General features: G+C 69.3%; 51 protein-coding genes and 3 tRNA genes (1 of these 54 running past the window's edge). 43 read left to right on the top strand and 11 right to left on the bottom strand.

Annotated features, from left to right (window positions below; all coding sequences use genetic code 11):
* The first annotated feature begins 65 nt into the window (after window positions 1–65).
* The 12 genes from HF576_RS04155 (at window position 66) to HF576_RS04100 (ending at window position 17,159) form a co-directional block, all read left to right on the top strand.
* A complete protein-coding gene (locus tag HF576_RS04155) occupies window positions 66–1,439 on the top strand; it encodes an FAD-dependent oxidoreductase (protein WP_168911480.1) in 1,374 nt (457 codons plus the stop codon).
* Window positions 1,440–1,462: 23 nt separating this feature from the next.
* Window positions 1,463–2,476, top strand: a complete 1,014-nt coding sequence (locus tag HF576_RS04150) for an alpha/beta hydrolase (RefSeq protein WP_168911479.1) — start codon at window positions 1,463–1,465, stop codon at window positions 2,474–2,476.
* A gap of 363 nt (window positions 2,477–2,839) precedes the next feature.
* Window positions 2,840–4,195, top strand: a complete 1,356-nt coding sequence (locus HF576_RS04145) for a serine/threonine-protein kinase (RefSeq protein ID WP_168911478.1) — start codon at window positions 2,840–2,842, stop codon at window positions 4,193–4,195.
* 93 nt (window positions 4,196–4,288) lie between these two features.
* Entirely contained in the window at window positions 4,289–5,701 is a 1,413-nt protein-coding gene (gene gad / locus HF576_RS04140) for a glutamate decarboxylase (protein WP_168911477.1), read from the top strand.
* A 262-nt stretch (window positions 5,702–5,963) separates the two neighbouring features.
* On the top strand, window positions 5,964–6,197 hold the full coding sequence (locus tag HF576_RS04135; protein ID WP_168911476.1) for a hypothetical protein: 234 nt from the start codon (window positions 5,964–5,966) through the stop codon (window positions 6,195–6,197).
* A gap of 98 nt (window positions 6,198–6,295) precedes the next feature.
* The gene (locus tag HF576_RS04130; RefSeq protein WP_168911475.1) at window positions 6,296–7,609 is read left to right on the top strand and encodes a polysaccharide pyruvyl transferase family protein; all 1,314 of its coding nucleotides are present in this window, start codon (window positions 6,296–6,298) and stop codon (window positions 7,607–7,609) included.
* A 71-nt stretch (window positions 7,610–7,680) separates the two neighbouring features.
* Window positions 7,681–8,946: an extracellular solute-binding protein gene (locus HF576_RS04125; protein WP_168911474.1), complete on the top strand. Its 1,266-nt coding sequence runs from the start codon at window positions 7,681–7,683 to the stop codon at window positions 8,944–8,946.
* 88 nt (window positions 8,947–9,034) lie between these two features.
* A complete protein-coding gene (locus HF576_RS04120) occupies window positions 9,035–9,994 on the top strand; it encodes a carbohydrate ABC transporter permease (protein WP_168911473.1) in 960 nt (319 codons plus the stop codon).
* Window positions 9,987–10,910, top strand: coding sequence for a carbohydrate ABC transporter permease (locus HF576_RS04115; protein ID WP_205834693.1), 924 nt, complete (start codon window positions 9,987–9,989; stop codon window positions 10,908–10,910). Before HF576_RS04120 ends, HF576_RS04115 begins: the two co-directional genes overlap by 8 nt.
* The gene (locus HF576_RS04110) at window positions 10,799–11,962 is read left to right on the top strand and encodes a LacI family DNA-binding transcriptional regulator (protein ID WP_343234159.1); all 1,164 of its coding nucleotides are present in this window, start codon (window positions 10,799–10,801) and stop codon (window positions 11,960–11,962) included. Before HF576_RS04115 ends, HF576_RS04110 begins: the two co-directional genes overlap by 112 nt.
* 181 nt (window positions 11,963–12,143) lie before the next feature.
* The gene (locus HF576_RS04105; protein WP_240948631.1) at window positions 12,144–13,325 is read left to right on the top strand and encodes a glycoside hydrolase family 88 protein; all 1,182 of its coding nucleotides are present in this window, start codon (window positions 12,144–12,146) and stop codon (window positions 13,323–13,325) included.
* 105 nt (window positions 13,326–13,430) lie between these two features.
* Window positions 13,431–17,159: a heparinase II/III family protein gene (locus tag HF576_RS04100; RefSeq protein WP_168911471.1), complete on the top strand. Its 3,729-nt coding sequence runs from the start codon at window positions 13,431–13,433 to the stop codon at window positions 17,157–17,159.
* 120 nt (window positions 17,160–17,279) lie between these two features.
* Here HF576_RS04100 and HF576_RS04095 read toward each other — a convergent pair whose 3' ends face one another.
* Window positions 17,280–17,768 (bottom strand): YajQ family cyclic di-GMP-binding protein, encoded by a 489-nt coding sequence (locus tag HF576_RS04095; RefSeq protein WP_168911470.1) that lies wholly within the window; start codon window positions 17,766–17,768, stop codon window positions 17,280–17,282.
* 265 nt (window positions 17,769–18,033) lie between these two features.
* Between HF576_RS04095 and HF576_RS04090 the strand changes: the two genes are divergently transcribed.
* The 4 genes from HF576_RS04090 (at window position 18,034) to HF576_RS04075 (ending at window position 23,864) form a co-directional block, all read left to right on the top strand.
* Window positions 18,034–19,257: a sugar ABC transporter substrate-binding protein gene (locus HF576_RS04090; protein ID WP_168911469.1), complete on the top strand. Its 1,224-nt coding sequence runs from the start codon at window positions 18,034–18,036 to the stop codon at window positions 19,255–19,257.
* 81 nt (window positions 19,258–19,338) lie between these two features.
* A complete protein-coding gene (gene malF / locus HF576_RS04085) occupies window positions 19,339–20,961 on the top strand; it encodes a maltose ABC transporter permease MalF (RefSeq protein WP_168911468.1) in 1,623 nt (540 codons plus the stop codon).
* 1 nt (window position 20,962) lies between these two features.
* On the top strand, window positions 20,963–21,895 hold the full coding sequence (locus tag HF576_RS04080) for a sugar ABC transporter permease (protein WP_168911467.1): 933 nt from the start codon (window positions 20,963–20,965) through the stop codon (window positions 21,893–21,895).
* A 79-nt stretch (window positions 21,896–21,974) separates the two neighbouring features.
* On the top strand, window positions 21,975–23,864 hold the full coding sequence (locus HF576_RS04075) for a glycoside hydrolase family 13 protein (RefSeq protein WP_240948630.1): 1,890 nt from the start codon (window positions 21,975–21,977) through the stop codon (window positions 23,862–23,864).
* Between the two features lie 7 nt (window positions 23,865–23,871).
* Here the strand turns inward: HF576_RS04075 and HF576_RS04070 are convergent, their stop codons facing one another.
* Window positions 23,872–24,618 (bottom strand): class I SAM-dependent methyltransferase, encoded by a 747-nt coding sequence (locus HF576_RS04070; RefSeq protein WP_168911465.1) that lies wholly within the window; start codon window positions 24,616–24,618, stop codon window positions 23,872–23,874.
* A 75-nt stretch (window positions 24,619–24,693) separates the two neighbouring features.
* Between HF576_RS04070 and HF576_RS04065 the strand changes: the two genes are divergently transcribed.
* From HF576_RS04065 to HF576_RS04050, 4 genes are all read left to right on the top strand, one after another.
* Entirely contained in the window at window positions 24,694–25,593 is a 900-nt protein-coding gene (locus HF576_RS04065; protein WP_168911464.1) for a bile acid:sodium symporter family protein, read from the top strand.
* 22 nt (window positions 25,594–25,615) lie between these two features.
* The gene (locus HF576_RS04060; protein ID WP_168911463.1) at window positions 25,616–26,116 is read left to right on the top strand and encodes an FBP domain-containing protein; all 501 of its coding nucleotides are present in this window, start codon (window positions 25,616–25,618) and stop codon (window positions 26,114–26,116) included.
* Window positions 26,113–27,027, top strand: a complete 915-nt coding sequence (locus tag HF576_RS04055; RefSeq protein WP_168911462.1) for a PfkB family carbohydrate kinase — start codon at window positions 26,113–26,115, stop codon at window positions 27,025–27,027. The genes HF576_RS04060 and HF576_RS04055 overlap by 4 nt, the downstream gene beginning before the upstream one ends.
* A gap of 100 nt (window positions 27,028–27,127) precedes the next feature.
* Window positions 27,128–27,212 (top strand) — tRNA-Tyr (locus HF576_RS04050).
* Window positions 27,213–27,266: 54 nt separating this feature from the next.
* Here HF576_RS04050 and HF576_RS04045 read toward each other — a convergent pair.
* Both HF576_RS04045 and aztA read right to left on the bottom strand, forming a co-directional pair.
* A complete protein-coding gene (locus HF576_RS04045; protein WP_168911461.1) occupies window positions 27,267–27,962 on the bottom strand; it encodes a Type 1 glutamine amidotransferase-like domain-containing protein in 696 nt (231 codons plus the stop codon).
* Window positions 27,963–28,034: 72 nt separating this feature from the next.
* On the bottom strand, window positions 28,035–28,724 hold the full coding sequence (gene aztA, locus HF576_RS04040) for a zinc ABC transporter ATP-binding protein AztA (RefSeq protein ID WP_168911460.1): 690 nt from the start codon (window positions 28,722–28,724) through the stop codon (window positions 28,035–28,037).
* A gap of 56 nt (window positions 28,725–28,780) precedes the next feature.
* Here aztA and aztB point away from each other — a divergent pair, with 56 nt between their 5' ends.
* The 5 genes from aztB (at window position 28,781) to HF576_RS04015 (ending at window position 34,196) form a co-directional block, all read left to right on the top strand.
* Window positions 28,781–29,623 (top strand): zinc ABC transporter permease AztB, encoded by an 843-nt coding sequence (gene aztB, locus HF576_RS04035; RefSeq protein WP_168911459.1) that lies wholly within the window; start codon window positions 28,781–28,783, stop codon window positions 29,621–29,623.
* Between the two features lie 28 nt (window positions 29,624–29,651).
* A complete protein-coding gene (locus tag HF576_RS04030) occupies window positions 29,652–30,890 on the top strand; it encodes an ABC transporter (protein ID WP_168911458.1) in 1,239 nt (412 codons plus the stop codon).
* On the top strand, window positions 30,887–31,801 hold the full coding sequence (gene aztC / locus HF576_RS04025) for a zinc ABC transporter substrate-binding protein AztC (protein WP_168911457.1): 915 nt from the start codon (window positions 30,887–30,889) through the stop codon (window positions 31,799–31,801). The genes HF576_RS04030 and aztC overlap by 4 nt, the downstream gene beginning before the upstream one ends.
* Before the next feature lie 31 nt (window positions 31,802–31,832).
* The gene (gene aztD, locus HF576_RS04020; RefSeq protein WP_168911456.1) at window positions 31,833–33,050 is read left to right on the top strand and encodes a zinc metallochaperone AztD; all 1,218 of its coding nucleotides are present in this window, start codon (window positions 31,833–31,835) and stop codon (window positions 33,048–33,050) included.
* Between the two features lie 153 nt (window positions 33,051–33,203).
* A complete protein-coding gene (locus HF576_RS04015; RefSeq protein ID WP_168911455.1) occupies window positions 33,204–34,196 on the top strand; it encodes a hypothetical protein in 993 nt (330 codons plus the stop codon).
* Window positions 34,197–34,241: 45 nt separating this feature from the next.
* Here the strand turns inward: HF576_RS04015 and HF576_RS04010 are convergent, their stop codons facing one another.
* A complete protein-coding gene (locus HF576_RS04010) occupies window positions 34,242–35,831 on the bottom strand; it encodes a phytoene desaturase family protein (protein ID WP_168911454.1) in 1,590 nt (529 codons plus the stop codon).
* 306 nt (window positions 35,832–36,137) lie between these two features.
* On the opposite strand from HF576_RS04010, the gene HF576_RS04005 reads away from it, so the two are divergent.
* The 6 genes from HF576_RS04005 (at window position 36,138) to HF576_RS03980 (ending at window position 40,754) form a co-directional block, all read left to right on the top strand.
* On the top strand, window positions 36,138–36,938 hold the full coding sequence (locus HF576_RS04005; protein ID WP_168911453.1) for an inositol monophosphatase family protein: 801 nt from the start codon (window positions 36,138–36,140) through the stop codon (window positions 36,936–36,938).
* A 359-nt stretch (window positions 36,939–37,297) separates the two neighbouring features.
* Window positions 37,298–38,755, top strand: a complete 1,458-nt coding sequence (locus HF576_RS20705; RefSeq protein ID WP_343234158.1) for a peptidoglycan DD-metalloendopeptidase family protein — start codon at window positions 37,298–37,300, stop codon at window positions 38,753–38,755.
* A 62-nt stretch (window positions 38,756–38,817) separates the two neighbouring features.
* Window positions 38,818–38,889 (top strand) — tRNA-Thr (locus HF576_RS03995).
* Between the two features lie 37 nt (window positions 38,890–38,926).
* Window positions 38,927–39,000: transfer RNA gene (locus HF576_RS03990), tRNA-Met, on the top strand.
* Window positions 39,001–39,111: 111 nt separating this feature from the next.
* The gene (locus HF576_RS03985; RefSeq protein ID WP_168911452.1) at window positions 39,112–39,591 is read left to right on the top strand and encodes a hypothetical protein; all 480 of its coding nucleotides are present in this window, start codon (window positions 39,112–39,114) and stop codon (window positions 39,589–39,591) included.
* 110 nt (window positions 39,592–39,701) lie between these two features.
* Complete coding sequence (locus HF576_RS03980; RefSeq protein WP_168911451.1) at window positions 39,702–40,754, top strand: alpha/beta hydrolase; 1,053 nt, start codon at window positions 39,702–39,704, stop codon at window positions 40,752–40,754.
* A gap of 42 nt (window positions 40,755–40,796) precedes the next feature.
* Here HF576_RS03980 and HF576_RS20245 read toward each other — a convergent pair whose 3' ends face one another.
* The gene (locus tag HF576_RS20245) at window positions 40,797–41,102 is read right to left on the bottom strand and encodes an NIPSNAP family protein (protein ID WP_168911450.1); all 306 of its coding nucleotides are present in this window, start codon (window positions 41,100–41,102) and stop codon (window positions 40,797–40,799) included.
* 231 nt (window positions 41,103–41,333) lie between these two features.
* Between HF576_RS20245 and HF576_RS03970 the strand changes: the two genes are divergently transcribed.
* Window positions 41,334–43,592, top strand: a complete 2,259-nt coding sequence (locus HF576_RS03970; RefSeq protein ID WP_168911449.1) for a heavy metal translocating P-type ATPase — start codon at window positions 41,334–41,336, stop codon at window positions 43,590–43,592.
* Window positions 43,593–43,698: 106 nt separating this feature from the next.
* On the opposite strand, the gene HF576_RS03965 is transcribed toward HF576_RS03970, so the two are convergent.
* Window positions 43,699–44,295, bottom strand: a complete 597-nt coding sequence (locus tag HF576_RS03965; RefSeq protein WP_168911448.1) for a rhomboid family intramembrane serine protease — start codon at window positions 44,293–44,295, stop codon at window positions 43,699–43,701.
* A gap of 78 nt (window positions 44,296–44,373) precedes the next feature.
* On the opposite strand from HF576_RS03965, the gene HF576_RS20240 reads away from it, so the two are divergent.
* The 5 genes from HF576_RS20240 (at window position 44,374) to HF576_RS03940 (ending at window position 48,217) form a co-directional block, all read left to right on the top strand.
* On the top strand, window positions 44,374–45,321 hold the full coding sequence (locus tag HF576_RS20240; protein ID WP_168911447.1) for a DUF2510 domain-containing protein: 948 nt from the start codon (window positions 44,374–44,376) through the stop codon (window positions 45,319–45,321).
* A gap of 4 nt (window positions 45,322–45,325) precedes the next feature.
* Window positions 45,326–46,123: a TSUP family transporter gene (locus HF576_RS03955; protein ID WP_168910753.1), complete on the top strand. Its 798-nt coding sequence runs from the start codon at window positions 45,326–45,328 to the stop codon at window positions 46,121–46,123.
* Window positions 46,124–46,157: 34 nt separating this feature from the next.
* Window positions 46,158–46,607 (top strand): FAS1-like dehydratase domain-containing protein, encoded by a 450-nt coding sequence (locus HF576_RS03950; protein ID WP_168911446.1) that lies wholly within the window; start codon window positions 46,158–46,160, stop codon window positions 46,605–46,607.
* Window positions 46,608–46,612: 5 nt separating this feature from the next.
* Window positions 46,613–47,017, top strand: coding sequence for a MaoC/PaaZ C-terminal domain-containing protein (locus HF576_RS03945; protein ID WP_168912063.1), 405 nt, complete (start codon window positions 46,613–46,615; stop codon window positions 47,015–47,017).
* A gap of 72 nt (window positions 47,018–47,089) precedes the next feature.
* Window positions 47,090–48,217: a UDP-N-acetylmuramate dehydrogenase gene (locus HF576_RS03940; RefSeq protein WP_168911445.1), complete on the top strand. Its 1,128-nt coding sequence runs from the start codon at window positions 47,090–47,092 to the stop codon at window positions 48,215–48,217.
* 290 nt (window positions 48,218–48,507) lie between these two features.
* Here the strand turns inward: HF576_RS03940 and mftF are convergent, their stop codons facing one another.
* Together mftF and mftE are read right to left on the bottom strand one after the other, a co-directional pair.
* On the bottom strand, window positions 48,508–50,001 hold the full coding sequence (mftF, locus tag HF576_RS03935; RefSeq protein WP_205834684.1) for a mycofactocin biosynthesis glycosyltransferase MftF: 1,494 nt from the start codon (window positions 49,999–50,001) through the stop codon (window positions 48,508–48,510).
* Window positions 49,998–50,696, bottom strand: a complete 699-nt coding sequence (gene mftE, locus HF576_RS03930) for a mycofactocin biosynthesis peptidyl-dipeptidase MftE (protein ID WP_168911444.1) — start codon at window positions 50,694–50,696, stop codon at window positions 49,998–50,000. The genes mftF and mftE overlap by 4 nt, the downstream gene beginning before the upstream one ends.
* A gap of 80 nt (window positions 50,697–50,776) precedes the next feature.
* Here mftE and mftR point away from each other — a divergent pair, with 80 nt between their 5' ends.
* From mftR to HF576_RS03915, 3 genes are all read left to right on the top strand, one after another.
* Window positions 50,777–51,412, top strand: coding sequence for a mycofactocin system transcriptional regulator (mftR, locus tag HF576_RS03925; protein ID WP_168911443.1), 636 nt, complete (start codon window positions 50,777–50,779; stop codon window positions 51,410–51,412).
* Window positions 51,409–52,920: a GMC family oxidoreductase gene (locus HF576_RS03920; RefSeq protein ID WP_168911442.1), complete on the top strand. Its 1,512-nt coding sequence runs from the start codon at window positions 51,409–51,411 to the stop codon at window positions 52,918–52,920. Before mftR ends, HF576_RS03920 begins: the two co-directional genes overlap by 4 nt.
* Window positions 52,921–53,051: 131 nt before the next feature.
* Window positions 53,052–53,906: a CmcJ/NvfI family oxidoreductase gene (locus HF576_RS03915; RefSeq protein WP_168911441.1), complete on the top strand. Its 855-nt coding sequence runs from the start codon at window positions 53,052–53,054 to the stop codon at window positions 53,904–53,906.
* A 32-nt stretch (window positions 53,907–53,938) separates the two neighbouring features.
* Here HF576_RS03915 and HF576_RS03910 read toward each other — a convergent pair whose 3' ends face one another.
* Window positions 53,939–54,709: an IclR family transcriptional regulator gene (locus HF576_RS03910; protein ID WP_168911440.1), complete on the bottom strand. Its 771-nt coding sequence runs from the start codon at window positions 54,707–54,709 to the stop codon at window positions 53,939–53,941.
* Window positions 54,710–54,984: 275 nt separating this feature from the next.
* On the opposite strand from HF576_RS03910, the gene HF576_RS03905 reads away from it, so the two are divergent.
* The gene (locus HF576_RS03905; protein ID WP_168911439.1) at window positions 54,985–55,227 is read left to right on the top strand and encodes a hypothetical protein; all 243 of its coding nucleotides are present in this window, start codon (window positions 54,985–54,987) and stop codon (window positions 55,225–55,227) included.
* Between the two features lie 8 nt (window positions 55,228–55,235).
* On the opposite strand, the gene HF576_RS03900 is transcribed toward HF576_RS03905, so the two are convergent.
* Window positions 55,236–56,153, bottom strand: a complete 918-nt coding sequence (locus HF576_RS03900; protein WP_168911438.1) for an SDR family NAD(P)-dependent oxidoreductase — start codon at window positions 56,151–56,153, stop codon at window positions 55,236–55,238.
* Window positions 56,154–56,333: 180 nt separating this feature from the next.
* Here HF576_RS03900 and HF576_RS03895 point away from each other — a divergent pair, with 180 nt between their 5' ends.
* Both HF576_RS03895 and HF576_RS03890 read left to right on the top strand, forming a co-directional pair.
* The gene (locus tag HF576_RS03895; RefSeq protein ID WP_168911437.1) at window positions 56,334–57,497 is read left to right on the top strand and encodes an NDMA-dependent alcohol dehydrogenase; all 1,164 of its coding nucleotides are present in this window, start codon (window positions 56,334–56,336) and stop codon (window positions 57,495–57,497) included.
* Between the two features lie 22 nt (window positions 57,498–57,519).
* On the top strand, window positions 57,520–57,671 hold the beginning of the coding sequence (locus HF576_RS03890) for an aldehyde dehydrogenase family protein (protein WP_168911436.1). 1,333 nt of this gene lie beyond the right edge of the window; only the first 152 of its 1,485 coding nucleotides appear in the window; the start codon lies at window positions 57,520–57,522; its stop codon lies off the right edge, out of view.

The raw sequence follows: 57,671 nt of genomic DNA, 5'->3' as shown, positions 1-57,671 counted from the left end.
CTGCGTTTCGACTCGCTTCGCTGGCTCGAGGACCGGTGGCGCGCAGCTCCTGAAAGGACCCCCACATGACCAAGCTCCGGCTGGCGATCGTCGGCGCAGGACCGGCGGGCATCTACGCCGCCGACATCCTGCTGAAGGCCGAGCGGAAGTTCGACGTGTCGATCGACCTGTTCGAGCAGCTTCCCGCGCCTTACGGGCTGGTGCGGTACGGGGTGGCGCCGGATCACCCGCGCATCAAGGGCATCATCACGGCGCTGCGCGAAGTGCTCGACCGCGGTGACATCCGCCTGTTCGGCAACGTGCGCTTCGGCGAGGACATCACCCTCGAAGATCTCAAGCATCACTACCACGCCGTGATCTTCGCGACCGGTGCCGTCCGCGACACCGACCTCGACATCCCGGGCATCGACGCGATCGGCTCGTACGGCGCCGCCGACTTCGTCAGCTGGTTCGACGGGCACCCGGACGTTCCGCGCGAGTGGCCCATGGAGGCGGCATCCGTCGCGGTGATCGGCAACGGCAACGTCGCCCTCGACATCTCGCGCATGCTGGCCAAGCACGCCGAGGATCTGCTCCCGACCGAGATCCCCGACAACGTGTATGAGATCCTCAAGGACTCGCCCGTCACCGACGTCCACGTGTTCGGTCGCCGCGGGCCCGCCCAGGTGAAGTTCACGCCGCTCGAGCTGCGCGAGCTCGGCGAGCTGCGCGATGTCGACATGGTCGTCTACGACGAGGACTTCGACTACGACGAGGCGTCCAAGGCCGCGATCGCCAGCAACAAGCAGGTCATGGTCATCGATCGTGTCCTGCAGGCATGGCGCAAGCGGCCGTCGGTGAACAACGCCGGTGGCGAGGCATCCCGCCGCCTCCACCTGCACTTCTACGCCAAGCCGCTCGAGGTCCTGAAGGACGACGAGGGCCGCGTCGCCGCGTTCCGGTACGAGCGCACGCGCCCCGACGGGGAGGGCGGCGTCGTGGGCACGGGCGAGATCCGCGAGGTGCCGATCCAGGCGATCTACCGCGCCGTGGGGTACTTCGGGTCGCCACTGCCCGGCGTTCCGTTCGACAAGCGTCACGGCGTGATCCCGAACCATGAGGGGCAGGTGCTCCGCAAGGACTCCAACGAGCGGGTGCCGGGCGTGTACGCGACGGGCTGGATCAAGCGCGGTCCGGTCGGACTCATCGGCCACACCAAGTCCGACGCGATGGAGACGATCCGCCACCTCATCAACGACCAGGGGTCGTGGTGGCAGCCGAGCGATCCGTCCGAGAACGCGATCCCCGAACTGCTGGCCTCGCGCGGTGTCGCCTGGACCGACCTCGAGGGCTGGCACCGGCTCGACGAGCACGAGGTCGCCCTCGGCGCCCCGCACGAGCGTGCCCGCATCAAGGTCGTCCCGCGCGACGAGATGGTGTCGATCTCCCGCGGCGAGTGAGCGCGCGCCCCTAGGCTGTGCCCATGGCCGGGCCGTCGCAGGAGTGGGTCCCCGATGTGCTCGGGAAGCCGTTCACCCGGTCGACCCTGCCCCTCGGCATCGAGGGGGAGGGGGGCCCGCTCGTCGCGACCGTGGTGCGCAGCATCCCGAATCCGCTCACCGCGCTCTTCGCGCCGCTGCGCGACGTCGACGTGCTGTACGTGCACGGCTGGTCGGACTACTTCTTCCAGACTGAGCTCGCACGGTTCTGGACCAGCCGGGGCGCACGGTTCTTCGCCCTCGATCTGCGCCGCTACGGGCGCAGCCTGCGTCCCGGACAGCAACCCGGGTACATCGACGCACTCGACGACTACGACGCCGACATCGAGGCGGCCCTGGCGGCCATGGGTCATGGTGAGGCGATGACGGATGCCCCGGCACGGCGTCGCCTCGTCCTCCTGGGCCACTCCACGGGCGGGCTGACGCTCACGCTGTGGGCGGCCCGCCACGCCGGCCGGGCGGCCGCGCTCGTGCTCAACAGCCCGTGGCTCGAACTGCAGCTGGGGGCGATCGGGCGTCAGGCGCTGGCACCGCTGGTGGACATCCGCGCGCGGCTGGACCCGCACGGTGTCCAGCCGGCGGTGGACTTCGGCTTCTACACGCGGGCGCAAGACGAGGTCGGCAGCCTTCCCGCCGGTCCCGAGCGCGCTACGTGGCGTCCTGACCGCGGATTCCCGACCGCTCCAGGCTGGCTTGCCGCGGTGCTCGACGGTCATCGCCGGATCGCCTCGGGCGTCGAGGTCGGCTGCCCGGCGCTGGTCATGCTCTCGACTCGATCGACGCCGCCGCTCACGTGGAAGGAGTCGATGACCTCGAGCGATTCGGTACTCGTCGTCGACGACATCGCACGCGCGGCGACCCGCATCGGCTCGCTGGTCACCGTGGCGCGCATCGACGGTGCGATCCACGACGTGTTCCTCTCGCGGCCCGAGCCTCGTGCCGCCGCATATCGGGCTCTGGACCGTTGGGTCGCCGGATACGTCGGTCACGCGCGATGACCAAATGTCCCCCGAAGAGGGGACAGAGATGGTTCTACCAATCAGGTTAGGCTGTACGCGAGGCGTCCCCAGCGTCTCATTGGGAACGAGCTACCCCAGGCTCTTCCCATCGTCGCCGAGAGCCGTTCGCCGGGGGGTGGACGAGCGAGAACCGGTGACGACAGGCCCCGGGTGTCCCCAGCACCCGGGGCCTTCGCTTTGCTTCGGGGCGGGCGAAGGATCGGATGCCTCGATCTGCGCCATGCGAGTCCCGGGGCGGCTCACGCGCGCTCGCGCCCGTCAACCGGCGTGAACGGCGGAGCGGAGGCGACTAGTTTCGAAGTGTCGGAGCGCGCACCCGTAGCGCGACGACGGGGAGAGGCGATGGCAGACGACGAGCCGGATCACAGCGCACCGCTGCTCGACGGCCGGTATCGGCTCGGCGAGTGCGTGGGCGAAGGCGGCATGGCCCGTGTGTACCGCAGCGAGGACGTCCTGCTCGGACGGACGGTCGCGATCAAGCTCATCCGGCCCGGCGTCGACAGCGCGACCTCCGACCGTGCCCGGAGCGAGATGACGCTGCTCGCCTCGCTCAACCACCCTTCGCTCGTGACGCTGTACGACGCCCGCCTCGAGCCGGGGCAGCCCGAGTATCTGGTGATGGAGTTCGTCGAGGGGCCCACTCTCGGTGCGCGGTTGGCGAGTGGCCCGCTGCCGCCCGAGATCGTGGCGCATCTTGCGGCCGAGCTGGCGGAGGCACTGCACGTCGTCCACAGCGCGGGCATCGTGCACCGCGACATCAAGCCCTCGAACGTGCTGCTGAGTCCACCGCAGCTTCCGGGCTCCCGCCCCCGCGCGAAGCTCGCCGACTTCGGCATCGCCCTGCTGCTGGACGGATCGCGCCTCACCTCCCCGGGCCTGGTCATCGGGACGGTCGCCTACCTCTCGCCGGAACAGCTCCGCGGTCGTGAGCCCGCGCCGCCGGGCGACATCTACTCGCTCGGACTGGTCCTGCTCGAAGCGCTCACGGGCGAACGGGACCACCCACAGGGTGGCGGCATGCCGGCAGCGCTGGCGCGACTGGAGAATCCGCCCGTGGTTCCCGCTTCACTTCCGTCCGGATGGGGGGAGCTGCTGACCAGGATGCTCCACAGCGAGCCGTCGCAGCGCCCGACGGCGGCGCAGGTCGCGGCCGCGGCCGCCAGGCTCGCGGGCAGCACCCCGCCCAGGGCGGCTGCCGTCGGCGGCGGACCGAAGCCGACCGCGACGACCGTTCCCGTCACGGCCGCGACGCTCATCGCCCCGGTCGCGGGAGTCGCCGCGGCGCCGGGGCCGGGCCCCAATGGCGCAGGCGCGGAACCGCCTCGTCCTCATCGGAGCCGCAGGCGCCTGCTCGTGGGCATCGGAGCGGCGCTCGCGGCCGCCGCTGTGGTGGTCGCCGCCATCCTCGGCATCGCGAACCTCGGCGGTCAGCAGCCGGAGCCCGTTCCCACCGCCCCGGCGAACGACGTGCCCGCCGACACCCCGACCCCCACGGACGACGGCAACGACGTCGTGGTCGACCCGGGCCTCACGGAGGAGGAGCGCAAGGAGCTCGAAGAGACCCGCAAGAAGGCCGAGGAAGAGGCGCGGAAGCAGGCCGAAGAGGATCGCAAGAAGGCCGAGGAAGAGCAGAAGAAGCTCGAGGAGGAGCAGAAGCGCCAGGACGACTCCGAGGACGGCCAGAACGGCGACGACTGAGTGTCCGGGACGTCACGCGATCTGGATGACGTGACGCTTGCGGCACTCCGATACGCTGGCGCCGCGTTCCTGTCGGATGAAGCGGAGGACGACATGTCAGAGACCGACGCCAACATGCCGATTCATGGGCGTGCGGCATTTCGCACCCACATCGATCCCTTCACTTTCCCCGAGGCATCGATGCCGCCCGATGAGGTGTACGAACTGCTCCACACCGGACTGATGCTCGACGGCCGGGAGACCCTCAATCTCGCCTCTTTTGTCACCACCTGGATGGAACCGCAAGCCGAGCAGCTGATCCACGACTCGATCCGCAAGAACCACATCGATCACGAAGAGTATCCGGCGGCGTCGCTCATGGAGGAAGCCTGCGTGCACATGCTCGGCGACCTCTTCAATGCCCCGGATGCGGCCGAGGTCGTCGGGGTCGCGACGATCGGGTCGTCGGAGGCGATCATGCTGGGGCTGCTGGCCCACAAGCGCGCGTGGCGGGATCGCCGCCAGGCGGCCGGCCTCAGCGTCGACCGGCCGAACGTGGTGTTCGGCGCCGAGACGCATGTCGTGTGGGACAAGTTCGCGAACTACTTCGACGTCGAGATGCGCAAGATCCCTATGAAGCCCGACCGCTACGTGATCAACGCCGACGAGGTCGAAGAGCAGATCGACGAGAACACCATCGCGGTGGGCGTCGTCCTCGGGACCACGCACATCGGGGAAGCGGACCCGATCGCCGAGATCAACGACCGCCTCGTCAAGATCAAGGCGGAGCGGGGATGGGACATCCCGATCCATGTCGACGGAGCCAGCGGTGGCTTCATCGCACCGTTCGCCCATCCTGACTTCCTCTTCGACTTCCGGCTGGAGCAGGTCGCCTCGATCAACGCATCGGGACACAAGTACGGCCTCGTCTACCCCGGTGTCGGCTGGCTCGTGTTCCGCGACCGCACGAAGCTTCCCGAGGACCTCGTCTTCAGCGTCAACTACCTCGGTGGGGCGCAGCCGACGTTCACGTTCAATTTCTCGCGCGGCTCGGCGATGGTGCAGGCGCAGCTCTACAACTTCCTGCGCCTGGGCAAGCAGGGATACGCAGCGATCGTCCGCAACATGCTCGACAACGCACGCCACATCAACGACGAACTCGAGAAGAGCGGCCGCTTCGAGATCCTCAACCCCGGGCTGTCCGAGCCAGTCGTGACATTCCGTCTCAAGGGGGAGCCCGGTTTCGACGTGTACCACCTTTCAGCGCGGCTGCGCGAGCACGGGTGGATCGTCCCGGCCTACAGCCTGCCTCCGAATGCCGAGGAGGTTCATCTCCTCCGGATCGTGGTGCGCCTGGATCTGAGCAGGCAGATGATCGACGTGCTGATGCGGGACATCGAGGACGCGTGTGCGCATCTCGCGGAGGAGAAGCCCGGACAGCGGAAGGGGTCGGTGCCCGACCTCTGGACGGCGCCCGCGCTGCTCGCTGCGCATCAGAAGAACCGCACCGGTCAGCGACGGACGTGATATGCCCCCACTCGCGTCACTGAGCGAGCGCGACTCGGCGTGACGGTGCCTGCGGGGTGGCAGGTGCGCGAGGTGCGAGGACCGGTCATGTTCGTCACGCGCGCCCAGGTGGTGCGGCCGCTTCTTCACGAGCGCCGCGCTTCTGCGGTTTCGCGAATGCGTCGCCGCCCCGGACTCGATTGATCCCGTCGCTGCCCGCAGGCATGGCATTCGAAGCCTCGCCGGCTGGCGACCGCACAGCCTGGGATCGTGGTCGACCGCCGTGCAGCTGGCCGGGACGGCCCTCTTCAACGTCAGCACCTTCGCGGCTACCCGGGAGAGCCTCGCCCTCGACCAGGAGAAGCATCTGATCTGGGCGCCCGACCTCTGGGGATCGGTGTGCTTCCTCGTCGCCAGCGCGCTGGCTTGTAAGTCCGTGCATCTGGGGACGGGTGCGGGGAAGCTCGGGCGAGCGCTGAGCCCAGACGGCGCGAAACTTGCCGCCCTTCGGCGTTGACTGCGTCTGCGGGCGGTGGTAGCGTGACGCAACGATACGTCAACGATGACTCGGATCGCTCGGGTCGACCGGCATTGTGGCCGTTAGGGAGAGTGCGCATGGGTTCGCCGAAGTCGCGGAGGGTGCTACTTCGTTCGTCTTGGCAGGATGTCAACATCGGCGATGTCGCTCACTCACCCGGAGCGATGGCGGCATTGCTCGATTTGGATCCGGATGCCGAGATCACTTTGTGGCCGGTTGCACTCGGCGAGAGAGAGGAAGCGCTGGTGCGCCGCGCGTTCCCTCACGTAGCGATTGTTCGTGGCGAGTGCACGAGCAGCGGTGAGCTTACGACGTCTGAGCTCCGAAGGGCGTGGAACTCCGCAGACGTGCTTGTGCACGGTTCTGCTGCCGATGTGGAGAATCGCCAAGCCGAGTTCGCGCATTGGTCGCGCAACTCAGGAAGGCCGCACGGATACGCCGGCGTGACCGTCGACCCCGTCTGTCCTCCAACCTGGGGCACGCTGACAGAACTGCAGGCGATGACCGAGCACCTTCCCGAAGGCTTCCTCGACGACGAGGGGCGGGAGCCTCTCGACTCCGCCGAGTTCATCTTCACGAGAGATTCGATCTCACTGGCCTACCTGCGCGGTCAGCGGGTTCGGGCTCAGACGCTGGAGTTCGGCCCCGACTGCACCTTCGCCTATGACTATGCCGATCGCAGCACTATCGACGTCTTCCGCGAAGAGCTGGGTCTGGGTGATGACGACTTCGCATGCTTCGTGCCGAGGCTGCGATACGCGCCGTACGCTCAGATGCGCGGCGAGCCGGCCACGCCGGAGAGCCTGCGGAGGGATGCGATCAACGGGGCGACATCTCAGGCCGACTTGGGTGCCCTCGTTGCGGCGATCGTGGCATGGGTTCGTCGCACCGACTCGATGGCCGTTGTCGTTCCAGAGATGTCCTACGTACCCGCCTATTCACGCAATCATCTCCTTCCCCTGCTGCCCGCGGATGTCGCACCTCGCGTGAGAGTCCTGGACCGATTCTGGTCACTGGCCGAGGCGAGCGCCGTCTATTCCATCAGTCGCGCCGTGATCAGCATGGAATGCCATTCGCCGATCATCGCGTCGGCACACGCGGTACCGACCGTGTACCTGCGCCAGCCGACTGAAACGGTGAAGGGGCGCATGTATGACGACCTTGGCGGCGCGGACATGCTCATCGAAGTAGGTCCCGGTGCCGAGGTGGCGGCGGAAGAGACCATCGTCAGCATCATTGACGACCCGCAGCGGTGGAGTGACACCTCCGCGAGGGTGAATGCCGTTGCTCGCAGTCGGCTTCGGCAGATGGCCAAGACAATCCTGTCCGGCGAACCGGCCTCATCCTTTGAGCCGGCACTCGTCGGCCAACTAACTGGAGGAACACGATGAGAAATCCATTGAGGCCGCGCGGGACACAGCGTCTCGGCCGCGGCATGACAGTTGTCGCGGCAAGTTCAGCAGTGCTGCTGACCCTCGCAGCGTGCGGTCAGGCGGACAACCAGGCCCAGGGCGAAGAGACGGCCGCGTCGGGACCCGTCGAAATCCGCGTTGCATGGTGGGGTGCGGAGGGGCGCCATGAGCAGACTCAAGCTGCTCTCAAAGTGTGTGAAGAGGCCCTCGGCAATGTCACCACTTCGGCGGAGTTCACGAGCCAGGGCTATGACGACCGCCTCGCCACCCAGTTCGCCGCCGGCGATGCGCCCGACATCATTCAAGTGACCAGTGGACACGTCACTTCATACGGCCAGCGCGGTGGACTGGTGGACATCGCCACCGTAGAGGAGCACATCGACACCTCGGCCATCGCACCTGGCGTGCTGAACCAGGACGCGGTCGATGGAAAGAACTACGCGGTTCCGATCACGGTCAACGCCTCTGGAATCATGCTCAATGTCACGCTCATGGAGCAGTACGGCCTCGAGCGTCCGGATGATGAGAACTGGACATGGGACGACTTGTTCGACTACGCCAGCAGCGTCTACGAAGCATCCGATGGTGCGATCTGGGGGATCCAGCAGCCGAGCGAGGACATCCGCCTGCTGGGCATCTGGGCACGGCAGCTCGGGCACTCGGACGGCCTTTTCAGCGAGAACGGAGTGGGAGTCGATACCGAAGTCATCTCCTCGTTCCTGGAGTACGGCTATGACCTGCAGAACACCGAGGGATCTGCGCCTGCGTCCGTATCGATCGAGCACCAGGGTGGAGGAGTCGAGCAGACCATGATCGGTACCGGCAAGACGTTGATGGCAGTGCGGCCGATCAACGAGATCACCGCTCTCGCCGCCACTGGCTCAGAATTCGAGTTGCTGCAGTTGCCGGTCCACGAAGAGGGCGAGACGGGCCAGACCTTCCGTTCGATGAGCTGGGCCATCACCTCCGATTCTCAGCATCCGGTGGAGGCGGCGCGCTTGCTGAATTGCCTTCAAAGCAACCTGGATGCGGCTGACATCTTGCAGGCTGAGCGTGGCCTTCCGGCGAACCAGGAGGTCGTGGAGCACATCAGGCCCACCCTCTCTCCCGAGCAGCAGATGATGGCCGACTTCGTGGCCATCGTCGAGGAGAACGCACCTGAGGCTGCGCCGATGGCACCCCCGCCCGGCGCCGACACGGCGGAGCAAATGCTACGGCGCTACGCCGAGGACATGCTCTTCGATCGGATCTCACCTGCCGAGGCCGCCGAGCAGTTCACGGCCGAGCTTGACCAGAGCGTCTCCGACGCGAGTTGACGCATGCGATCCCGTGATTCATCCGGTGCGGCAATCCGGGGCGCAAGTACCACAGCGATGTTCGAGGCCACAAGGAAGGAGGTGCGCCATGGCAGTCGCACGTGAGTTCTCTCAGCTCCGCAAGGCAGCCACGACGGGTGCCAAGGCACGTCCGGCGCGAGGAGACGGCAAGGCGGCGGCCGTGTTCCTCTTGCCATGGTTCATCGGTCTGGCCTTGATCGTGGTCGGCCCGTTGCTGGCATCGCTGTACCTGTCCTTTACGAACTACGACTTGTTCCGGGATCCGGAATTCATCGGGTTGGAGAACTACACGCGTCTGTTCCAGGATCCGCGGCTGGCACAGTCGCTTCAGGTCACCTTCACCTACGTGTTCGTCTCGGTACCGTTGCAACTCGCAGCTGCGCTCGGCCTCGCGATGGTGCTGGACAAAGGCGTGCGCGGCCTGCCGTTCTATCGTTCAGTTTTCTACTTGCCGTCGCTGCTCGGCGCCTCGGTGGCGATTGCCATCCTGTGGCGGCAGCTGTTCGGCACCGACGGCGTGCTCAATCAAGCCATCGAGTGGTTCAACGGCATCCAGCCGCTGATACAGATCGGCACGCACGGCTGGGTGTCCGACCCCCAGTATGCGCTTGGCACGCTGATGGTCTTGAACGTCTGGACGTTCGGCTCGCCGATGGTGATCTTCCTCGCTGGACTTCGCCAGATTCCGGAGATGTACTACGAGGCGGCAAGCCTTGACGGTGCGTCGAAGTTCCGTCAGTTCACCAACATCACCTTCCCGATGCTGACTCCGGTTGTCTTCTTCAACCTCGTTCTTCAGACCATCAATGCGTTCCAGTCGTTCACCCAGGCGTTCATCGTCTCTGGGGGAACTGGCGGACCGGTTGATTCGACCCTGTTCTACACGCTGTATCTGTACCTCCAGGGTTTCGCCAACTTCAACATGGGCTATGCCTCGGCGATGGCGTGGCTCTTGGTTCTCATCATCGGAGCCATGACTGCACTCAACTTCTTCGCCTCAAAGTATTGGGTCTTCCACGATGACTGAACTCATGTCGCCCGCATCCGTGACCGATTCCCCCGCAATCGTGAGTCCTTCCGCGAGTCGGTCGCGCCGTCGCCGTGCTCGGCTGCCGTGGGTACGGTTGCGGATGCTGACAAAGCACGCCGTCCTCATCGCGGTTGGCCTCTTGATGATCTACCCGCTGCTTTGGATGCTGGCCTCATCGTTCAAGCCCGACGCACTCATCTTCAGCGAGCCCGGCCTGATTCCCACCGATTTCACGACGGACAACTACACCCAGGGTTGGAACGCCCTGAGCCACCCGTTCAGCCACTATCTGATCAATTCCTTCCTAGTTGTGGCTGGCTCGATCGTGGGCAACCTGGTGTCCTGCTCGTTGGCGGCCTATGCCTTCGCCAGGCTGAATTTCCGGCTCCGGCGGCTGTGGTTCGCGATGATGCTGATCTCGATCATGCTGCCCATCCACGTGATCATCGTCCCTCAGTACGTGCTTTTCTCTCAGATCGGATGGCTCAACACCTTCCTGCCGCTCATCGTTCCGAAGCTGCTGGCTACCGACTCCTTCTTCATCTTCCTCATGGTCCAGTTCTTTCGTGGCGTCCCTAGGGAACTGGACGAGGCTGCCCGCATAGATGGCGCCGGCCATGCGCGCATCTTCGCCGGAATCATGCTTCCTCTGGCAGCCCCTGCGCTCGCGACGACGGCGATCTTCACGTTCATCTGGACGTGGAACGACTTCTTCTCGCAGCTGATCTTCCTCACCGACCCGGATCTCTACACCGTCCCCGTCGCGCTGCGAGCCTTCCTCGACTCAACAGGCGAGTCCTCGTGGGGAGCGATGTTCGCGATGTCGATCGTCTCGCTCATCCCTCTCTTCGTGATGTTCCTCCTGGGCCAGCGCTTCCTCGTCCGCGGGATCGCCACCACCGGTCTGAAGTAGCCCGTCCTTGCGACAGGTGCCTTCCCATCGCCGCTAGAGTGAGCCAGATGGCGACGCAGAAGGACATTGCCCGTCTAGCCGGGGTTTCTGTATCCACGGTCTCTGCGGTGATCAACGGCACCACTCACACCCGAATGAGTGCCGACACTCGTGCCCGCGTTGAAGCGGCGATAGCCGAGTTGGCATATGTACCCAACGATGCCGCCCGCGCGTTGCGTCGTCGGCACGCCGGGACGATCGCCGTCGTCGTGGAGAACCTCGAGAATCCGGTGTACAAGGAATTGCTGGAGGGGATCTACGAGGCCGCCGAGGAACGTGGATGGGCCATCATGCTGGGCGACACGATGTGGATGAACTCCGGCAGCCACTTCCTCGCGCGGTTGCTGGGTCAGGGCTCCGTCGATGCGATCGTGCTGCGGACAGGCGAATTGCTCGATGAGGAGGTGATGGGTGCGCTCCGTTCACACCCGACACCGGTCGTGCTCGTGGAGTATCAATCCAGTCACAACGGCGCCTGGGTCTCGGCGGACGAGACAGCGGCCGGACGGATGGCGACCGAGCACCTCATCGAAGCCGGACACACGAACATCGCGTTCGTCGGGGGTCAGGAGATCCATCCCGTGAACCCACGCCACGCTGGGTATGTCAGCGCTTTGACGCGAGCGCGGCTGGTTCCTCGTCCCCCCCTGTTCACCGGCTACGGCGCTCAGGCCGGAGCTGCGGGCCTGGCGACGCTTGAATCCGGCCTTGGAATGCCGACGGCCGTGGTGGTGAACAACGTCGTCTCGGCGCTGGGACTGCTGGCAGCAGCAGTCGATGCAGGAATCGAGGTTCCCCGGGAACTCTCGGTGGTCGGAATTCACGACGCTGAGATCGCCGAGCTGGTTCGCCCGCGGCTCACGACCGTGCACCTGCCCATGCGAGAGTTGGGGATTCGGGCAGTGAAGCACGTGTCGGCGCTGCTTTCGGGAGAGGCGCCACAAGGTGGAGTCATCTCCGAACCGCCACCGTACGTCATTCCGCGCGAGAGTGTGCAACCTCCAATTCGGTGACGGCTCCCTGCGCTCGTTGACCAGTACGACGGGGCACTCCTTCAGGGCATAGCGGATCGGTTCATCCCTTGACGGGGATTGCGCTCTCTGCTTGCATTGACGCAACGATACGTCAGCAACGAACAATGCGTCGTGGCTTCACCCTTCCCCCGGTCCGAATCGCGGGGACGAGAGGACCTTCATGTCCAGCGAAATGACCTCGACCACGTTGGAGCCGCACGTCGCCGACGCCGTGGCGGATGCGATCGCGGTGGTCCGCCGCAACATCGATCGCTTCGGTGATGCGTACGTCGACGACACGACGCAGTGGGACCGCTACGCGCTGCGTCCGGCGGACGGGCCGTTCGCCGAGGGGCGGAACCACGGGTGGACGACGAGCTTCGTGCCCGGGATGCAGTGGCTCGCCTACGACCTGACGGGCGACGAGGTGTTTCGCGATCAGGCGCTGCGCCACGCGGCCGACTTCGAGCGCCGTCTGCGCGCCGACGAGGATCTCGACACGCACGACCTCGGGTTCCTGTACACGCTGGCGGCGGTCGTGCCGTGGCGCCGGACGACAGACGAGCGGTGGCACGCGGCCGGGATCGGCGCCGCCGAGCGGCTCATGACGCGCTTCCTCGAGCCTGCCGGCATCATCCAGGCCTGGGGGGATCTGACGGATCCGGAGCAGCGCGGCCGCACCATTATCGACAGTTTGATGAACATGCCGCTGCTGACGTGGGCGGGCGAACAGACGGGTAGTCCGCGCTTCGCCGACGCGGTCCGCCGGCACACCGCCCAGCTCCGCACGCATATGCTGCGCGATGACAACTCGACCTTCCACACCTTCTATTGGGACGTCGAGACGGGCGAGCCGCTGCGCGGTGCGACCGAGCAGGGGCTATCCGACGACTCGTGCTGGGCACGCGGAGAGGCGTGGGGCGTCCTCGGCTTGGCACTGAACTATGGCGCCACCGGCGACGAAACGCTGCTCGATGCCGCTTGGCGCTGCGCCGACTATTTCCTGCGCCACCTGCCCGCCGACCTCATTCCTTACTGGGACCTCGTGTACTCCGACGGCAGTGACGCTCCCCGAGACAGCTCGGCCGCCGCGATCGCGGCGTGCGGTCTGTACGAGCTCGCCACGTGTGATCCGGATCGCGCCCGCGCTGCGCGGGCGCGCAGGGAGGGCGACGCGCTGCTGGATGCACTGATCGCCCGAGCGCGTCCCGCGAGCCCAGAGGCCTCGGACGCGCTGCTGCTGCATGGCGTGTACAACCTGCCAAAGGGCATAGGCGTCGACGAGGGGACGCTCTGGGGCGACTACTTCTACTTTGAGGCGCTCATGCGCCGCACCCGTCCCGACTGGGAGAGGTACTGGTGAAGTCTTGACGTGACGATACGTCAAGACATACGCTGACTCAGCAGCTGAGGCGCCGGCGCATGTGCCTGGGCCCCGGGGCCGCCGATTGACAGAGGAGTCACGGAGATGCAACGATCCCTTTCCCGCCGACGGAACCGCGGCCTTCGTGCCCAGACCCTCGTCGTTGCCGCAGTCACAATCGCGCTGGCGCTGACCGGTGTGTCGTCGGTACCCGCCGCCGCGTCGGGCGCGTCGGACCTCGGTCAGCTTCTGGACCTGACGCGTCCGGAGCTCGCCGGCGTGGCGGCGGAGTTGACGGCCGGCGACGATGCGGGCGCCGCCGATGCGCTGAAGGAGTATTACGCGACCCGGACGGGCGTCGACTTCCCCGCTCCGGGCGGGAGCGGCGGCGATGCCACCGCCGACGAGCTCGTCGCGGGCGTCTTCCGGTTCGGCGACGAGACTCGCAACTTCTATAACGCAACCGAGCAGAAGATCGACGTCGACTGGGGGGACGCGTGGGGTGGGACGGACGCGGCACCCGGCGGCGCGCAGACATGGATGACCGACTTCGTGTTCATGCCAACGCTTGTGAGCGCGTACCTGGAGGAGAGTGACCCCGACAAGCGTGCGGCTTACGCGGCGGCGTGGATGGACATCTCGCTGGACTTCGTCGCGGACAACGCGAGCTGGCCCCAGAACCGCAATCTGTCGGCCGCCAAGCGGCTCGCCCAGTTGGTTGGCTCGTTCTCCGTCTTCCGGGCCGAGCCGAGCATCGACGCGACCGACCTCGTGGCCTATCTCTCGGCGGTGCATTCGACGAGCGACTTCCTCGCATCCGTGTTGCAGACGCACGTCGGCAACAACTGGTACGTGTCGATGGCGCGGTCGATGTACGCCGCCGGGGTGTACCTACCCGAGTTCAAGAATGCCCTCGGCTGGGAGACGTTCGCGGTCAGGGCCGTCGAGCGGTTCCTGCGCACTTACCTCCAGGGCGACGGGGTATACCGCGAGCCGACCTTCAACTATCAGGCCTACGTGGCGGACCTCATCAACAACATGATCACCATCGCGGACGTCAACGGGCGGGAGCTGCCCCGGGCGCTGGTCCAGGCCGCGGACTGGATCGCGGACGTGCTGTTCGCTACCCGACAGCCGGACCTCGAGGCCGCCCTGATCGGCGACACCCCGAACGTCGACGCCGGTGCACGCGCCATCCGGGCGACCGGCGTGCGCAACGCCTGGTCCGACTTCACGTGGGTCGGCTCCGGCCGGACCCACGGGACCACCCCGACTCTTGGGTCCACGCTCTATCCGATCAGCTTCGCGGTGCAGCGCTCCGGGTGGGATGCAGAGGCCCGCTATCTGCTGATCAACAACCACAACAGCAGCTACACGGCCTCGCACCGGCATCCGGACGACCTCAGCCTCGTCATGGCGGCGTACGGGCGTCCGCTGATTGTCGACCCAGGCGTGGGGGATTACAGCGCCACCCCGACGAACGACTGGATGCGCCGCACGACCGAGGCTCACAACACGATCGAGGTCGACCGGAAGCCGCAGGCCGCGGGGGTCACACGTGCGATGTCGCTCTGGCGGTCGAACGCCGGCCTCGACGTTTACCGCGGCCAGGCGATGGGGTACCAGCCGGTCGCGCACGATCGGGTCGTGTACTTCGTCAAGCCTGGGTTCTGGGTGGTCTCCGATGACCTCACCGGCGACACTGCGGCGCACGACTACCGGCAACTCTGGCACTTCCCGGGCGACCCCGTCCTCGTCGACGCGGCCACGAAGGTCGCCACCGTCGGGTTCGACAGCGTACCCGGTGCCAGTCCGGTCTCGGGCGTGCAGATCGCCCCTGTACCCGCGTCCGGCGTCGACGTCTCGCCGAGCGTGCACGAGAACGGCGCTGTGCGCGTGGGCGAGAACATCCTGACAGACGTCGAGTATCTGTCGTACGACTGGTCCGCCACCGGCTCCACCGGTCTGGACACCGTCCTGTTCCCGGGACCGGCGGGCGCAGCCCCGTCGATGACGGCGACGCGCATTGCTCTGCCCGGCGTGGAGCACTCCGTGGCGACCGCGCTCGAGATCGCGCTGCCGACCGGTACCGGCCGGTTCTACCTCTCGCGCGAGCAGACGCCGTCGTTCCGGGCATTCGGAGCTGCCACGACCGACGCCGAGACCGCGTACCTCGAGCGTGCCGAAGACGGCGCGCTCACGCGGTATGCGCTCACCCGCGGGACGTCATTGTTCGATGACGGGGACCTCGTCGTCGAGGCGACCGGGGTCGTGTCCGACGTCAGCGTGGAGCTTCACGGCGGGACTGCCAGGGTGTCTGTCGGCGACCCGTTCACCGGGACCCTGACGTTCGCGGCGCCGGCCGCGGACCTGGTGACCGTGAACAACACTCCGACCGCATTCACCCGCGCGGGCGATCTCGTCACGGTGACGTTCGAGCCGACGTTCGCCACGACCGCGGTGCTCGATGAGGACTTCGACGACGCGACCCTGGACCGCGCGGTCTACGGCTTCGAGAACGGACTCGATGGCTGGGTGCCGCTGCACGGCACGTGGGAGCGCGGCGGAGAGCCATCGAGTGGTCACCTCGCACAGACCGCGACTGCCGACACCGAGGCGCTTGCGGTGCAGCAGGACGTCCCGAACGACGTGAATATGTCGGCCGACATCGTGCCGGGGCCGGCTGGCCAGTCCGCCGGTCGAACCGGCCTGGCGTTCCGCTACCAGTCGCCGCTCAACCACTACCGTGCTGACGTCGTGCCGACGGCGACCGGTTCGAAGCTGCGGCTCGTCAAGGTCTACAACGGGGCGACGACCCTGCTCAAGGAGGCCGACCTGCCGCTCGCTCCGGGTGGAGCATACACACTGGCGGTGTCCGCCGTCGGGCGGCACGTGTCGGCCGCCGTCGGTGACGTGTCAGTGTCGGTGAACGACACTCAGCTCCCCAACGGCGGAGCCGCACTCGCGACGAACGGGCGGGCCGCGACCTTCGACAACGTCTCGATCTCGGAGGCGCTCGACCAGTCGAACTGGCGGGGGATCGGAGGCGCTGTGTCCGTCGGCAACGGGCAGCTCACCCTGTCGCCGGTCGACGGCCGGGCACACGTCCTCGCCGCGTCGACGCTGCCGGAGCGGTTCTCGGAGGCGTGCGACTTCGTCGTCGAGACCGAGCTCACGCTCGCCGGCGTCGGCACCGCGGGCGTCTCGCTGCGCGACACCACGGACGCGTACGGGTACCGCATCCACGTCGGTCGGACGAGTCAGGGAACCCAATACGCGAGCATCATCCGGGAGGCGCACCGATCGGGACCGATCACCGTGGCAACCGCCTCGCTCAGCGACCGACTAACGGGGCCGGTCCGGCTGGGCGCGGCGGTCCATGGGGACCGTCTCACAGTGACGTTGAACGGCGAACAGATCATGGAGGGGCGGGATACCGTCGTCCGCAGCGGCGGCGTCGGACTCTATGCCTCGACGGAGGCGGAGTTCGAGAAACTCACGGTCGCGCGGTCGTGCGGCAGTGACCTCCACGACGCCGTGCCGGCGCCGCCGCACTGGGACTCTGCGACCGGGTACCGGGAGGGCGACTTGGTCTCCCAGGCGGGTTCGACGTGGTTCGCGTCCTGGCGGACGAAAAGCCAGGAACCGGGCGACCCGTACGGCCCGTGGCAGGAGATCGTGATCTCGGCGGACGGCACAGACGTGTGGCGGCCCTCCAGAATCTTCGTCGCCGGTGATGTCGCGGAGTACCAGGGTCACCGCTACGAGGCGGCATGGTGGACGAGGAATCAGGCGCCGGGTGATCCCCACGGGCCGTGGGAGCTGATCGAGTGACCAGCTGGACGAGCTGACACCACGAGCGCTCGCCGATGACCTGGATTTCATCGGGGGAGTCCGTAGTTCTGCGGACTTCCCTGCGGACTGAAACGAAAAACCCCGGGTTAGGGGTTCGCGTTACCGGTAGTTGATGAACTGCAGGTCGACGTCGAGGTCGGCGGCCTTCAGCAGCCGCTGGACCTCTTGAAGGTCGTCGCGGGACTTCGACTGCACGCGCAGCTCGTCGCCCTGGATCTGCGACTTCACCGACTTGGGGCCTTCGTCGCGGATGAGCTTGCTGATCTTCTTCGCGTTCTCGGACGAGATGCCGTCCTTGAGCGTCGAGGTGATGCGGTACTCCTTGCCGCTGGCGACGGGGTCGCCCGACTCGAGGCTCTTGAGCGAGATGCCGCGCTTGATGAGCTTGCTCTGGAAGACGTCGAGGACGGCCTTCGCGCGCTCTTCGGAGTTGGCCTTGATCAGGATCGCCTCGCCGCTCCACTCGATCGACGAGTCGGTGCCCTTGAAGTCGTAGCGCTGCTCGACCTCCTTGCGGGCCTGGTTGAGCGCGTTGTCGGCCTCCTGGTGGTCGACCTTGCTGACGATGTCGAAGGAGGAATCTGCCATGCGCGGCAGTCTATCCGCGTGCGTCCGCCGACGTGGCGGAGGCGGATGCCGCGGCATCCGGTGTTCGCGTCTCCTCCGCGTGCAAGCGATTCCAGAAACCGCCTGACTATCACGGCCGGATATCGATCGTCGGCACATGTTGCCAGATTTCACGCGGTGAGTCAGAATGTAAGCGCTTGCAATCGCAGGTGAGAGTCAGCCCGCATCGTCGCGAAACCGGCGGCGCGGCCGGACTCACTCAGCACTCCAGAGAGGCACACCACCGATGAAGGTGAACAACAAGGGCTGGCTCGCGCTCGGCGGCCTCGCCGTCGCGTCGATCGTGCTCGCCGGCTGCGCCGGTGGCAGCACCCCCGAAGGCGAAGAGAACGAAGCCGGCGCCGCGCTGACCGTCTGGGTCGACGCCGAGCGTCTGGACGCGCTCGAGGGCGCAGCAGACGAGTACTCCGAGAAGACCGGTGTCGAGGTCGAGCTCGTGGGCAAGGACAACAACACGATCAAGGACGACTTCATCCAGCAGGCGCCCACCGGGCGCGGACCGGACGTCGTCATGGGCGCGCACGACTGGCTCGGCGAGCTGTCGACCAACGGTGTCGTGGCCCCGATCGAGCTCGGCGACAGCGCGGGCGACTACCTGCCCGTCGCGCTGCAAGCGTCCACCTACGAGGGCACGACCTACATGCTCCCGTACGCCGTCGAGAACATCGCGGTGCTGCGCAACGCCGACCTCATCCCCGACGCCGCCTCGAGCTTCGACGACATGATCGCCAAGGGCCAGGCCGCCGGACTGGCGACGCCGTTCGTCGTCGAGCAGGGTGCCGAGGGCAACCCCTACCACCTGTACCCGTTCCAGACCGCGTTCGGCGCCCCCGTCTTCGGGACGGACGCCGAGGGCAACTACGACCCGGCCGACCTCCAGCTCGGCAGCCCGGGTGGCTTCGAGTTCGCGAACTGGCTCGGCGCGCAGGGCGCCGCGGGGGCCCTCAACACCGACGTCGACGGCCAGATCGCCAAGGACAAGTTCCTCGCGGGTGAAGCAGCCTTCTGGCTGACCGGCCCCTGGAACGTGGGCGCTGCGGTCGACGGCGGCATCAACGTCGCGATCGACCCTGTCCCGAGCCCGACCGGGTCGCCCGCCTCGCCGTTCGCCGGTGTCAAGGGCTTCTTCGTCAGCTCGGAGTCCGAGAACAAGGTCGCCGCGAACGACTTCCTCGTCAACTACCTCGGCACCGAGGACGTCCAGCTCGCGCTGTTCGAGGCCGGGAACGTGCTCCCCGCCCTCACCGCTGCCGCCGACACCGCAGCTGCCGACCCGATCATCGCCGGTTTCCAGACCGTCGGTGCAGAGGCCGTCCCGATGCCGGCCATCCCGCAGATGGGCTCGGTGTGGCAGTTCTGGGGTGTCGCTGAGGCCGCCATCATCAACGGCACCGACCCGGCGTCGACGTGGCAGAAGCTCGTCGACGACGTGACCGCCGCCATCCAGTAACACCCAGCGGTCTGCGACCGCGAACCGAGACCGGGACGGATGCCGTGGCATCCGTCCCGGTCCCGACGATGAGGACGACCCATGACCGACACCCTTCCGACCGCCACGGATGAGACGGCGCCGCCGCAGACGCCGCGTCAGCGCAGTGCGGCCCGCATGGCCGACGCCGCCGCAGGTCCGGTGCGCTGGCTGATCCTGAAGATCACGCTCCTCGCCATCGTCGACGCCGTGGCGCTGTACGCCGTCTTCGTGCTGTTCCTGCACAGCGAGTGGCTCGTCCTCGCACTCGTGACGGCTGTGACGATCCTCGTCAACTGGATCTACTTCTCGCGCCGCCACATTCCGGCGAAGTACCTCACGCCCGGCATCATCCTGCTGGTCGTCTTCCAGATCTTCACTCTCGCGTACACCGCGTACATCGGCTTCACCAACTACGGCACCGGGCACAACGGCTCGAAGGAGCAGGCGGTGTCGTCGCTCATGCGCTCGTCGCTCGTCCGGGTCGAGGACTCGCCGACGTACGACGTGACGGTCGTGGAGCGCTTCGGCGAACTCGGCCTGCTCGTGACCGATCCCACCGACGAAGACGTCTCGGTCGGCACCACGGCGCAGCCCCTCGAATCCGTGGACGACCCCACGATGGAGGGCGGCAAGGCGGTCGCCGCCGAGGGCTGGACCTCGCTCACCTTCGCCGACGTCCTCGAACGCAGCGGCGACCTCGAATCGCTCGCCGTCCCCTTCAGCGACGACCCCAACGACGGGGCGATCCGCACGCAGGACGGCCAGAAGGGCTACCTGTACGTCTCGACGCTCGAGTACGATCCCGTCGCCGGCACGATGACCGACACCGAGACGGGCACGGTCTACACCGACACCGGCGAGGGGGCGTTCACTTCCGACACCGGCGAGCAGCTGCTCCCGGGCTGGCAGGTGATGGTCGGCTTCGACAACTTCATCAAGGCCGTCACGGATGCCTCCATCCGAGGTCCGCTGCTCGCCGTCACCGCCTGGACCTTCGTGTTCGCGGCGCTGTCGGTGGCGACGACATTCTTCCTCGGGCTGCTGCTGGCTCTGGTGTTCCAGAACAAGCGCATGCGGTTCAAGAACGGGTACCGGATCATGCTGATCCTGCCGTACGCGTTCCCGGCGTTCCTGTCGGCGCTTGTCTGGGCCGGCATGATGAACGAGAGCTTCGGCTTCATCAACCAGGTGCTCCTGGGCGGCGCATCCATTCCGTGGCTCACCGACCCCTGGCTCGCGAAGGCCTCGGTGCTGCTGGTCAACCTGTGGCTCGGCTTCCCTTACATGTTCCTGGTGTGCATGGGGGCGCTGCAGGGCATCCCCGAGGACGTCAACGAGGCCGCCGTCGTGGACGGCGCCAATCCGTGGCAGATCTTCCGTCGCATCAAGCTGCCGTTGCTGCTGGTGACGGTCACGCCGCTGCTGATCGCGTCGTTCGCGTTCAACTTCAACAACTTCAACCTGATCTACATGCTCACCAACGGCGGACCGCGGTTCTCGGACGTGTCGATCCCCGTCGGGCACACCGACATCCTGATCTCGATGGTCTACAAGGTGGCCTTCACCGGCCAGAACCGCGACTACGGGCTGGCGTCCGCGTTCACCATCCTGATCTTCATCGTGGTCGCCGCGATCGCGATCATCAGTTTCCGAAAGACCAAGGCCCTCGAGGAGCTGAACTGACATGACCGACACCAGTGTGATCCGGGACCGTGTCGCCGCCCCTTCCGAGCAGCACGAAGCCGAGCCCGCGCGCCGCCGCTCGTTCGGCCGCTGGTTCGGCGACACCGGCTGGCGGCATGTCGTCGCCATCGTCGTGTCGGTGTTCGCGGTCTTCCCGCTGCTGTACGTGCTGTCGGCCTCCCTCAACCCCCGCGGCACCCTGACCGGCACAAACCAGCTGTTCGCGCAGATCGGCATCGACAGCTACGTGCGCATGCTCACCGACCCGCAGGTCCCGTACCCGATGTGGTTCCTCAACACGCTGATCGTGGCATCCGTCACCGGCTTCACGATGGTCTTCATCGGCGCGCTCGCCGCGTACGCGTTCTCGCGCATGCGGTTCTCGGGCCGCCGGGTCGGGCTGATCACGATCGTCGTGGTGCAGATGTTCCCGCAGCTGCTCGCTGTCGTCGCGATCTTCCTCATGATGAGCTCGATCGGCGACTGGTTCCCGGGCATCGGCCTCAACACGCTGAGCGGTCTGATCCTGATCTACCTGGGCGGCGCGCTCGGCGTGAACACCTACCTCATGTACGGCTTCTTCAACACGATCCCCAAAGAGATCGACGAAGCGGCCAAGATCGACGGCGCCGGTCACGCCCGCATCTTCTTCACGATCATCCTGCGCCTGGTCGCGCCGATCCTCGCCGTCGTCGGACTGCTGTCGTTCATCGGCATCGTGAACGAGTACGTCATCGCGAGCGTCATGCTGATCGACCCCGAGAAGCAGACGCTGGTCGTCGGCCTGACCAAGCTCGTCTCCAACCCGCGTTACGCCGACTGGTCGGCGTTCTCGGCGGGAGCCGTGATGGCCGCGGTTCCCGTGGTCGTGCTGTTCCTGCTGCTGCAGAAGTACATCGTGGGCGGTCTGACGGCCGGCGCGACGAAGGGCTGACCGACCCCGATGCAGGCGTGAGCGGATGCCGCGGCATCCGCTCTGCCACAATCGAGCTGTCTCGGGAAAGGGCACGCACTTGACCACTCTCGCTCCCCACCACGACGGCTCGCCGCTGTACGTCTCGGATTCGTCGCCGGCCCTCGGCGATGTCGTGACGGTGCGATTGCGGATCCCAGTGGGCTACGGGCCGCTCGCGGCGGTGCGTACCCGCTCCAATCCCGACCACGAGCCGGAATGGACCGATGCCGTGCCCCTCGGTTCCGCCGACGGCTGGGACTGGTGGCAGGCTCCCGTCACCGTGCGCAACCCGAGGCACGGCTACCGGTTCATACTGCTGCACGTCGACGGACGCGTCGAGTGGCTCAACCAGTCGGGGCTGCACCAGATCGAGACACTGGACGCGGAGGACTTCGCACTCGTCACGACCTCGCCGCCACCGGCGTGGCTGAGCGACTCGGTCATGTACCAGGTCTTCCCGGATCGCTTCGCCCGCTCGGCGCGAGCCGACGAGCGGGCGACGCCGGAGTGGGCGATCCCGGCATCGTGGGAGGACCCGGTCGACCCCGTCATGCCGGCCCGGTCGCAGCAGTTCTACGGCGGTGACCTCGACGGTGTCATCGACAAGCTCGACCACCTGGTGTCGCTGGGCGTGAACCTGCTCTACCTGACTCCGATCTTCCCGGCCGCGTCCAATCACCGCTATGACGCGTCGAGCTTCGACCGGGTGGATCCGCTCCTCGGCGGAGACGAGGCGTACGTCCGGCTCATCGAGGCCGCGCATGCCCGCGGCATCCGGGTGATCGGCGACCTCACCAGCAACCACTCCGGCGATCGCCACGAATGGTTCCAGGCCGCGCTCGGACACCCGGGCGCGCCGGAGGAGGAGTTCTACTACTTCACCGACGCGGGCAACACCGAGTACGTGTCGTGGCTCGGCTACCCGAGCCTGCCGAAGTTCAACTGGGCCTCGGCCGAGCTGCGCCGCCGCTTCGTCGAGGGCCCGGATTCCGTCGTCGCGAAGTGGCTGAAGCCGCCCTACAACGCCGACGGCTGGCGCATCGACGTGGCCAACATGACCGGCCGGCTGGGCGATGTCGACCTCAACGCCGAGGTGCGCCAGCTGCTGCGGCGCACGATGATCGAGATCAACCCCGACACCATCCTGCTCGGCGAGTCGACCAATGACGCGACGAGCGACCTGCAGGGCGACGGCTGGCACGGGGCGATGACCTATCCCGGTTTCACGAGGCCGCTGTGGGGCTGGCTCAGTGCACCGAACGGAACGCCGTACCTGAGCGCCGACGGCGAAGAGCTCACTGAGCCGTGGTTCTTCGGTCAGCCGATCGGCGGCATCCCGCGGTACAGTGCGCGCCAGTTCGTGGACGCCGTCGTGCAGTTCACGGCCGGCATCCCGTGGCGTGTGCGCCTCGGGAACATGCAGCCGCTCGACACCCACGACACCGGACGCTTCGCGACGAACGCGGCGCCGGGCACGGTGCCGCTCGCGGTCGGCCTCATGCTGACGCTGCCGGGGCTGCCGGTGGTCTTCGCCGGTGACGAGTTCGGCCTCGTCGGCGCCGACGGCGAGTCCAGCCGCACGCCCATCCCCTGGGGGAGCGAGTCGGAGCCCGAGGTCGCCGAGCGCATGGGCCTCTACCGCGACCTCATAGCGCTGCGTCATGAGCATCCGGCACTTGCCACGGGAGGCCTGCGCTGGGTGCATGTCGACGACGACACCGCCGTCTTCGTGCGTGAGTCGGCGGACGAGACCCTCCTTGTGCTGGCCGCGACGGGCGAGGCGGATGCCGAGCTCACCGCTGCTGCGCTGCCGCGGGCCGCGGCGGCCGAGGTGCTGTTCGGCGACGCGACGCTCGCCGTCGCGGTGGACGGCGCGGTGCTGCTGTCGGCCGACGGCCCGGCATTCGCGGTGTGGTCGCTCCCCGGGGTCGAGGTGCCGGCAGTCTGAGCCGGCGTCACCGCGTGACGGCGACCGCCCAGCGGAAGTTGTTGCGCAGCACGTAGGCGCCGTCGGGCGTGCGGAACGGCGCCGCAGCGGCCACGACCACGTGGTGCAGTTCGGCGAGGGTCGCGGCATCCTCCCCGAGCAGGACGCCGCGCACGAGCGTCGTGTCGTCGCGGGCGTGCCAGGGCGTAGCGACGATGCCCGACGCGACCACCTCGAGGCCGGCATCCGTCATCGCCTCCTCGAGGCCGCCCGCGGGGCGCAGAGGTCCGTCGGCCAGCTGCTCCTCATCGAGGGCCTGCGCGACCGCTCGCTCGATCACGTCGATGTCGTTGCGCGCCGCCTCTGCCCAGTTCGCGATGCCGATGCGGCCGCCGGGAGCGAGAACGCGACCGAACTCCCGCAGGGCGGCGGAGGTGTCGTCCGCGAACTGCAGGGCGTTGACGGCGGTGACGACATCGAAGCGCCCGGCCTCGAAGGGAAGGCTCTCGGCGTCGGCTTCGACGACGGGCGCGTGGACGGATGCCGCGGCCACCATCGCCGGCGCGGGATCGGCGCCGACGGGGTCGGCCCCCGCCTGCCGCAGGCGCAGTAGGAACTCGCCGCTGCCGCAGCCGACGTCGAGCACGCGCGCTCCGGGACCGATGCCGCACGCGGCGATGAGCTCGTCCTGCGCCGGCGTCGCGAACGATCCCCACAGCGTGGACCATCCCGCCGCGACCTCGGACCAGCCCGCCGCGTCCGCTCCATCGACCATGCACGTCACCCTACCCAGCGGCGTTGTCCACCGAATGGGTGACACGGGGTCGCGCCATGCGTCACACTGAGTGCCATGTCAGCGTTGACCAGCATCGGCCTGCCCGTGGCCCTCGGAATCATCATGTTCGGACTCGGCCTGAGTCTCACCGTCGGGGACTTCGCCCGCGTCCTGAAGCAGCCGAAGGCGGTGATCGTCGCGCTGCTGTGCCAGCTCATCCTGCTCCCCGTCATCTGCTTCGGGCTGGTGCTGGCATTCCAGCTCCCGCCGGTGCTGGCCGTCGGCATGATGATGCTCGCCGCGTCGCCCGGCGGCACCACCGCGAATCTCTACAGCCACCTGTTCCGTGGCGATGTGGCCCTGAACATCTCGCTCACCGCCGTGAACTCGGTGATCGCCGTGGTCACGCTGCCGGTGATCACGAACCTCGCGATCCTGTACTTCAACCCGTTCGACGACCAGCTGGGGCTGCAGTGGTCCAAGACCCTCGAAGTGTTCGCGATCGTGCTGCTCCCGGTCGCGCTGGGCATGATCGTGCGCCGCTTCTGGCCCGGGTTCGCGAAGGCCATGGACAAGCCTGTGCGCATCGCATCCGTCATCATCCTCGTCATCGTGATCGTCGGCGCCGTCGCGCAGAACTGGGCGCTCCTCGTCGAGAACTTCGGGCGCCTGTCGCTCATCACGATCGTGTTCTGCCTCATCAGCCTGACGATCGGCTATCTGGTGCCGCGCGTCATCAAGGTGGGCAAGCGCCAGGCGATCGCGTCATCGTTCGAGATCGGCATCCACAACGCCACGCTCGCGATCGTCATCGCACAGACCGTGCTCGGCTCGGTGGAGCTGAGCCTGCCTGCCGCGGTGTACGGCGTGCTGATGTTCTTCATCGCGTTCGGGTTCGGCTTCCTGATCCGCGATCGCGCACGCGTCTCGCCCGCGAGTGACGTGACCGCCCCCGGAGCGGCACGACCTTCGTAGACTGGGGCGGCGAGGAGGTGCCATGCGCCCGCTGACCGAACACGACGTGCGTTCGTCATTCCTGAACGCCTCACCCGACGACCTCCGCATCGTCGCCCTGCCCGCTGATTTCGTCCTCACCGACTGGGACCATCTCGACTTCCTGGCGTGGCGAGACCCGCGCAGCCGGGGCCGGGGCTATCTCATCGCCGAACTCGACGGCGAGCCGGCGGGCATCGTGCTGCGTGCCGCCGAGGGCAGCTCGCGTGCGCGTGCGGCGATGTGCGATCTGTGCCACACGATGCAGCCCGCCGACCAGGTGGTGATGTACACCGCCCGCAAGGCGGGGGATGCCGGAGCCCACGGCGACAGTGTCGGCACCTACATCTGCGCCGACCTGTCGTGCCATGAGAACGTGCGGCTCGCGGCGCCGCTCGCCCCGAACGAGGTGCGTGCGAGCGTCGACCGCAGGATCGACGGCACCAAGCGCCGCACCGAGGCGTTCGTCGGCCGCGTGACCGAGACGGCAGCGGTCCGCCGATGAGCGTCGTCGTGGTCGGAGACGCGCTCATCGACGAGCTGCGGGACGATCACGGCGTGCGTGAGTTCGTCGGGGGAGCCGCGCTGAACGTGGCGGTCGGACTCTCGCGTCTGGGAGTGCCCGCGACGCTCGTGGCGATGCTGGGCGACGACGAGCCCGCCTCGCGCATCCGGCGATACCTCGCGGACTTCGGCGTGGAGCTTCTCGCGACCCCGTCACTCTTGGGCACGGCGCGAGCCGTGAGCACCCGCTCCGGCGGCGGTGAGCCGACGTACGAGTTCAACGAGGCGTCGCAGCAGCGCCGCATCCGGTTCGGCGATCACGAGCGGCAGGCGATGGCGGATGCCGAGCTCGTGGTCGTGAGCTGCTTCGCGTTCGACGATGCGGAGCAGACGGACGAGCTGGTCGCCGCGGTCGCCGATGCCGGGGTCGGCGCCGTCGCGGTCGACCCGAACCCGCGGACCGGGATGCTGCACGACAAGGAGCGGTTCGTCCGCGGTTTCGAACGGGTCGCGGCACGGGCCGAGCTCGTGAAGGTCGGCGAAGACGACGCGGCGCTGTTGTACGGCGATCGGCTGGACGCACTGCGCGCGCGGCTGATCGATCTCGGTGCGCGGTCGGTGCTCGCCACCGAGGGCGCGGCCGGCGCGACCATCGAAGCGGGCGGCGTCGTGGTGACGCGGCCGATCTCGAACCTGCCCGGACGCGTTGTCGACACGATGGGCGCCGGCGATGCGGCGTTCGCGGCGACCGTCGCATCGCTCCTCGAGACGCAGCCCGCGACCGCAGATGAATGGGCCGAGGTGCTGCAGAACGCCATGGACGTGGCCGCGGCGACCTGCCGGTTCGAGGGTGCTCTGCTGCGCACTCCGAGCGCGCTCGCGAACATGGATCTGGACCGCCTCGGCACCTGATCACGCGGTCGGCGGCGCCGATTTCGAGCACCGCCGCCGACAGCGTAAGATAGTGGATCGCGCCTCCGGTCGACTGTACAAGCCGGGCGGGTGCGCACCTGGCGAGTTACCCAAGCGGCCAAAGGGATCTGACTGTAAATCAGCCGGCGTAGCCTTCGGGGGTTCGAATCCCTCACTCGCCACCATGTGACCACGCGCCCCGCACTGCGGGGCGCGTCGTCGTTGCGGGGCGGGGCGTGTCACCGATCGGCAGGGTCACCGACGGGAGAGTTGAGCAGCTCCCAGTGGCCCTCGGAGATGACCTCGACGATTCCGTCGCGCACGCAGATGGCGGTCTGGTCGTCGATCGCGTACGCCGGTCCTGGGATGCCCGTTGCCCATCGGCGTGCCATCTCGAGGGTGTTGGACGACCAGCCCGGGTAGTCGAGGTGCGGGAAGATCGAGAAGTCGACGACGCCGAGCGCCTCGTCCGTGCCGTCCGGTCGCCAGTCCCGGAACTCCCGGCCGATGCGCGGAGTCATCACCATGCTGCCGGCACTCACGCCGACCCAGACGGTGTCGCGCAGAGACGACAGGATCTCGGCGAGGCCGGACGCCCGCATCCAGTCGCTGAGATAGATCGCCTCGCCGCCGTCTACGAGCAGGACGTCCGCGCCACGGACCCACGGCATCCAGCGATCTGCCGCGATTGTGGGCAGCGCGGTGAGCTCGAGCACGCCCACCGACTTCCAGCCCAGATCGGTGAGTCCGCCCGCGCCTTCCCACCTGCCCGCGGTCGACTTCCACACCGTCTCCGGCGTGCATGCGGGCTGCCCCCACTGGGCCGTCGGGACGAACAGGGCGTCGCAGTCGGCGATCGGCTTGCCGAGACAGTCGACGAGCGCGGCGCGGATGCTGTCGTTGGTGATCCCCCCGGAGGTGAGCAGAAGCTTCACTATGCGCCGCCTGTTCGTTTCTCGGCCCCTGCAAGCAGAGAGCATCGGGCATGAAAGTAGCGCAGATCGAGGTCAGGAGGAATGGCTTCGAGAAGGACCGCCGGCAGGACGGACCGCGTCGACGACTCTTCCCGCCTCCAGACGGATGACGTGATCCGCCCCGGCGATGATGCCCTCGTCGTGTGTGACGCATACGACGGCCGCGCCGCGCCGGATCTCGGACGCGACCGCGTCGCGGATGCGGCGGCCGCTGTCCGCGTCGAGCGCGGTGGTCGGCTCGTCGAGCAGCAGGAGGTCGGCGCGCCGCGCGAGTCCCTGCGCGAGCAGCGCCCGCTGGCGCTGGCCGCCCGAGAGCTCGGCGAACGGGCGGCGTTGAAGGTCGGTGAGCGCGAGCCTGTCGAGTACGTCGTCGACGGCGTCTCGCGCGACGGCATCCAGCCGGCGCCACGCGCCGAGTCGGCCCCACGCGCCGACGGTGACGACGTCGCGCACCGTGACCGGCAGCAGCTCCGACACCGCGGCGCGCTGCGGCACGAAGCCGACCGCGTCGGTCGTGAGCCGGACGGCGCCCGACGAGGGTGCACGCGTCCCCGCGATCACCTCGAGGAGCGTGGACTTGCCGGCACCGTTCGGTCCCGCGATCGCCGTCAACGATGCCCGTTCGACGCGTGCGTCGACGTGGCAGAGCACGTCTCGACCGCCGAGTTCGACGTGGACGCCCTCGAGGTGGGCGAGCGGCGCGGCCGAGGTGGAGGAGGTCATCTCATTCAGCCTATCGAAGTTGAGAATCGTTCTCAATAACGCTACCGTCGACCCTCGTGACCTGGCTCGCCGAACCCTTCGCCCTGGACTTCGTGCAGCGCGCCCTCGTGGGCGGCTCGCTCGTGGCGATCCTGTGCGGCGTCGTCGGCACCTGGGTCGTGATCCGCGGCATGGCGTTCCTCGGCGAGGCTCTCGCGCACGGGATGCTGCCGGGCGTCGCCCTCGCGACGGTGCTGGGCTTTCCCGTCCTCCTGGGCGCGACGCTGAGCGCCGTGGCGATGAGCGCCGGCATCGGTGCCCTGCAGCGTCGGGGCCGCCTCTCGTACGACACCAGCATCGGGATGCTCTTCGTCGCCATGCTCGCGATCGGCGTGATCGTGATCTCGCACTCGGGCAGTTTCGCGACGGATGCCACGGCCATCCTCTTCGGCGACATCCTGGCGATCTCCGGCGCCGACCTCGTGGTGCTCGCTGTGGCCACGACAGCGGGAGTGGCCCTCGCCGTCGTCGCCCACCGCCCCCTGGTGGCGTTGGCGATCGACCCCCGCACCGCCGCGGTGCTGGGCCTGGCCCCGCGTGCGGCGCAGACGGCCCTGGTCGCACTCGTGACCCTCGCGATCGTCGCCTCGTACCAGGCCGTGGGATCGCTGCTGGTGGTCGGCTTGCTGCTCGCCCCGGCGGTCGCCGCAGGGCAATGGACCTCCCGTATCCCGACGCGCATGCTGCTGGCCGCCGCCCTGGGCGTCGTCGCCGTCGCGGCCGGGCTGCTGCTGTCGTGGCATGCCGGCACCGCGGCCGGGGCATCCGTCGCCGTCGTCGCGATCAGCCTCGCCGCAGCGTCGTGGCTCGCCCGGGCGGCTCGCGACAGCGTCCGGGCCTCGCCGCTGCCCGCCACCTGAACCTCGCTCTTCGAACGAAACGGATCCCGTGCACCGCTCTGCTCTCACTCTTCTTCCCGTCGTCGGGCTGTTGCTCGTCGCACTCGCCGGATGCGCGGGTGAGCCCGGCAACCCATCTGCCACGCCGGACGGAGGGAACGCCGACGGCCACGGCCGCATCGACGGTGCGGCAGAGGTCGCCGAGCCGCCGCTGGGGCTGACCACGATCGGCCCGCAGGGTGAGGTGCATCACCTGGACCTGCTCGACGAGAGCGTCGCCGAGCTGGGACGCGTGCCGGCTCCGTCGCAGGTCACCGGGGATGGTCGCTACCTGTTCGCGGCCGGTGACGACGGCGTCACGATCGTCGACAGCGGCCGGTGGACGTGGGATCACGTGGATCACTTCCACTACTACCGCGCCGAGCCGCGCATCGTCGGAGAGGTATCCGGGGGCACGGGCGCGGTCGTCGCGACCACGAACTCGTCCACCACGGGAGGCACCGGCATCTTCTTCGCCGAATCCGGTGACGCGGTGCTGCTCGACACCGAGGCTCTGTCGCACGGCGAGGTCGTCGAGCTGTTCCGCATCGAGACGGATCCTCACGACGGGCTCGTCGTGCCCATCGGCTCGTTCGCGCTGGTGACGGATCCGCACGGCGGGGCCGGGGGATCCGTCACCGTCCACGACAGCTCCGGGATGCCGGTGCCCGGCACGACGGCGGCATGCCCCGAGGCGCGCGGCACGATCACGACCCGGGTCGGGGCGGTGATCGGCTGTGCCGACGGCGCGCTGCTCGCGACGGTCGCCGACGGCGAGGTCTCGCTCGAGCACATCCCGTATCCGTCGGGCACGACCGCGCCGCCCGCGACGGAGTTCGCCAACCGCGAGGGTCGCCCCACGGTCGCCGCGCTCGCGGGCGGCGACGGGATCTGGCTGCTCGACACGCGCGAGCGATCGTGGACCCTGCTCCCGGCGCCGGCACCGCTGGTGCAGGTGACCGCGGTCGATGATGAGGCGCAGCACGTACTCGCGCTCGCCGGGGACGGACGTGTGCTCGTGCTCGACGGCATGACCGGCGCGCTGCTCGCAGAGACGTCACCGCTCGTCGCCGAGTCGCTCTCGCGGGGCGACGGCCGGCCCCTGCTGATCGCCGACGATCAGCGCGCCTACCTCAACGCACCCGCCGAGCAGCGCCTGTACGAGATCGACTTCGCCGACGCGGCGCGCATCGCCCGGGAGTTCGCGACCGACACCACGCCCGCCTTCGTGGTGGAGACGGGCCGATGATCCGGCGCTTGGCGCCCGCGGTGGTGGTCGCGGGGACGCTCGTCGCCTCGCTCGCCGCGTGCGCGCCTGCCGCCGACGACCGGCCGCTCGTGATGGTCTCGACGAACATCTTGGGTGACGTCGTGGGCGAGCTCGTCGGCGATGAGGCGCAGGTCGTGACCCTGATGCGCCCGAACGCCGATCCGCACTCGTTCGAGATATCGGGGCGGGAGGCGGCGAGGCTGCGCTCGGCCGATCTCGTCGTCTCGAACGGACTAGGACTCGAGGAGGGGCTGCAGCAGCACCTCGATGCCGCCGCGGCGGACGGCGTCGCCACGTTCGTGGCCGGCGAGGTCATCGACGTGCTCGAGTATCGCGACGGCGACGCCGCCGGCATCCCTGATCCGCACTTCTGGACCGACCCCGCCCGTATGACCGGCGTCGTCGACGCGCTCGTGCCCGCACTGTCGGCGCTTCCGGGCGTGGATGCCGACGTGGTCGCCGCCCACGCAGACCAGTACGCGGTCGAGCTGTCGGAGCTGGATGCCGAGATGACCGATGCGTTCGAAGCCATCCCCGAGTCGACCCGTGCTCTCGTGACCAATCACCATGTCTTCGGCTACCTCGCCGACCGCTTCGGGTTCCGCGTGATCGGTGCGGTGATCCCGGGCGGCACGACCCTCGCCGCCCCGAGCGCGTCCGACCTCGCCGACCTCGTGTCGGCCGTGGAGCAGACCGGGGTGCCGGCGATCTTCGCCGAGTCGTCGTCGCCCGACCGCCTCATGCGCGCGCTCGCCGACGAGGCCGATGTGCACGTCGACGTCATCGAGCTGTACACCGAGTCGCTGACCGAGCCGGGCGGCGGCGCCGAGGACTACCTGACCATGATGCGCGTGAACACGGAGCGCATCGCCACCGGGCTCTCCTCCTGAGCCCTTCACCGAGAAGAAAGAGGACACCTCCATGCGCACACGCACTCTGCGCCGCGCCGGACTGCTCGTCGCCGCCGCCGGCGCCGTCGCATCCCTTGCCGCGTGCTCGACACCCCCAGCGGGCGCTCCCGATACCGCCGATGCCGGGACGCAGGCCTCCGCGGACGTCGCGGGTGGCCGCGTCGCCATCTCGTACGAGGGCGGCATCCTCGTGCTCGACGCCGACACACTCGAAGCCGTCGCCGATCTCGAGAGCGAGGAGTTCACACGCCTGAATCCCGCAGGTGACGGCCGGCACGTGATGGTCACCATGAGCGAGGGCTTCCAGGTGCTCGACACGGCGGCCGGGACCGCCGACGAACCGGTCCTCACCGACCTGGTCTTCGAGGCCGACACCCCGGGACACGTCGTCCGCCACGCCGGCAAGACGATCCTCTACGCCGACGGCACGAGCGACACCACCGTGTTCGACACGGATGCCCTGGCCGCCGCCGGCGGGGAGCTGCCCGAAACCGAGACGATCGAGGGCGTCGAAGCGCATCACGGCGTGTCGGTGGTGCTGGAGGACGGAACGTTCCTCACGACCGTGGGCAACGCCGACGGTCGGAACGGGGTCGTCGTGACGGATGCTGCGGGCCAGACCATCGCCCAGAGCGACCAGTGCCCCGGCGTCCATGGCGAGGGAACGGCCGCCGACGAGGCCGTCGTCTTCGGCTGCGAGAACGGCGCGCTGCTCTACCACCACGGCGAGATCGTCAAGCTGGACGCGCCCGATCAGCCCTACGGCCGCATGGGCAACGCATACGTGAGCGAGACGAGCCCGCTCGTGGTCGGTGATTACAAGAGCGATCCGGATGCCGAGGGCTACCTGCTCGGCGCCGTCACGGTGATCGACACCGAGGCGCACACGCTCGACGTGGTCGACCTGCCCGACGGCGTCGAGTACACGTTCCGCGACGTCGCACGCGGACCGGAGGACCTCGCGTACATCCTTGCGAGCGACGGATCGATCCACGTCTTCGATCCGGAGACCCGCGAGATCACCGAGTCGTTCCCCGTGGTCGCGCCGTGGGAGGGTCCGGCCGAGTGGCAGGACCCGCACCCCGCGATCGTCGTCGAGGGCGACGTCGCCTACGTCACCGAGCCCGCCGCGAACGCGGTGCACGCCGTCGATCTCACCGCCGGCGAGATCATCGCCTCGGCCGAGCTCGAGGTGGCGCCCGTCGAGATCGCCGTGGCCGCCGGCTGACACCAGGGGGAGGAGGGGCGGTGCGACGCCGCCCCTCCTCCCCAGGTTCGCTACGGCGCTGGCGATGCACCGCCGCGCGGTGGTCTCCCGTGCGCGACACCGCGCATGCCAGGATGGGCACTGCGGGATCGCCCGCGACACGAGAGGACCGCCATGACCGTGCCCGATCCGTACGCGCCGGCTGAGACGCGCCGCGACGATGCCCCCACCTCGTTCCTCCTGCGCGCCGCCATCTGGGTGGCGATCGGCGCCCTGATCGCCGCGGCGATCGTGTGCGTCGTGTGGGTGCTCGTGGGCGGGCAGAACGGCATCGTCGGACGCGCGTTCCTCACGATCCTGCTGCTCGTGGCCTTCGCCGGAGTGGCGATCCTCGACGCGCATCTCGCCCCGCGTCGACCCGCCTGGTTCGCGCTGGCGAGCATGGGCACGTGGGTGGCCATCCTGCTCATCGGCGCCGTGATGATCTGGATGCCGGAGCGGTACTACTGGGGCGGCTTCTCGCGCTTCGTCCAGTTCTTGCTGATCGTGCTCATCCTCCAGCTCGGCCTGCTGCACCTGCGCCTGTATCTGAAGGCTTTCCAGCGCTACGACACGCCTTTCACGCGCGTCGTCGCGATCGCCACCATCACCCTGGTCGTCGCGCTCGCCGCCCTGCTGGTCATCCCGCTCGCCTTCGGCGAGTACCTGAATCTCGCCGACCTCTACTGGCGCATCGTCGTGGCCGTCGCCATCCTGGCCGCCGTCGGCACAGCCCTGATTCCGCTCGTGAACGTGCTGTTCGCGCCGAAGCAGCCGCGCGCAGCGGTCGCGCCCTACGGTCACGCTCCCGTGCCTCTCGCTCCGGCGCCGGCGGCGGCCGGTGCGCCCGCGACCCAGGAGCAGCAGGAGCTGCTGCCCTGGCCGATGTACGTGGACGGCGTGACGCCGCTGCCGATGCTCCCCGACGGCTCGCCGGACTGGAACGCCTACTACACCGGCTACCCGTCGCCCGGGGCCCACGTGTTCGGAGCCCCCGAGCCGGCCGCGCAGCATCCCGCCGCTCCCGCGGATGCCGGAGCGCCTCCGCCACCGGCCGCCCCCGCCGCGCCTGCCGGATCCGGCTACGAGGGCTACCCCCCTCCGCCGCCGCTTCCGCCGCGGCAGTGAGCCGCGGGCCTTTCGGGAACCTCCCGCTTGGGGGGACCGGGAAGTTCAGCCGTTGAGGAGCTCGAGTGCGGCCATCGCGGCGTTGTGACCACCCAGGCCGCTGACCCCGCCGCCACGTCGTGCCCCCGAGCCGCACACCAGCACGTTCGCGTGAGCGGTGGCGACGCCCCATCGCTGGGCCGGCGTGGCGAGCTCGTCGCCGTCGTCGGCCCACGGCCACGCCAGCCCGCCGTGGAAGATGTCGCCGCCGATCATGCCGAGTGACGCCTCGAGGTCTGCCGTCGTCCGCGCCTCGATGCAGGGTGTGCCGTCGGGCGCCTCGTACACGCAGTCCGCGATCGGCTCGGCCAGCACCGAGTCGAGCGAACGCTGAGCCGCCGCCAGCAACGCCGCCCTGACGGCATCCGGATCCCGTCCCGTCGTGAGGCGGTGCGGCACCTGCAGGCCGAAGAGCGTGAGCGTCTGCGCCCCCGACGAGCGCAGGTCGGCGCCGAGGATCGACGGGTCGGTGAGTGAGTGGCAGTAGATCTCGGCAGGGAGGGGATCGGGGATGCCGCCGGCCACCGCGGTGGCGTGGGCGCGGTCGAGCTGCGACATGGTCTCGTTGATGTGGAAGGTGCCGGCGAAGGCGGCCTGCGGCGAGACGTGCGGGTCCTTCACGCGGGGCAGCCGCCGGAGCAGCATGTTGACCTTGAGCTGCGCGCCTTCCGGTGCATCGGTCGCGGTGTGCGCTGCGGCGTCGGATGCGAGCAGGCGCTCGAGCATCGCCGGCCCGACGCCGCTCAGCACGAGCCGGCCGTGCACAGCGCCGGGCTGCGCGCCTCCGGTCTCGACGACGCCGTCGGGCGAGATCGAGACCACCTCGGCACCCGTGCGCAGCTCGGCACCGGCCTCGCGCGCGGCGCGGGTCAGCTCGTCGGCGACGCACCCCATGCCGCCGACAGGCACATCCCAGTCGCCGGTGCCGCCGCCGATGACGTGATAGAGGAAGCACCGGTTCTGCCGCAGGTCGGGGTCGTCCGAACTCGCGAACGTGCCGATGAGCCCGTCGGTCAGCGCGATGCCACGCGCGATGTCGGTGTCGAGCGCGGCGCGGACCATGGCGCCCAGCGGCTGCTCCACGAGGTCGTGCCACAGCGCGTCGTCGCGGAGTCGGGCGCGCATCCCCGCGCGGGTCGGGAGCGGTTCGGTCATCGAAGGGAAGACGGCGCGCGCCACGGGCGCGAGCCGCTCGCCGAACGCGGCGAAGCGGGACGCCTCGGCTTTGCTGCCGGCGCGGGCGAACGAGTCCGCGGTGGCGGCGGCATCCCCGTTGTCGACGAGGATCCCTCGCGAGGGGTCGGCGGGATCCGGCGTGTACGAGGAGTACCGCCGGCGCACGAGTCGGATGTCGAGCCCGAGATCCGCGATGATCCGCGCGGGGAGCAGGCTGACCAGGTACGAGTACCGCGAGAGGCGCGCGTCCACGCCGGCCCAGGGTCGCTCCGACACCGCGGCGCCACCCACGTGGTCGAGCCGCTCGAGCACCACGACCGATCGGCCGGCCTTCGCGAGGTAGGCGGCGGCGACGAGAGCGTTGTGCCCGCCCCCGACGATCACGACGTCGTACACGCGCCTCCGCACTCCGTCACCCATACCGCCACGCTATCCCCATCCCACCCACCGCCCCCGGCTCCGGCCCGCCGCGTGCCCGCGCGCAACCTCGGATCCGCACCTGCGGATCCCCCGCGCGACACGCCGTCCCTGGACCCCCGGGCGCGGCGTGTCTCGCCCCCTGTCCGCTCCTGCGGATCCGATTCTGTGCGCCGCGTGTCTCTCCCGCGCTCGCGCCTCCTCCCCGCGCCCCGGGGTTCGTTCGTCACCTATGTACACGAAATGGGCCCTTTCGTGTACGTAGGTGACGAACGAACGAGGGGGGAGGGGGCGGGATAGCGTGGGGGCATGAGCCTGCCCCGCGACCTCGAAGCCCTCGCCATCGACATCGCACAGGAAGCGGGCGAGCTCGCGCGGGTCCGTCGCGAAGCCGGCGTGGCCATCGCCGCGACGAAGTCCGCTCTCGCAGACATCGTCACCGAGGCCGACCGCGAGGTGGAGGCACTCATCCGCGCTCGCCTGCGCACGGCCCGTCCCGACGACGGCTTCCTCGGGGAGGAGACGGGTGGCGAGACGGGTGCCAGCGGCATCACCTGGGTGGTCGACCCGATCGACGGCACCGTCAACTATGCCTACGGCATCCCGACGTACGCGGTGAGCATCGCTGCGGTCCAGGGCGACCCGACGCCCGAGGCGTGGGAGGCGCTGGCAGGGGCGGTCTTCAACCCTCCCGGCCGGGAACTGTTCCACGCCGCGCGGGGCGAGGGTGCATGGCTCGGGATGACCCGGCTCGGCGTGAGCGCGGACGTGGGACCCGCCGGCGCGCTGCTGGCGACCGGCTTCGGGTACGACCCCGCCACTCGACCCGGCGACCTCGCTCTCACGGGCCGGGTGCTGCCGCTCGCGCGGGACATCCGCCGCGCGGGTGCAGCCTCGCTGGACCTGGCATACGTCGCCGCCGGCCGTCTCGACGGCTACTTCGAGCGTGGCTTGAAGCCGTGGGACTTCGCCGCCGGGGCGCTGCTCGTCACGGAGGCAGGCGGCAGATTCGGCCGCGGCACGCCGGACGACTCGGGGCGCTCGCCACTCGTCGTCGCGGCGTCCCCTGCCATCTTCGACGCGCTCGCGGAGGTCACTGAACTGCGCTGAACGTGGGAGGGCTCCCATGCCAGGCGCGAAACGCCGAAACAGATCCTGAGCCGTACATGGCATTCCCAGGGCGGGCGGGGTAGTGTTTACCCGATCGTTACCTTCGCCGCCCGAACGGCGAGGTGGTCATAGCCCGAACGACCGTCTTCCTGCGCCCCCCGCAGCACGACCGAAAGCCCCCTGCCGCATTGCCTTTCGACGCCCCCCAGGCTGAGTCTGCGCCCACGCGCAGATCGAGCCGCACCTCCGCTACGCCTGTCCAGGCGACGCCGGAGGTCTCAGCGGCATCGCGTGCCGCGGCTCGGCGTCAGGCGGCCGGGAGCAACCCGGAACGGCCCGCGATCGTGTGGGGTCGCACCGTGACGCAGGCCGTCGCCACCGCGGCAGCCTCGGTCGCCACGCCGGCCGCGGAAGCCCCCGACGAAGCCCTGGCTGCCGAAGCCGCGGCCGTCGCAGTGCCGACCTCGGAGTCGCCGATGGTGGAGTCTCCGGCCGCGGAGGCGCCGACAGTTGAGCAGGTCGCCGAGGTTCCGGCGATCGCGGCTCCTACCCTCGAAGTCGCCGCGGCCGTCGCAGCCGCCCTGCACTCGCCGGTCGCAGCCGCCGAGGCTCCGCTGAGCCGTCGCGCGCGTCGGGCGACGCGCGCCGTGTCGCAGCCGGTCCCCGTGCCCGTGATCGCGCACGAGGCGCCGGCCGAACCCGAGCGACCGATCGCCGCATTCCAGGAGGAGCTGCCGACCCAGGATGCTCCTGCGCCGCTGATCGATGCGGTCCTCGCACCGGCTGAGCCGTTCGAGCTTCTCGAGCCGGTCGCCGGGGCCGAGATCCCCGACGAAGCCGCGACCGCCGATTCCACCACCGGTCAGCCCGAGCCGGCAGAGACACCTGCCGACCAGTCCGCAGGGCCCACGGCATCCGGAATCGACGAATTCGAAGCCGCCGCCCGGCTCTTCTCGTTCACGGGCGAGACCCCGGTCCAGGCTCCCGCTGCTGAAGAAGCGCGTGACGACGAGCCGGCCCCGAAGCGCACGCGGCCGCACGTACCCCCGCGTCGTGCCAAGGCGCCACGAGGCGCCTCGTTCTCGCGTGTCGCCACGACGTCGTTCTCGATCGGCGTCTTCGGAATCGTCGGCCTGCTCACCGTGGGCCTGACGACGCCGGTCGAAGCCGTCGCCGCCGCGAGCGGAGTCGACGCGGCGATGTCGGTCGTGGCCCCCGCCGACAGCTCGGTGCCCGAGATCGACGAGGACGAGATCCAGGCGTACGTCGCCCCCGCCACGGTCGAAGCCGATGCGCTCGACCGCACCGAGCAGTACGGCACCACGACGACGGCCGAGCTCGCCTCGGAGGCGGGCATCCGCAACTTCTCGAACCTGTTCCACAACGACCCGAACTCGAACATCCAGTGGCCGTTCGCCGTCGGTGTGACCATGTCGTACGGATTCGGCATGCGCTCCGGCCGCATGCACGAGGGAATCGACTTCACGCCGGGCGCCGGCTCGCCCATCCAGGCGATCGCCGACGGCACGGTGCGCGTCGCGTCGGAGGCCGGCGGCGCATACGGCGTGCACGTCATCATCGACCACATGGTCGACGGTCAGCTCGTGTCGAGCCATTACGCGCACATGCAGTACGGCTCGCTGCAGGTCAGCGCCGGACAGCGCGTCACCGTCGGCACAGTCCTCGGTCGCACCGGCAACACCGGACGGTCGTACGGGGCCCACACCCACTTCGAGATCCTGCTCAACGGCACCACGGCCATCGACCCGATGCCGTGGCTGCGCGAGCACACCGACGGCACTCACATCGTCGGCTGACCGATTCTGGAGGATGCCGCGGCTCTGGTATTCTCTTCTAGTTGCCTGCTCGCAGGCAGCATGCCCCGATAGCTCAGTGGCAGAGCACTTCCATGGTAAGGAAGGGGTCGTCAGTTCAATCCTGACTCGGGGCTCGCAAGCGTTCGAATCTCGACCGTCCGGATGCTGCGCGGCAGGGTAGCTCAGTTGGTGAGAGCGCACGACTCATAATCGTGAGGTCGCGGGTTCAAGCCCCGCTCCTGCTACGGATAGCCCCGGAATCTCGCCGATTCTCCGGGGCTTTCTGCTTGCCTGCCCGCGTCCGCGGCAACGCTGCACCGCTGTCCTCGAAGTCGCGGCTGGATAGTATTCGTCCCGTGAGCGACGTCGACGGATCGGGAGGCGTCTCGGTCGAGCCCGACGGCAAGGTCGCGCGAGGGATCATGCGGCTCCTGGCGGTGCTGGTCGGCCTCACGGGCCCTGTCGTGATCATCCTGGGGTTGCTCCTCGCGGATGGTGAAGGCCTCTGGATCTCGCTGGTCGCGGGCGGCGTTCTCACCGTCGTGACGGTTCCGCTCGGGATCTCGATGTGGATGGCGCAGACGCACGAGCACGAGCAGACCCTTCGCCTGCGTGAGCGCGGAGTTCCCGCATCCGCGGAGGTGCTCCAGATCACCCCGACCTCGTATGGAGAGGAATCGAGGATGACGCTCACTCTCCGCGTCACCGGACCTGGCATCACGACGTTCCAGGCGACGCACAGCTGCGCGTTCGATTCTTCGCTGAGCGTCGGCGACCGCCTGGGCGCGGTCGTCGACCCGTCCACCAACGGCTACGCGATCCCGAATCGCCGCTAGATCGAGGACCCCGGGGAGCACCTCGGTCAGGCTGTTCCGCGTGCCCTCGCGTGCTAAGGATGCGAGCCCCGATAGCGTCGGATCCGCACGTCGACGAAAACGGGGGAGACATGGCGTCTGAGTCAACGGTCGAGGATCACGCGGTTCGCCCGCGCAGGCACCGGCACCGCGGCTGGCTCATCGCCCTCGGGGGGGTGCTGTTCGTGGTGCTGGCGGTCGTGGTCGTCGCATCGATCACACCGTGGCCGTCGGCCATGCTGATCCGGTCGGTCTTCGAGCAGGGCGGGAGGGCGACCGCGGCCGAGATGGAGAGGCACGTTCCCGAGAACGCATCCCTGCGGGAGAAGATCGGGATCACCTACGCCGAAGAGCAGCCGGGACTCACGCTCGACATGTACACGACGGCCGAGGACGGCGACGCTCTGCCGACGGTCATCTGGATCCATGGCGGGGCCTGGATCTCGGGGTCGAGCGCGGACGTCGACCCGTACATGCGCATCCTGGCCGATGCGGGTTACACCGCGATCGCCGTGAACTACACCCTGGGACCCGAGGCGACCTATCCGACGGCCGTGGGGGAGCTCAACGACGCCTTCGCGTACATCCTCGAGCATGCCGACGAACTCGCCGTCGATCCCGACACGATCATCATCGCGGGGGATTCGGCGGGAGGCCAGCTCGCCAGCCAGATGGCGACCCTCTCGACGAATCCGGACTATGCCGAACTCATGGATGTGCGACCCGCGCTCGCGGCGGACCAGATCGTCGGCGTCATCCTCAACTGCGGCGTGTACGACATGCGGGCGATGACCGATCTGCCCGGCATCATCGGATGGGGGTTCAAGACCGCCCTGTGGTCGTACACCGGCACGAAGGACTGGGCGGCGGAGTCTCCGGGCGCCACGATGTCGACCATCGAGTTCGTCACGTCGGACTTCCCTCCCACGTACATCAGTGGTGGGAACGGCGACGGCCTGACGTGGCTGCAGGGGATTCCCATGGCCCAGCGACTGCGCAGCCTCGACGTGCCGGTGACCGACCTCTTCTGGCCGGCGGACCATGTGCCCGCCCTTCCGCACGAGTACCAGTTCCACCTCGACCTCGACGAGGCGCAGGAGGCGCTGGTCCACACGCTCGACTTCCTCGAGTCGGTCACCAGCTGAGCGACGGGGGCCGCGGGTCGGCGGGAACCGCCCCGCATCCCCTCACTCGAAGACGGGCGTGAGGAATCGGCGCTCGTAGCGGCGGATGCACTGCGTGTCGCGCGCGAACTGGAACAGCTCCAGGCACTCCGGGTCGGCGAACGATGCGGTGCGGTACGTCTCATAGTCCGCGAGTGAGGGGAACGTGAAGAGCGCGAACGCTTCGTCGCTGTCCCCTTCGCTCGGCATGAAGTAGCCGTGATGGGTGCCGCCGAACTTGGTCACGAGGCGAATCCACTGCCGTCCGTAATGGGTGAACTCGGCCAGCTTGTCGGGGTCGATCTCGTAACGCAGGTGGACGGTGATCACGGATGCTCCTTCAGATCGGGCGCGGACGCGCACTGCCGATTCTGGTCGAGCCGCGGTCCTCGGGCAGCCGGATCGTGGGCGCCAGGCGCACCATGGCGGACACGCGCACATCAATGGCAGTGCGGGCTGACCGCGGCACTCACCGATTCGGGAATAGCCACACGGCTCGGGCGTTGTGACGAATACCCCACAGGGGTATAACAGAAGTACACCGCGTTCGAGGAGAGTCCCGTGACCGATCCGCACGACCATCATCACCACCACGGCGCCCCGGCGACCGAGGAGGCGCAGGAGCACAACGTCCACCCGGCTCCTGACGCCAACGACGCCCACGCAGGTCACGACTCCCACGACGGCCACGCAGGTCATGACACCCACCCAGGTCATGACGCCCACGCAGGGCACGACTCCCATGACGCCCACGCAGGTCACGGCGGTCATGCTGGTCACACCGGACACGTCGAGCGTTTCCGCCGGCTGTTCTGGTTCAATCTCGTCCTCGCGGTGCCGGTCATCGCCTTCTCGAGCATGTTCGGGATGGTGCTGGGCTACTCCTTGCCGGAGATGCCCCTGCTGACGTGGATCTCGCCGGTGCTGGGCACCGTCATGTATTTCTGGGGCGGCTGGCCCTTCCTCTCCGGCGCCGTCGAGGAGCTGCGCGCACGTCGCCCCGGCATGATGCTGCTGATCGGCCTCGCGATCACCGTCGCGTTCGTCGCGTCGTGGGGAGCGAGCCTCGGGATGCTGCACCACCAGCTGGACTTCTGGTGGGAGCTGGCGCTTCTGATCGTGATCATGCTGCTCGGTCACTGGATCGAGATGCGCTCGCTGGCACAGACGACGTCGGCCCTGGACTCGCTCGCGGCGCTGCTTCCCGATGAGGCGGAGCGCGTCGACGGAGATGCGATCGTGAAGGCCGCCCCAGCCGACCTCCGCGTGGGCGACGTGGTCGTCGTGCGGCCGGGCGCGAGCGTGCCCGCAGACGGCCGGATCGTCGACGGCCGCGCAGACATGGACGAGTCGATGGTGACCGGCGAGTCCCGCACGGTCGCGCGTACCGTGGGCGACGCGGTCACGGCGGGCACCGTCGCGACCGACTCGGGGCTTCGGGTCGAGGTGACCGCGACCGGAGACGACACCACGCTCGCCGGCATCCGTCGCCTGGTGGCGGAGGCGCAGAACTCGTCGTCGCGCGCGCAGCGCCTCGCCGATCGCGCCGCGGGCTGGCTCTTCTGGTTCGCGCTGGGCGCGGCGTTGCTGACGGCGATCGTCTGGACCGCGTTCGGGATGCCCGATGAGGCCGTCGTGCGCACGATCACCGTGCTCGTGATCGCGTGCCCCCACGCGCTCGGTCTTGCCATTCCGCTGGTCGTCTCGATCGCGACCGAGCGCGCGGCGCGCGGCGGCGTGCTCGTGAAGGATCGCCTCGCCCTCGAGACGATGCGCACCGTCGACGCGGTGCTGTTCGACAAGACCGGCACGCTGACCAAGGGTGAGCCGACGGTCGTCGACATCGCCGCGGTCGGCGATGTGGATGCGGACGCCGTGCTCGCGCTCGCCGCGTCCGCCGAGGCCGACAGCGAACACCCGCTCGCCCGCGCGATCGTCCGGGCCGCGCAGGAGCGCGGTCTCGCCGTGGCCGCCGCGACCGGCTTCACGTCATCGCCCGCCGTCGGAGTCTCTGCGACGGTCGAGGGTCGCGCGGTGCGCGTCGGCGGGCCGCGGATGCTCGAAGAGGTCGGCGGCGCTGTCCCCACGGCCCCTCCACTCGCCGCTGGCGCGTCGAGCGGAGCCTCCGGCCGCGTCGGCCCAATCGCGGCGTCGGCTCAGTGGCGGGAGCAGGGATCGATCGTGCTGCACGTCGCCCGCGACGGGGCCGTCATCGGCGCGCTCGCCCTCGCGGACGAGATCCGATCCGAATCGCGCGAGGCTGTCGACGCGCTGCAGCGGCTCGGCGTGGAGGTCGTGATGATCACGGGGGATGCCGAGCCGGTCGCCCACGCGGTTGCCGATGCCCTCGGCATCCGTCGCGTCTTCGCCGGCGTCCGTCCCGAAGACAAGGCCGCGAAGGTGGCCGAACTGCAGGGTGAGGGCAAGAAGGTCGCGATGGTCGGCGACGGCGTGAACGACGCGCCCGCGCTCGCGCGGGCGGATGTCGGGATCGCGATCGGCGCCGGCACCGACGTCGCGATCGGCTCCGCCGGTGTGATCCTCGCCTCGAGCGATCCACGGTCGGTGCTGTCGGTCATCGAGCTGTCGCGGGCGAGCTACCGCAAGATGAAGCAGAACCTGTGGTGGGCAGCGGGCTACAACCTCATCTCGGTGCCGCTCGCCGCGGGCGTGCTCGCACCGATCGGGTTCGTGCTGCCGATGTCGGTCGGCGCGATCCTGATGTCGCTGTCGACCATCGTCGTCGCGCTGAACGCCCAGCTGCTGCGCCGGCTCGACCTGAGCCCCGAGGCCAGCACCCGCGCGGTGCTGCAGCGGTGAGGTGAATGGGACGGATGCCGCGCCCGTGCGGGCACGTGGGCCCATCCGGGCCAGTGGCATCCGTCCCTCATGCCTGTCGCGAGGAGGCGGGAACCGGTCGCGCGGCTCACTCCCGCCGGGGGCGCGTGGCGATCGCGGCGGCGCCCCCGCCGATCGCGCCGAACAGGTGCGCCTGCCATGAGATCCCGTCGCCCGCGCCGAAGATCCCGGCGAGCATGCTGCCGCCGTACAGCACCGCGACACCGAGCGCGATGAGGGCGTACAGGATGCCGTGGCCCAGCGACCTCGCGACGAAAGCCCGCACGAGCAGGTAGCCGAAGTATCCGAAGACCAGTCCCGAAGCGCCCACCGTGACGGTGCCCGGAGGGTTGAACACCCACGTGCCCAGGCCGCCGATCACCGCGACGACGGCCGTCACCACCCAGAATCGGCCGATCCCGTCCAGCGCGACGAGCACGCCGAGGATGACGAAGGGAACCGTGTTCGCAATCAGGTGCGGCCACCCGGTGTGCAGGCCCGGCGACAGCACCACTCCGTCGAGGCCGTCGAATGCCCAGGACTGGATGCCGTAGACGTGATTCCAGCTGCCGGGGAGCACCGCGTCGAGCAGACGGACCAGCCACATCACGGCGAGCAGGATCAGTGGCTGGATGACGCGGGCGAGGTATCCGCTGCTCCGGCGTACCGGTGGAGGTGTCGTCATGTGCCCATCGTCGCATTCGGCCGCGCCGGAGTGAGCGCCTGGAGTTGTGGCGCGGCGCCTCGCGGGTAGGGTTTGAGGATGACGACGACTCCGCCCGGGTGGTACGACGACGGCCACGGCGCACTGCGCTGGTGGGACGGCGCCCAGTGGACGGAGCACGTCGCTCAGCCCGACGCCGAAGTCACCGATGCTCCGACCGAAGCCGAGATCGTGGCGGCGTCGCAGGCCGAGGCGGCACCGGGTGTGCCGGCAGCCCAGGACGGCCCTGCTGCGGTCGACTCCGCTGCAGTCGACCCGGCTGCGGTCGCCGCGGGCGCACCGGCCCCCGCGGCGACGCCGGAACAACAGACGTATGCCGCGGGCGACCCGGCCGCCACGCTCTTCGGCGTGCAGGACGCCCCGCCCCCGCAGGCCGGACCGGCGGCCGCCGGCGCGTACCCGGCCGTTCCCGGTTATCCCGCCGGCGCACCCTACGGTGGCCCGGATGCTCCGGGTGGTGCGTTCACCGCTGCGACCGAGCCGCGCAAGTCCAAGCTGTGGATCCTGTGGCTGGTGCTCGGCGTCGTCCTGCTCGGCGTCGTGATCGCCGCGGCAGTGCTGATCCCGCTGCTGTTCCTCAACATGGCGACCTCGGGCGGCAACGGGGGCACCTCGGTGGCTTCCGCCGACGAGCAGGCAGCCGTCGCGGCGGTCGAACTGTACGACGAGGCTTGGCAGGAAGCCGACTGCGAGGCGTTCGCGACCTCGACGACTGAGCAGTTCCAGGCCGACAGCGGGTTCACCGACTGCGCGGCGTTCGTCGCCGAGGCGGAGCTGTTCGACGACAACTTCGACGAGTACGTGATCACGATCGACGACGTCGTCGCGGCGGACGGCGAGATCATGGTGACGACGACCGAGTCGTATGTCGTCGTCGTCGACGCCGAGGGGAATCCCACTGATCCGACCCCCGGCGAGATCGTGTACTTCTACACGCTCGTCCCGGACGACGGCGGTTGGGCGATCGACGGCGTGTCCGACGAGTAGACCCGTGCCCGACGTCGTGCGCCGTCCGCGGGACGCGCGCTTCATCCTCACCTGCGTCGGCGTAGGGCTGCTCGCCGGCCTGCTTTCGGGTCTGTTCGGCGTGGGCGGCGGAACGGTCATCGTGCCGCTTCTCGTCCTGATCCTCAGCTTCGATCAGCGCCTGGCCGCCGGAACGTCGCTCGCCGCGATCGTGCCGACCGCCGCGATCGGCGTGATCTCGTACGCCGTGCACGGCTCGGTCGCCTGGATCCCTGCGCTGCTCCTCGCGGCGGGTGCGGTCGTGGGCGCCCAGATCGGCACGTGGCTGCTGCCGCGGCTGTCGCTCACCGTGCTGCGCTGGGGATTCGTGGGCTTCCTCGTGGCCGTGATCGTGAGCCTGTTCGTCGTCATCCCCTCACGCGAGGCCGATCTCGCTCTCACCTGGTTGTCGGGCATCGCGCTGGTCGTGGTCGGCGTGGCCACCGGCATCCTTTCGGGTCTCATCGGGGTGGGCGGCGGAATCGTCGTCGTGCCCGTGCTCATGCTGCTGTTCGGAACCAGCGACCTCGTGGCCAAGGGCACGTCGCTGCTCATGATGATCCCGACCGCCGTGTCGGGCACGATCGGCAACCTGCGGCGCCACAACGTCGACCTGGGAGCGGCGGCCCTGGTGGGCGTCGCCGCGTGCACGACCACGGCCCTGGGCGCATGGGTCGCGACCCTCGTCGACCCGTTCGTCGGCAACATGCTGTTCGCCGCCTACCTCGTCGTGATCGCGGTGCAGATGGGGCTCCGCGCAGCGCGCGGTCGCCGCTCCTCCTGACGGGAGGCGGAAGGCGCGCCGGTAGGATGGCCGGGTGCCAGTGAACCCCGAGCTCGTCGGACGCGCGTTCCCCCCGACGGCCCCCTACCTGGTGGGTCGCGAGAAGGTGCGCGAGTTCGCACGCGCCGTCTTCGCCGACGACCCGCAGCACCTCGACCCTCAGGCCGCGCAAGCTCTCGGCTACGCCGATGTCGTCGCACCGCCCACCTTCGCCATGGTGGTTCAGGATCAGACGCTGCAGCAGCTGCTGGCCGAACCGGACTCGGGCATCGAGCTCTCGCGGGTCCTGCACGCCGAGCAGCGCTTCCGCTACACGCGGCCGATCGTCGCGGGCGACGAGCTCACCGCGACGCTGTCGGTCACAGGCATCCGCACGATGGGCGGCAACGCGATGGTGACCAGCGACGCGGAGATCACCGATGCCGCCGGCGCACACGTCGTGACGGCGACATCCATCCTGCTCGTCGGGGAGGGCGAGAAGTGAGCGCGCTGACCGGCCTCGCCGTGGGCGACGTCGTCGCAGAACGCACGGTGCATCTGACCCGGGATTCCCTCGTGCGCTATGCCGGGGCATCCGGTGATTTCAATCCCATCCACTACCGCGACGACGTGGCCGCATCCGTGGGGCTTCCCGGAGTCCTCGCGCACGGCATGCTGACGATGGGTCTCGCCGTCGGCACCATCCAGTCGTGGGTCGGCGACACCGCTCGCATCCTCGAGTACGGCGTGCGCTTCACCAAGCCCGTCGTCGTCGACGCCGAGGCCGGCGCCGACGTGACCGTCGTGGCCAAGGTCGGCGCCGTCGACGACGAGTCCGCGCGCATCGACCTGACCGTGTCGCACGAGGGCACGACGGTGCTCGTCAAGGCGCAGGTGCGCGTGCGGACCGTCTGACGCATGCCTGACGTCACTGGGCCCACGCGGCCGGAGGCTCCACACGACGCGTCAGCGGCGAGTGGAGGGGGCGTGGGGACTCTTCCGCTGGCGCAGCTGACAACGCTGCGCACCGGCGGCGCCCCTTCCCGCATGATCGATGCCTCTACGACCGACGAGCTCATCGCGGCGCTGCGCGACGTGTGGTCCACCGGCGACCCGTGGTTCGCCCTGGGCGGCGGATCGAACCTGTTCGTGGGCGACGAGCCGTTCGACGGCAGCGTCGTGCGGATCCTGACGCACGGGATCGAACGGATGCCGTCGCCCGTGCCGGGCCGCGTGAGGCTGCGGGTGCAGGCGGGCCACGACTGGGATTCCCTCGTCGCGTACGCGGTCGGCGAGGGCCTCGGCGGCATCGAGGCGATGTCGGGCATTCCCGGCACCGTGGGTGCTGCGCCGGTGCAGAACATCGGGGCGTACGGTCAGGAGATCGTGCAGACGCTCGCCGAAGTCGAGCTCATCGACGAGTCGACCGGTGACGTCTCGACCGTGCCGGCGGCCGAGCTCGGCCTCGGCTTTCGGACGTCCGTGCTCAAGCACCACTACGGGTCGGTGCCGGCGCGCCGCGCAGTGATCCTCTCGGTGACGCTCGACCTCGCCGAGGTCGGCCCCGGCGGTCGCCGCATCGCGGGCGATCAGCTGCGCACGGCGCTGCGCCTTGCGCCTGACGACGAGGTCACGCTCGCGTGGGTGCGCGAGCGCATCCTCGAGACGCGCCGCAGCAAGGGCATGGTGCTCGATCCCGACGATCCCGACACGTACAGCGCCGGTTCGTTCTTCCAGAACGCCGTGGTGTCGGCATCCTTCGCCCGCACCCTGCCGGACGAATGCCCGCGGTGGCCGGTCGCACCGGATCTCGACCCGGTGCTGGTGATCCCGCTGGCGGCGTTCGACGGCTACGTCCCGCCGCCGACCTCCGTCCAGTCGGACGTCAAGGTCAGTGCGGCGTGGCTGATCGAGCACTCCGGGCTGAGCAAGGGTTTCAAGCTTCCGCGTTCCCGCGCCGCCCTGTCGACCAAGCATGCGCTGGCCCTCACCAACCGCGGTGACGCGACCGCTGCCGAGCTGGCGGAGCTCGCGCGGTTCATCCAAGGACGCGTGCAGTCCGAGTTCGGCCTGATCCTGCAGCCCGAGCCGGTGCTGGTGAACGTCGAGCTCTAGTTCCGCCGCCGCCACTCGGCTTCACCGTCACGGCATTCGTCTTCGCTCTCGAGCAGGTGTTCGCGCTGCGCGGGCGCCAGGTTCGCCAGCGCCGCTGCCAGCTCCGCCACCACATTCCATCGCCGTCCCATGAGGTCTCCCTTCGCTCGTCCTCACCTGGGGCGACGAACGGGCGCGCGGCAGATCGACGCTTCCGCCGAAAGATGTTCAGAAACCACGGAGCGGTTGAGACACCGTGAAAGCCGGGGTTTGTGAACCTACGTGTGGCTTTTGAACCTGCGGGTGGTTTCTCAGCGTCGGGCGGGCGTCGGGGGCTCGCCCCCGTGACGCACGCCGGCCCGAGCGGCGCGGGGGCGTCGAGACGGGGTCAGCTCGATCCGCAGCGCGCGGAAGTCGCCTCGGCGCAGGCAACCCCACCAGACGCCGGTCCCGTACGCCAGGTCGTCCAGGCGCCGGGCCACCGCGAAGCGCACGAGGTCGAGGTCGGCGTGCAGGCGGCGATGCTCGACGACGGCGTCGACGACCGCCATGGTGCCGATGATCCACCGCGCACGGCGTGAGACCACAGCGGCGACGGCCGCCACCGGCCACCAGTGACGCAGTGCCAAAGCCGTGGTCTGCGTGAGTGCGGCCAGCACGCCGCCGCCCGCCAGGCGGAGCGGCAGGGTACGCGCGCCCTCTCCGGCGCGCAGCCGCCGCGCGAGCCGCCACGCCGTGGCGAGGGTGACCGCGAGTGCGGCGGGCACCGACCACCACCGTGCACAGAGCAGGAGCGCCACGACGGCGGCCGACCACGGACGCAGGATGGCAGGCGGGATGGCGTCGGGATGGCGCGCAGCGAGGCGAGCCGCGCCCGTGCCGTAGAACAGCTTGCGCGCGAACCACGGCCGCACACGAGCGCGATGCTGGTGCGCGACGGTGACGGCCGGGTCGTAGCGCACCCGCCAGCCGGCTTCGGTGAGCCGCCACACCAGGTCGACGTCCTCGGCGACGCGCATGCCGTCGGTGAAGCCTCCGGCCAGCGCCTCGGTGCGGGCCACCAGGCACGTGCTCGAAAGCCACGACACCGGCGAGCGGGGTCGCACGAGCGCCGGCCGTCGTCCCAGATCCACCGAGGAGCGCGCGTTCTCGTACCGCTCGATCCACGTGCCGCGGCGGGGGATACCGGCGACGCGCGGGCCGACGACGGCCAGTGCGGGGTCGCCGAAGTGCCGCAGCATCCGTTCCACGTCATCGGGGGTGAGGGTGACGTCCGAGTCGACGAATGCGACGAACGGGGTGGTGACGGCGGCGAGTCCGCGATTGCGCGCGGAAGCCGGGCCGACGTTCTCGTCCAGGCGGAGCAGTTGTGCCCCGCCACGGGCGACGACCTCGTGCAGGGCTCGCGCGTCGCGCGCCGGAGTGCCGTCGTCCACGACCACGACACGCATGCCCGCGAGTCCGTCGAGCAGCCGACCCAGCTCGTCAGGCCGGCCGTACACGGGGACGACGACGGTCACGAGGTCCGGACTGATCGCCGGCAACGACGCGGGCTCCGGGTGTGCGATTCCCGCATCCACCAGGCGCGCCATCAGGCGCGCGGACGCGGGATCGGATGCTTCGACGCGGTCGTTGCGGATGAGCTCGGCCGCCTGGCAGCTCAGTCGCATGACCCTCGTCGGCGCCCCGCCCACCAGCACTCGGTCGCCGTCGTAGCGCCAGACGTCGGCGCCGACGATCGCCACCGTCCCTCCGGGAAGCTCCTCGGCGGACGGTAGCGGCACCCCAGGCGAGGCGGCGGTCACGAGTCGTCCTTGGCCGGTGCACGGAGGGCCGCGGCGAGCTCTCCTGTCATACGGTCCAGCAGGGCGGCGCCCTCAGCCGGCGACGCGCCTCGCGGATCGCCGAGCACCCCGTTGGGGGCGAGCGGACGCAGGCCGCGCTCGCGCAGCCGCGGCAGCAGGTCGCCGACCGGTTCGACGTTGCCGGGCTCGGCCCGCTCCATCGCCACGCGGTGCGGCGCCAGGTGCAGCAGCAGGCTCGTCTCGCCTCGGCCCGCGTGGGCGTCGCCGTGGCGGCACGGCTGCCACGAGGCATCCGTCCCCTCCTCGCTGAGCACCCGCACCGCGGTTGTCAGCGCGTCCACGTTGCCGCCGTGGCCGTTCACGAACACCAGCCGTCCGGCCCACTGCCGCGCCGAGCGCCCCACCTCGATCAGGACCTGGGTGAGTGCTTCAGTGCCGATCGACACGGTGCCGGCGAACGCCTGGTGCTCGCCGCTGGAGCCGTACGCGACCGCGGGGGCCACTCGCACGCTGTCGCCGGATCGACGCGCGGCGCCCTCGGCGACGGCGACGGCGATGACGGTGTCGGTGTCGAGCGGCAGGTGCGGACCGTGCTGCTCAGTCGAGCCGACCGGCACGAGAAGCGTCAGGCCGTCAGGGATCGTCGGCCACGGCGCATCGGCGAGCAGCGGCGTCGGCGCCGGCGAGGAGTGCATGGGCTACTGTCCTCCTTGAGAGTCGCCGCGCGTTTCCGGTGTGCGAGGAGTTTACTGGCATCGAGTGCCATAGAGAAGGGATGCCCGTGGTCGTTCCGGCGCCTGCCGCACCGCGTTCGCGCGGTCGCGCGCGGTCGACGTCGAAGGACGAGCTCGGCCGCATCGGCCTCGATCTATTCATCGAGCACGGCTTCGAGGCCATCACCGTGGACGACATCGCGGCGGCCGCCGGTATCGGACGCCGCACGTTCTTCCGCTACTTCCCGTCGAAGAACGACGTCGCCTGGGGAGACTTCGAACGGCTCCTCGAGGCGTTCCGCGGCGCGCTGGCAGAGACCCCCGCAGACGTGCCGCCGATCGAGGCGATCCGCACCGCCGTGCGCCGATTCAACGAGGTGCCCGGCGACGAGCTCGAGCGCCACCGGCACCGCATGCGCATCCTGCTCGGCACCCCGGAACTGGTCGCCCACTCGACGGTGCGCTACGCGGAATGGCGCGCGGTCATCGCCGACTTCATCGCACGTCGACGCGATGTGCCGCCGCACTCGGCGCTGCCGCAGGCGGTCTCGTGGGCCTGCCTGGGCATCTCGCTCGCGGCGTACGAACAGTGGCTCTCGTCGGACGAGGACCTGCTCGACCTCATCGATGTCTCTTTCGCGGGTCTGCGCGACGTGTTCTCGGACGTCGCCCTCACCGGCGGCTCGCCGGTCGTATGACGCCGCGTCGCATCGTCGTGGTCGGGGCCGGGGGCTCCGGCATCCCGCTCGCGGCACGGCTGGCGCAGCACGGGCACGAGGTGGTCCTCCTCGAGGCGGGGCCGGCCGGGGCGGCATCCGGTGACGCCGCGGCCGCCCACGGGCTGGAGCACGCGTGGACAGTCAGTGAGGGCCTTCCTGACGGAGCGCTCACCTGGACCTACGACGCCGAGCTCTTCGCGGGCAGACCATGGCGCATCGCGCGCGGGCGCCTCCTCGGCGGCAGCACGTCGGTGAACGGCGCGTACTTCCAGCGCCCGCACCCCGACGACTTCGCGGGGTGGGCGGCCGTCGCCGGTGCGGAATGGAGCTACGACGCCTGCCTCCCGGCGCTGCGCAGGCTCGAGAACGATCGCGACTTCGGCGACGACACCGTGCACGGCGCCGAAGGTCCGGTGCCGGTCGCCCGCGCCGGAGCCTCGGACCGGGTGACGCAGACGTTCCTGGCCGCCGCTGTGGAAGCCGGGGCTCTCCCCGAACCCGACAAGAACGGCGGCGGGCCGTCGGGCGCAGGGCTGCTGCCCCGCAACGCAGTCGGACCGGCACGCTGGGGTGTCGCACGGGCCTACGCGGGGCTGCTGGCCGCCGGATCCGTCGAGACCCACGCCGGCGTGGTCGTCGAGCGGATCGTGTTCCGCGGCGACGCCACGATCGGTGTCGACGTCACGCGCGCAGGAGAGACGTCGTTCCTCGCCGCCGACGAGGTGATCCTCAGCGCGGGCGCGATCGAGACGCCCCGGCTGCTGCAGAGATCGGGGATCGGGGATGCCTCCGCCCTGTCCGCGGACACGAAGCTCGTCGCCGAGCGGCCCGGCGTCGGCCGCGGCCTGTCGGACCACGCCGCCCTCGACATCGCGTGGGAGCCGCGACCGGGAGTGGTGTCGCCCGAACTCGATGCGGCCTGGACCGCGGCATGGAACGTGCCGGCGGGCCAGGTGGCGGACGCCGCGATCGAGCTGCTGCTGGCAGCCAAGCCGACCGCCGCGATCCTGAGCGGCCGGGCCGCCGCGGTCGGTCCCCTCGATCTGCGGATCACGCTGGCCACGCCGCGTTCGCGTGGGACGGTCACCGCCGGGATGATCCGGTACGGCTATCTCGGCCGCCCCGAAGATCTCGCCGCACTTCGGGCCGCGACCAGGCTGGCGGCGGCCGTCCTGCGGTCGGGTCCGATGCGCCAGGTGGTGGCATCCGCCGCCGTGCCCGCGTGGGCCGACGCGCCGGCATCCGAAGAAGCGGCGGAGGATTGGATCCGCGGCGCGCTCGGCACGGCGCTGCATTCGTGCGGCACCGCCCGCATGGGCGACGCGGACGACCCGGATGCCGTGACCGACGCCCACGGCCGCGTGCACGGTGCGACCGGCCTGCGCGTCGCCGACGCCTCGCTGCTGCCGGCGGTCCCGTCGCGGGGCACCGCGCTGACCGCGGTGCTGGTCGGCGAGCGCATCGCCGAGCTGATCGCCTCGGAGTGAGCAGAACCCGGGTTCCGCCGGGCGGAATCGAGGCTCGCGGCGGTGCGTGGCGTCAATACGCTGGCCGCGTGAATTGAGGATCGCCGCCGCACGGACCGCCCGCGCGCTGCGGCGACCGGGGGAGGACGAGCGTGGCGATCGACGAACTCGGCACCGTGCCCGCCGTGTGGGGCGTCATGAACTACCTGTCGGAGGAGTCCACGGTTCTGCGCCGGTTCACGGCGCCAGGTGCGAGCATCAACACCGGCCTCTACGACTCGTACGCGGTCCAGGTGTACGACGCCCGCGCCGTGCACCGTCCCTTCACCCTCGAGCGCAACGGCTTCGAGCTGGTCCACCGGCCGAGTCGCGTGCGGGACTTCACCGACCGCGACGAACTCGATCGGGTGTACGACGCCGAGATCGAGGAACTCGTGCGCCTGCGCCTCGGCGCCGATCGAGTCGCGCTGCTGGGGGCCACGCTCCGCCGGGCGGCCGACCCCGCAGGCCACGACTCGCAGCCCGCGGCAGGGCTCGTGCACATCGACTTCTCGCCGGAGGGAGCTGCCGCCCATGCCGCCGAGACCTATGCGCGGCACTTCCCGGACGGGCCCGGGTATTCGCGCGCGGTCAGCACGAGCTGCTGGCGGGTGTTCAGCCCGCCGCCCCAGGACTGGCCGCTCGCGGTGTGCGACTTCCGCAGTCTCAGCGATGACGAAGGACGGCCCAACACGCTGTACTTCGTCGACGCGATCCCGCCCGATCCGTTCGGCCCGATCACCGGGACGCCGCGCACGCTCAGCGGATCGGAGTTCCATTACCGGGCGTCGCACCGCTGGTACTTCTACCCGGACATGACGCGAGACGAGCTGCTGCTGTTCGTCCTTCACGACTCCGACCACTCGCGGCCCTGGCGCGTCATGCACTCCGCCTTCCTCGACGCCGAGGCGCAGGCGGTGACGCCGCGGCACAGCGTCGAATACCGCACCGTCGCGTACTTCCGGTAGGCCGGGCGGTGGCGCGACCGGCGCCGCCGGACTCAGCCCGCCGCGCTCGCCCCAGTCGGGGTGCGTCGCGCCGACGGTGCACCCAGCGCGCGAGAGATGGCGCGGGCGGTCGTCGTGAGCGCGGGCAGCGCGGCGCCCGGCGTCCAGTTCTCGCGGTGCAGCGTCACGCCTACCGCGGCGATCACGCGGTCGCGAGGGCCGCGGATGGCGACGGCCACGGCGATGGCGTTGTGCGTGATCGACTCGTCGGCCACAGCGACCCCGGTACGACGCACATCGGAGAGCACGCGGCGCAGTTCATACGGGTCCGTGACGGTCTTCTTCGTGTACTTCTGCAGCGGAAGCGCGAGCACCTCCTCCTGGAACTGCGGCGAGGCGTGCGCCAGCAGCACCTGGCCGGTGCCGGTCGCGTGCAGGGGCCACCGCCCGCCGAGGCGGCTGAGGACCTGCGCGCCGCCGCGCGCCCGCAGCGACTCCACGTAGACCGTGTCGTGGCCGTCGCGCACCGCCAGGTGCACGTTGGCGTTCATCGCCGCCTGCAGGTCGCCCAGGTGCGGAAGTGCGACCTCGCGCAGATGCATGCCCTGCGGTTCGAGGCAGCCCAGCTCGAGCACGCGCATGCCGATGGCATAGCGGCCCTCGACGGAGCGCTCGAGCGCGCCCCACTCGCGGAGCTCGCCCACGAGGCGATGCGCGGTGCTCAGACTGAGCCCCGCGCGTCGGCTGATCTCGCTCAGCGTGAGGACGAGGTGGTCCTCGTCGAACGCCTCGAGGATCGCCAGCACCCGTTGGGCGGCGGTCATCTGGCCGCTGTGCGCCGAGCGGCGCGAGCGGGCTGAGGGTGCGGACTGAATGGGATTAATGGTCATCGTCGACCAACCTCCGGAAACGTCGTCGTCGCTCAGGGTGGGGAAGTGCCCCTCATCATGGAGCATTTCCCTATGACGATAGTCATGCCATTCCGCCTGGCGGAACGACTGCGACCTCTCGCGGGGACCGGGCGACAGCATCCGTCATCACCTTCCGCCAGGTGGGATGACATTTCGGTGCTCGCGAGCACCGTGTTTACGATCTCGACATGACCATCGACCGAGGACAGCTCGACGAGTTCCGCAAGACCCTCGAGGCCGACGATTACCACCTGTCGGTCGAGCTGATCGACGACCGCGCGCTCGCCCGCATCGAAGCCGGGCCTGCGGCGTGCGCGGAATGCCTGGTTCCCAAGGACTTCATGCGTCAGATGCTCTCGCCGATGCTCGGCGTGGGGGCGGACCGCATCGAGATCACGTATCCGGTCGAGGTGCACACCTCGGGAGTCTGACCTGCTGGTCACACCACCGGAGCGGGCGCCGTCGGCGCGGGGAGCCGGTTCTCGTCCGAGTACACCGGCGACGACAGCAGGAACGGGATCGCGGCACGGCGCGGCTCGTCGATCGGCTCGTCCGGGAACGCGGCCTCGATCGTCGCGTGGCGGTCGACCACGCCCTCGCGGAACTCGGGGTGCGTGAGGATGAACATGTCGCCTCGACGGATGCCGGCCAGCACGCGCTCACCGGCTTCCTCGGCGCTCATGTACGGCTGGTGCCGCGCGGCTTCGGTGAACTCCTGGGGAGGCGGGGTGTACCCCGACTGCCCGTACTGCTCCGGACGGTTCGCCACCGCGGCCGCGATGTTGCTGTGCGTCGGTCCAGGACAGTACGCCGACACCGAGATCCCCTCGGGGAGCAACTCGATGTGCAGCGCCTCCGACAGCCCGATCACGGCCGCCTTCGTCATCGAGTACAGTCCGGCGACGATCGGCATGAGACCCGCCATCGACGAGGTGTTCACGACGGCGCCGCCCTCGCCGTGCGCGCGGATCTTGGGCACGAAGGCCTGGATGCCGTTGCCCACGCCCTTGATGTTGACGTCGATCACCCAGTCCCAGTCGCTGGGCGTGGCGTTCATGACAGGCCCAGTCAGGCCGATCCCGGCGTTGTTGACGAGCACGTCGATGCGGCCGAAGCGCCGCTCCACCTCGTCGGCCGCGGCCTTCATCGCGGGCAGATCGGTGACGTCCACCTGCATCGTCTCGACGGCGAGGCCGCGCTCGGCGAAGATCGACGCGGTCTCGTCCAGATGCGAGCCGGTGCGCCCGGTCGCCACGACCGTCATCCCGGCCCGTGCGAAGGCCAACGCGATGCCCCGCCCGATCCCGCTCGAACCCCCGGTCACGACGGCGACCTTGCCCGCGACATCATTCAACATGCGCTCTCCTTCGTGCTGTGGTGGGCCCAGTCAACGACACGGCGCGGGCACTTTCCGCTTTCCTTCCATGCGGCGAAAGCCTGCTGGTCACGTGCGGCGCGCGGGCGACACGGTAGAGGAAGACCGCAGCCGGCGTCGTCGCCGGCGGCTGACAGCGCAGTCCTCAGCGAAAGGCAGTCCATGAGCACGACGACCAGCGTGGCCGACAGCGCCGCTCCTGCTCGCTCCTCCGCGACGACCACCAGGGCGGTCGTGTGCCGGGCGCCCGGCACGCCGTGGGAGGTCACCGAACTCGAACTCGACGAGCCGCGCGCGAACGAGGTGCGCGTCAAGGTCTACGCCGCGGGGCTCTGCCACTCGGACGACCACATCCAGAAAGGCGATGCGCCGATGCGGATGCCGGTGGTCGGCGGCCACGAAGGCTGCGGCATCGTCGACGCGGTCGGCGACGGCGTCACCCGCGTCAAGGTCGGCGACCGCATCGTCTTCTCGTTCATCCCCGCGTGCGGCAAATGCCGCTACTGCTCCACCGGCAGGCAGAACCTGTGCGACGAGGGCAAGAACGCCTCGACGGGCGAGTTCCCCGACGGCACGTTCCGCTTCCACCAGGACGGCGTCGACTTCGGCGGGCTGTGCGTGCTGGGCACCTTCTCGCAGTACACAGTGGTGTCGGAGTACTCGGTCGTGCCGGTCGCCGACGACCTGCCGTTCGAGGTGGGCGCCGTGATCGGGTGCGGCGTGCCCACCGGATGGGGCTCGGCGGTCCACGCGGCCGGCGTGCGCGCCGGCCAGACCGTCGTGATCTTCGGGGCGGGCGGGGTCGGCAGCAACGCCGTCCAGGGCGCGGCGCTCGCCGGCGCGGAGCGCGTGGTCGTGGTCGACCCGGTGCCGTTCAAGCGCGAGATGGCCGAGGTCTTCGGCGCGACCCACACCTTCGAGACCGCCGAAGAGGCGGCGGAGTTCGTCGTGCAGTCAACGTGGGGCGAGCTCGCCGACCACGCGATCATCACGGTGGGCGTGCTCCACGACAAGGTGATCCACGACGCCGTCAACATCGTCGGCAAGACCGGCCAGGTCACCATCACGGCCGTCGGCAACGGCTGGATCGACGAGAACCCCGGCATGCTCATCGGCTTCCAGCGCCGCATCCAGGGGGCGATCTACGGCGCGTGCAATCCGCTGGTCGACATCCCGCGGCTCGTGAGCCTCTACAAGAGCGGAAAGCTCAAGGTCGACGAGCTCATCACGCGCACCTACTCGCTCGACGAGGTCAACCAGGGCTATCAGGACATGCTCGACGGCAAGAACATCCGCGGCGTCGTCCTCATCGACCACGACAACTGATCCGATCGCAGAGGACGAAGTCATGACGCTCACCACTCCGAACCCGACCCTCGCCGAATCCCTCGTGGTCGACGGCGCGCAGCTCATCGGCGGCGAATGGGTGCCTTCCCGCACCGGGCGCACGCTCGATGTCATCAACCCGGCCAACCGCGAGCGCCTCGCGTCGGTTCCCCG

The organism is Microbacterium salsuginis (genome assembly GCF_012524205.1).
Lineage (GTDB): Bacteria > Actinomycetota > Actinomycetes > Actinomycetales > Microbacteriaceae > Microbacterium > Microbacterium salsuginis.
This window is presented reverse-complemented; position numbering and strand designations above follow the sequence as displayed.

What these genes read in the sequence shown, in the direction of transcription:
- HF576_RS04155 (WP_168911480.1), top strand. Translation starts at nt 66, where the DNA reads ATGACCAAGCTCCGGCTGGCGATCGTCGGCGCAGGACCGGCGGGCATC.
- HF576_RS04150 (WP_168911479.1), top strand. Translation starts at nt 1,463, where the DNA reads ATGGCCGGGCCGTCGCAGGAGTGGGTCCCCGATGTGCTCGGGAAGCCG.
- HF576_RS04145 (WP_168911478.1), top strand. Translation starts at nt 2,840, where the DNA reads ATGGCAGACGACGAGCCGGATCACAGCGCACCGCTGCTCGACGGCCGG.
- gad (WP_168911477.1), top strand. Translation starts at nt 4,289, where the DNA reads ATGTCAGAGACCGACGCCAACATGCCGATTCATGGGCGTGCGGCATTT.
- HF576_RS04130 (WP_168911475.1), top strand. Translation starts at nt 6,296, where the DNA reads ATGGGTTCGCCGAAGTCGCGGAGGGTGCTACTTCGTTCGTCTTGGCAG.
- HF576_RS04120 (WP_168911473.1), top strand. Translation starts at nt 9,035, where the DNA reads ATGGCAGTCGCACGTGAGTTCTCTCAGCTCCGCAAGGCAGCCACGACG.
- HF576_RS04115 (WP_205834693.1), top strand. Translation starts at nt 9,987, where the DNA reads ATGACTGAACTCATGTCGCCCGCATCCGTGACCGATTCCCCCGCAATC.
- HF576_RS04105 (WP_240948631.1), top strand. Translation starts at nt 12,144, where the DNA reads ATGTCCAGCGAAATGACCTCGACCACGTTGGAGCCGCACGTCGCCGAC.
- HF576_RS04100 (WP_168911471.1), top strand. Translation starts at nt 13,431, where the DNA reads ATGCAACGATCCCTTTCCCGCCGACGGAACCGCGGCCTTCGTGCCCAG.
- HF576_RS04095 (WP_168911470.1), bottom strand. Translation starts at nt 17,768, where the DNA reads ATGGCAGATTCCTCCTTCGACATCGTCAGCAAGGTCGACCACCAGGAG.
- HF576_RS04090 (WP_168911469.1), top strand. Translation starts at nt 18,034, where the DNA reads ATGAAGGTGAACAACAAGGGCTGGCTCGCGCTCGGCGGCCTCGCCGTC.
- malF (WP_168911468.1), top strand. Translation starts at nt 19,339, where the DNA reads ATGACCGACACCCTTCCGACCGCCACGGATGAGACGGCGCCGCCGCAG.
- HF576_RS04080 (WP_168911467.1), top strand. Translation starts at nt 20,963, where the DNA reads ATGACCGACACCAGTGTGATCCGGGACCGTGTCGCCGCCCCTTCCGAG.
- HF576_RS04070 (WP_168911465.1), bottom strand. Translation starts at nt 24,618, where the DNA reads ATGGTCGATGGAGCGGACGCGGCGGGCTGGTCCGAGGTCGCGGCGGGA.
- HF576_RS04065 (WP_168911464.1), top strand. Translation starts at nt 24,694, where the DNA reads ATGTCAGCGTTGACCAGCATCGGCCTGCCCGTGGCCCTCGGAATCATC.
- HF576_RS04060 (WP_168911463.1), top strand. Translation starts at nt 25,616, where the DNA reads ATGCGCCCGCTGACCGAACACGACGTGCGTTCGTCATTCCTGAACGCC.
- HF576_RS04055 (WP_168911462.1), top strand. Translation starts at nt 26,113, where the DNA reads ATGAGCGTCGTCGTGGTCGGAGACGCGCTCATCGACGAGCTGCGGGAC.
- aztA (WP_168911460.1), bottom strand. Translation starts at nt 28,724, where the DNA reads ATGACCTCCTCCACCTCGGCCGCGCCGCTCGCCCACCTCGAGGGCGTC.
- aztC (WP_168911457.1), top strand. Translation starts at nt 30,887, where the DNA reads ATGATCCGGCGCTTGGCGCCCGCGGTGGTGGTCGCGGGGACGCTCGTC.
- aztD (WP_168911456.1), top strand. Translation starts at nt 31,833, where the DNA reads ATGCGCACACGCACTCTGCGCCGCGCCGGACTGCTCGTCGCCGCCGCC.
- HF576_RS04015 (WP_168911455.1), top strand. Translation starts at nt 33,204, where the DNA reads ATGACCGTGCCCGATCCGTACGCGCCGGCTGAGACGCGCCGCGACGAT.
- HF576_RS04010 (WP_168911454.1), bottom strand. Translation starts at nt 35,831, where the DNA reads ATGGGTGACGGAGTGCGGAGGCGCGTGTACGACGTCGTGATCGTCGGG.
- HF576_RS04005 (WP_168911453.1), top strand. Translation starts at nt 36,138, where the DNA reads ATGAGCCTGCCCCGCGACCTCGAAGCCCTCGCCATCGACATCGCACAG.
- HF576_RS03980 (WP_168911451.1), top strand. Translation starts at nt 39,702, where the DNA reads ATGGCGTCTGAGTCAACGGTCGAGGATCACGCGGTTCGCCCGCGCAGG.
- HF576_RS03965 (WP_168911448.1), bottom strand. Translation starts at nt 44,295, where the DNA reads ATGACGACACCTCCACCGGTACGCCGGAGCAGCGGATACCTCGCCCGC.
- HF576_RS20240 (WP_168911447.1), top strand. Translation starts at nt 44,374, where the DNA reads ATGACGACGACTCCGCCCGGGTGGTACGACGACGGCCACGGCGCACTG.
- mftE (WP_168911444.1), bottom strand. Translation starts at nt 50,696, where the DNA reads ATGCACTCCTCGCCGGCGCCGACGCCGCTGCTCGCCGATGCGCCGTGG.
- mftR (WP_168911443.1), top strand. Translation starts at nt 50,777, where the DNA reads ATGCCCGTGGTCGTTCCGGCGCCTGCCGCACCGCGTTCGCGCGGTCGC.
- HF576_RS03920 (WP_168911442.1), top strand. Translation starts at nt 51,409, where the DNA reads ATGACGCCGCGTCGCATCGTCGTGGTCGGGGCCGGGGGCTCCGGCATC.
- HF576_RS03910 (WP_168911440.1), bottom strand. Translation starts at nt 54,709, where the DNA reads ATGACCGCCGCCCAACGGGTGCTGGCGATCCTCGAGGCGTTCGACGAG.
- HF576_RS03905 (WP_168911439.1), top strand. Translation starts at nt 54,985, where the DNA reads ATGACCATCGACCGAGGACAGCTCGACGAGTTCCGCAAGACCCTCGAG.
- HF576_RS03900 (WP_168911438.1), bottom strand. Translation starts at nt 56,153, where the DNA reads ATGTTGAATGATGTCGCGGGCAAGGTCGCCGTCGTGACCGGGGGTTCG.
- HF576_RS03895 (WP_168911437.1), top strand. Translation starts at nt 56,334, where the DNA reads ATGAGCACGACGACCAGCGTGGCCGACAGCGCCGCTCCTGCTCGCTCC.